A 56652-nucleotide genomic window follows, 5' to 3' on the forward strand; every position below is an offset into this window, starting at 1 on the left:
TGAGCGCGCCGGCGGCGCTCGTCGCGATCGCGGGGGCGCCGCCGTCGGTGCCCGCGCGGACACCGAGCACGAGGACGTCGGCATCGACGTCGGAGGGGGTCGAGGTGGTGGTGGAGAGCGTCGGTCGGACCATGCGCCAAGCCTAGCCAGCACGTGTTCGCCGAGAGCGTCGGGTCGCCGCGCAGGGTCGGTCGGGGGTGCCGCCTAGCATGGGGACGGTGAACCACCCCGAGGACCTGTACTCCGCTCCCGACGGCGCGCCGACCGTCCCGGCCGGGCTGCACCTGGTCGCGGGCCTGACCGGCTTCGTCGACGCCGGGTCCGCCGTCGCACAGGTCGCGACCTCGATCATCGACGGCCTCGAGCACGAGCTCGTCGCGGAGTTCGACCCCGACGTCCTGCTCGACTGGCGCGCACGTCGGCCGGTCATCACGTTCGAGCACGACCACATCACCGCCGTCGAGCCCCCGCGTCTGGCCCTGCACCTCGTGCGCGACGAGCTCGGGCAGCCGTTCCTCTTCCTCACCGGGTACGAGCCGGACTTCCAGTGGAACCGCTTCGTCGACGCGGTCACGGGCCTCGCCGAGCGGCTGCAGGTGGCGGACACCACCTGGCTGCAGTCCATCCCGATGCCGGTCCCGCACACGCGCCCGATCAGCCTGACGGTGTCCGGTACCCGTGCCGACCTCGTCGAGCAGATGAGTGTCTGGAAGCCGGAGACCCAGGCCCCCGCGAACGTCCTGCACCTGGTCGAGCACCGGCTGACGCAGCTGGGCGAGCAGGTCACCGGGCTCGTCCTGCTCGTCCCGCACTACCTCGGCGACACCGAGTTCCCCGACGCCGCGGTCACCGCGCTGTCCAGCATCTCGGCGGCCACGGGGCTGATCTTCCCGACGGACGCCCTGCGGGAGTCGGACCGCGAGTTCCGGACCCGGGTCGACGAGCAGGTCGCGGGGAACCCCGAGCTCCAGCGTCTGGTCGGCGTGCTCGAGGAACGGCACGACACGTACATGGAGGGCAACCCGGTCGCGTCGCCCCTGACGAACGTCGACGGCGAGGTCCCGACCGCCGACGCGATCGCGGCCGAGCTGGAGCGCTTCCTGGCCGACCGCCGTCCCGACGGCGACGCGCCGACCGACTGACGGCGACCGCAGGCCGGCGGCGGCGTTCGGAACGACTGACGGGGAGCACCCGCACCGCGTCCGGCCCGGAGGCTCCTCCACAGCCCGCACCGCGCCTCCCGTCCTCCACAGCCCGCGTCGGGCGCGGGGCGCGCGTCGGTAGCCTGGTCGGGTGAACTCCCGCCGTGCCTTCCTCGTCTGGGGCGTCGCGGTGCTCGCCTACGTCCTCGCCGTCGTGCAGCGCTCGTCGCTCGGCGTCTCCGGGGTCGACGCGCAGGACCGCTTCGCGGTCTCGGCGGCGGTCCTCTCCACCCTCGCCGTCGTGCAGATCGCCGTCTACGCCGGTCTGCAGATCCCGGTGGGCATCGCACTCGACCGGGTGGGTCCGCGGAAGCTCGTCCTGCTCGGCGCCGCGCTGCTCGTGGTCGGGCAGGCGGTCGTCGCCTTCTCGCCCACCATCGGTCCGGCCATCGCGGGTCGGGTGCTCGTCGGCGCCGGTGACGCGATGACGTTCATCTCGGTGATCCGTCTCGTCCCGATGTGGTTCAGCGGTCGGATCCTGCCCCAGATCTCGCAGTGGACGGGCAACCTCGGCCAGGTCGGGCAGGTCCTGTCGGCCTTCCCGTTCGCCGTGCTCCTGCACACCGCAGGGTGGACCCCGGCGTTCGGGGTCGCCGCGGCCGCGAGCCTTGTCGGCCTCGTGCTGGCGGTCGTCTTCGTCCGCAACGGCCCGGTGGCGGTGCGCACCGACACGATCCCGCTGCCCCTGCCGCACTCGTGGCGCGGCGCCCTCCACACGTTCGGGCATGCGCTGCGCCGCCCGGGCACGCAGCTCGGCTTCTGGTCCCACTACGTCACGCAGTCGTCGGGCACGGTGTTCTCGCTGCTCTGGGGCGTCCCGATGCTGCGCGGTCTCGGCTACAGCCCGTCCGCGGCCGCGGGCTTCCTCACCGTCATCGTCGTCACGGGCTTCGTCGCGGGGCCGGTGCTCGGCGTGCTCTGTGCCCGGTTCCCGCTCCGTCGGTCGAACCTCGTGCTCGGCATCGTCCTCGCGCTCGGCGGGGTGTGGACGGCCGTCCTCCTCTGGCCGGGGCACCCACCGACGTGGCTGCTCGTCCTGCTCGTGCTCGCGATGGGCGTGGGCGGCCCCGGCTCGCTGATCGGTTTCGACTTCGCCCGCAGCTTCAACCCGGTCGGGTCGCTGGGCTCCGCCAACGGGGTCGTGAACGTCGGCGGGTTCCTGGCCGCCTTCGTGATGATGTTCCTCATCGGGACGCTGCTCGACGTCGTGTCGGGAGCGACGGGGCGGACGGTCTTCGCCTGGGAGAACTTCCGCGTCGCGCTCACCGTGCAGTACGTGGTCGTCGGGTTCGGCGTCGTCATGCTGCTGCTCGCGCGCAGGCGCACCCGGCGGGAGATGCACGCACAGGACGGAATACGGGTGGGACCGCTCTGGGTTGCACTCGTTGCGCGCCTGCGGAAGAAGGCCGTGCAATAATGGAGGACGGACCCGTTCGGGCCTCTCGTCTCCACGTCGCCTCGTCGCGCCGCGGGAACCGGGGGACTTGACATGGGTCCTCATGCTGCCCGGAACGGTAGGACCTGACGACGCGGGAGACCGCGGCCCAGGCCCTGGGCGGCGAGGGAGGCCACGACCCCACGAACGTGGCACGACGAGAGAGGTGATCGCATGGCTGCCCGGAGCACGACGATCGATCCCACGAAGGACACCGAGCCCGAGGCCGTCGCGGCGGACGACGCCGACGCGGCCGAGGGGAAGGCTGCGCCGAAGAAGCGCGCCACCAAGACCACCGCCGCGAAGAAGCCCGCAGCGAAGGCCGCACCGAAGAAGACCAGCACGCGCGCCAAGAAGCAGGCCGACGACGACGACGAGGACGACGAGGTCGTCGAGCCCGCCGACGACGCCGTCGACACGACCGACGACGCCGAGGACACCGAGACCGAGGAGAAGGGCGCCAAGCCGGACGCCGCAGCAGCGGTCGCCGCGGGCGCGCTCGTCATCTCGCAGTCGGACGACGACGAGGCCCCGGTCTACTCGACGACGATCACCGGTGCCACCGCCGACCCCGTCAAGGACTACCTGAAGCAGATCGGCAAGGTCGCGCTCCTCAACGCCGAGCAGGAGGTCGAGCTCGCGATGCGGATCGAGGCCGGCCTGTTCGCCGAGGACAAGCTGCAGCACTCGACCGGGCTGTCGAAGCCCGAGGAGCGCGAGCTCCGCTGGGTCGCCCGCGACGGCCAGCGCGCGAAGTCGCACCTGCTCGGGGCGAACCTGCGCCTGGTCGTCTCGCTCGCGAAGCGCTACACCGGCCGAGGCATGCAGTTCCTGGACCTCATCCAGGAGGGCAACCTCGGTCTGATCCGTGCGGTCGAGAAGTTCGACTACACGAAGGGCTTCAAGTTCTCGACGTACGCCACCTGGTGGATCCGTCAGGCGATCACCCGCGCCATGGCCGACCAGGCCCGCACGATCCGCATCCCCGTCCACATGGTCGAGGTCATCAACAAGCTGGCCCGTGTGCAGCGCCAGATGCTGCAGGACCTCGGTCGCGAGCCCACGCCGGAAGAGCTCGCCCGCGAGCTCGACATGACCCCGGAGAAGGTCGTCGAGGTCCAGAAGTACGGCCGCGAGCCGATCTCGCTCCACACCCCGCTGGGCGAGGACGGCGACTCGGAGTTCGGCGACCTGATCGAGGACACCGAGGCGGTCGTGCCGGCCGACGCGGTGGGCTTCACGATGCTGCAGAAGCAGCTCGAGAGCCTGCTCGACTCCCTGTCCGAGCGTGAGGCGGGTGTCATCCGCATGCGCTTCGGCCTCGGTGACGGTCAGCCGAAGACCCTCGACCAGATCGGTGACACGTTCGGCGTGACGCGCGAGCGCATCCGTCAGATCGAGTCGAAGACGATGGCGAAGCTCCGCCACCCGTCCCGGTCGCAGTCGCTCCGCGACTACCTCGAGTAGGCCGATGCGCTTCCTCATCCCGATCCTGGTCGGGCGGATCCTCCGTGCCCTCGCTCGTGCGCGGGGCGGCGGGTCCGCCTACCCGGGTTACATCGTCCTGAAGCTCGTGCCGGACTTCCTGCAGCACGTGACGAAGCAGTTCCCCAACGGCGTCGTCTTCGTGCTCGGCTCGAACGGCAAGTCCACGACGACGCACATGATCTCGGACATCGTCCGCGCGCACGGCCTCCGCGTCTTCACGAACCCGTCGGGCGCGAACCTGCCGCAGGGCATCGCCTCGGCGCTGCTGTCGGAGGTGTCGCTGACCGGCCGGCTCAAGGCGGACATCGGCATCCTCGAGGTGGACGAGGCCTTCGCGGTCGAGCTCGCCGGCATCCTGTCTCCGTCGACGGTGACGATGCTCAACGTGCAGGTCGACCAGCTCTACCGCTTCTTCGAGACCGAGCGCGTCGCGACGATGATGCTCGACACCGCGGCGCTGTCGACGGCGAACGTCATCACGAACCGCGATGACCAGTTCCTCGACGCGTACGCGGCCCGCTCGGGTCAGCGCGTGCTCCGCTTCGGTGCGAGCGCCGAGGTCGTCGCCGCAGCCCCGAACGGGCTGCAGAACGCGGACGACTTCGACCGGACCGCCGGCGAGCCGAACCCGGCGGAGTCCGAGGTCGTCGTGAACACGGGCGACGGTGCGACGATCCGCTTCGACGGCACCGAGATCCCCGTCCGCCTGCCGGCGCGTGGTCTGCACTACGCGGTGGACGCCGCTGCGGCGACGGCGACCGCGAGTGCCGCGCTCGGCGCACAGTTCCGCGCGGACGCCGTGACGAAGGCCTTCGGCACGATGAAGCCGGCGTACGGCCGCGGTGAGCGCCTGCCCATCGCCGGCGAGTCCGCCGAGTTCACGATGTTCAAGAACGCAGCCAGCCTGCAGCTCAACCTCGACGCCCTGCCGGACCGCCCGGAGCAGGTCCTCGTGGCGATCGACGAGGGCACGCCGGACATCTCGTGGATCTACGACATCGACTTCTCGAAGCTCGACCACGTGGACGTCGTGTCCGGTGACAAGGCGTGGCAGATCGCGATCGCACTCGAGCACGCCGGTGTCCGCATCGGCCGGGTCGAGCCCGACGTCGAGGCCGCGATCCGGTACATGGAGCAGCTCGGCCCGACGACGTCGGGCACGAAGAACTTCATCGTCAACTACGAGATCATGATGATCGCCCGCAAGGCCCTGGGCCACGGGGACATGGAGAAGACCGCATGACGGCCGAACGGCTGACCATCCTGCACGTCTACCCGCGTCAGATGGGCGTCTCGGGGGACCGCGGCAACGTCGTGGCCCTCACGCGTCGCGCCGAGGCCGCCGGCATCGCGACCGAGGTGGTCGAGTACGCGCCGGGCGACGACCTGCCGACCGCGGCCGACGTCGTCGTCGTGGGCAACGGTCCGCTCAGCGCGATGCGCTCGCTCGGGGCCGACGTCGGGCGGATCGGGGCGCCGCTCCGCGACCTCGCCGCCTCGGGTGTGCCCGTCGTGGCGGTCGGCGGGGGCTTCGACCTCGCCACCAACGAGGTCGTCCCCACCGAGGGCTCGCCCGTGGCGGGCTTCGGTGTGTTCGACGCGCGCGCCGTCCGTGGTGCCGACCGCCGGGTGAACTACTTCGTGCTCGACACGCGCTACCCCCTCCTGCCCGGAGCGTCGACGCGTCTCGCCGGGTTCGAGGACCACGCGACGCGCATCGAGCTCGGCGCGGGCGTGGAGCCCTTCGCGGACGTCGTCTCCGGTGGCGGCAACCAGGCCGGGTCCGCTGTCGAGGGAGCGGTCTCGGGTTCGTCCTTCGGGACGCACACGCAGGGGCCGATCCTGCCGCTCAACCCGCAGCTGACGGACGCGGTGCTCGCCGCCGCGACCGCGCGACTCGGTCGCGAGTACGCGCCGGACCCGGAGCGGACGGCGACCATCGACCGGTACGCACGCGAGGCGCGCGCCACCGTCGACCGCTACGTCGACAAGGCGTTCAAGCGGATCGCCTGACGCGACCCCCGACCACTGACGCGACCACACGAACGAACGGGAGGCGCGGTGCCAGCTGGCACCGCGCCTCCCGTTCCTCCGTCTGGTGGCGACTACTTCGACTCGTGGAGTCGGCTGCTCTCGTCGTGCCACTCGAGCGCGGTGGCAGCGAGCTTGTCCTTGAACTCGGCGCCGTGGTGGGCGCAGAAGTAGAGCTCACCGCTGGCCATGGTGGCGCGGATGTACGCCTGCGCTCCGCAGCTGTCGCAGCGGTCAGCGGCGGTGAGCTGGTGGCTGCTGGCTTCGTCGATGGAGAGGTCGTGCACGGTCTGGGTCATTGCTGTGCTCCTCACGGATCGCAGGTGGTGCGGGTGGACACCCATTTGAACACGTGGTGGCTGGGAGACGTGCATCGCGGACGGCCTGTTTCGCTGAGCGCGGATCCGTCATCGCCGCAGCGCGGTGGTCCTTGTCCCCGGAGCGTCGATGACGACGCTGTTTCGCCCAGTTCTGGGCCGGTCGCTCGATGAGGGCACCGGAGAGGCACCCGGCCGCGAGTGTCAGGAGGACCTGAACGGACAGGAGGACCGCGAGCGGCGTCGCGGGACCGAGCGCGAGGGTGGTGAGCTGCTGCAGCGGCCAAGCGTAGATGTAGACGCCGTACGAGGCGTCGACCCGGGATCCGACGGCGTGGAGCGGCGTCAAGGAGCTCAAGGGGAGGAGCAGGATGACGATCGGCAGCGGCGCAATGATCGCGCTGGTCTGCGTCATGATCGACGCCGCGACGATGACGAGCAAGACCAGGACGGTCGCCGTGGAGATGCGGATGCTGGCCCGCCAGTAGTAGGCGACAGCGCCAGCGGCGAAAGCGACTCCCACTTCGAGCGCTGGACCGAGGACGCCCGGGTAGTCGACGAAGCCGAAAGTGCTCGGGAGAGCCGCGAAGGTCAAGCAGACCGCCACCGCGATGGACAGGGTGCGACGCGCGGTCACCGGAGAGACGAGGATGCCGACGGCGACGCCGACGTAGAAGAACCCTTCCCAGAACAGTGTCCAGAGCGAGCCGTTCCAGACACCGGTGTAGTGCACGCCGACCAGCGTGGTGTCGATCCCCTCTCGGAGGAGACCGGGCGGGTACAGGAGCGCGTTGTGGAAGACGTACTGGACAGCGCTGACCGGGTCCCACTGCGAACCGCGCTCGAGTCGGGTGGAGAACGGAGCGAACACGAAAGCCGTGACGAGGAGGTTGACGATCAGCCCGGGGAAGATGCGGGCCGCGCGAGCCTCGGCAAAGTCGGTGAGAGAGTGCATGGTGTCGCCGCTCCTGCTGATGAGGTAGCCCGACACCGTGAAGAACCCGAGCACTCCCCAGCGACCGAGCGTCATGCCGCCGAGTTCCAGTTCTTGCTCGACGCCCGCGATCGCCGTCGAGTGCGAGACGAGGACCGCCGCGGCGAAGACGAGCCGGAACACGTTCAACGAGTTGGCGTGTGGATCGAAGGTGGACGCAAGGGTGCGCCGAGCAACAGGAGCTGGCATACGACACATGCTAACATTGCACATTCTGTGCACGATGCGAACGGTACAGGTTCGCGACCGTCCGGAACGTGCCCCGCCCGGTACGATCGGGAGGTGAGCTCCGACTACTCTGCACGACACCTCTCCGTCCTCGAGGGACTCGAGGCCGTTCGGAAGCGTCCCGGCATGTACATCGGGTCGACGGACTCCCGTGGGCTCATGCACTGCCTGTGGGAGATCATCGACAACTCCGTCGACGAAGCGCTCGCGGGGCACGGCGACGAGATCGGCGTCGTGCTGCACGACGACGGCTCGGTCGAGGTCCGCGACACCGCCCGGGGCATCCCCGTCGACGTCGAGCCGAAGACCGGGCTGACCGGGGTCGAGGTCGTGTTCACGAAGCTGCACGCCGGCGGCAAGTTCGGCTCCGGGTCGTACGCGGCCTCGGGCGGGCTGCACGGCGTCGGTGCCTCGGTCGTGAACGCGCTGTCCGAGCGCCTCGACGTCGAGGTCGACCGGGGCGGCAAGACCTACGCGATGTCCTTCCACCGGGGTGAGCCGGGGACCTTCGCGGGTGACGGCCCCGACGCCCCGTTCACGCCGTTCACCTCGGGGAGCGAGCTGCGCGTCGTCGGCAAGGTGAAGAAGGGCGTCACCGGGTCCCGCGTCCGGTACTGGGCGGACCGGCAGATCTTCACGTCCGACGCGAAGTTCAGCACGACCGACCTCGTCAGCCGGGCGCGCCAGACCGCGTTCCTGGTGCCCGGGCTCGGCATCACCATCACCGACGAGCGTCCGACCTCGATCGAGGCAGCCGCACAGCGCGCCGAGGCGACCGGTACGCCCGTCACGCCCGGCCCGGTCATCGAGCGCTTCCGTTACGAGGGCGGCATCAGCGAGTTCGTGGAGCACCTCGCCGTCGACTCCGCGGTCACCGACGTCTGGCGCATCCAGGGCACCGGCACCTTCACCGAGACCGTGCCGATGCTCGACGACAAGGGGCACATGGTGTCCACCTCCGTCGAGCGCACGTGCGAGGTCGACATCGCGATGCGGTGGGGCAGCGGGTACGAGACGGTCGAGCGGAGCTTCGTCAACATCATCGCGACGCCGAAGGGCGGCACGCACCTGACCGGCTTCGAGTCGGGCGTCGTCAAGGCCGTGCGGACCCAGGTGGAGGCGAACGCCCGCAAGCTCAAGGTCGGCCAGGACAAGCTCGAGAAGGACGACGTCCTCGCCGGCATGACCGCCGTGCTGACCGTCCGACTACCCGAACCGCAGTTCGAGGGGCAGACGAAGGAGGTCCTCGGCACCCCCGCGGTCCGGAAGATCGTCGACCAGGTCGTCTCGAAGCACCTGACCGAGATCCTCACCTCGACGCAGCGCACCGAGAAGGCCCAGGCAGCGACCCTGCTCGAGAAGGTCGTCGCCGAGATGAAGACCCGCATCTCGGCCCGGGCGCACAAGGAGACGCAGCGCCGCAAGAACGCGCTCGAGAACTCGTCACTGCCGACGAAGCTCGCCGACTGCCGCAAGCAGGACGCCGAGGGCACCGAGCTCTTCATCGTCGAGGGCGACTCCGCGCTCGGCACGGCCAAGCTCGCCCGCAACAGTGAGTACCAGGCGCTGCTGCCGATCCGCGGCAAGATCCTCAACGTGCAGAAGGCCTCGGTGTCGGACATGCTGTCCAACGCCGAGTGCGCCTCGATCATCCAGGTCATCGGCGCCGGCTCGGGCCGCTCGTTCGAGATCGACCAGGCCCGCTACGGCAAGATCATCATCATGTCGGACGCCGACGTCGACGGCGCGCACATCCGCACGCTCCTGCTGACGCTGTTCTTCCGGTACATGCGCCCGATGATCGAGCAGGGCCGGGTGTTCGCCGCCGTCCCGCCGCTGCACCGCGTCGTCGTGGTGAACCGCGGCAAGGCGAACGACACGCTGTACACCTACTCCGAGGCCGAGCTGCAGGCGGTGCTGAAGAAGCTCGCGAAGCAGGGCAAGAAGTACCAGGAGCCGATCCAGCGGTACAAGGGCCTGGGGGAGATGGACGCCGACCAGCTGGCCGAGACCACGATGGACCGGGCGCACCGCACCCTCCGTCGCGTGAACGTGACCGATGCCGAGAGCGCCGCGAAGGTGTTCGAGCTGCTGATGGGCAACGACGTCGCGCCGCGCAAGGAGTTCATCCTCGCCGGCGAGGGCCTCGACCGCGACCGCATCGACGCGTAGGCGGGCCCGACCCGACCCGGCCCGGCCCGGCCTGGGACTTGCGCTGAGCGACAGTTCTCGTGCCCTGCGGCGCGAGAACTGTCGCGGAGCCCGAGACTCACGCGGACCGAGGACCGAGGACCGAGGACCGAGGGCCGCGGGTCCTACGCCTCGCCCGCGGTGCCGTCCAGGGCCGCTGCGCTCCCGCCGATCGAGCCGATCACGGCCTCGAGCGGCGCGCCCGACCCGTCGCGCTTCGACAGCCAGTCGGGCAGGGTCCGCGCGGCACCGTCGGCGCCGACGGCGTGCGGCGGCGCGATGCCGGCCCACGCCACGGTGAGGCCGTCCTCGCCCTTCAGGAACGCGTGCGCGCGCACACCCTGCGTCGCCCGACCCTTCGCGGGGAACTCCGAGAACGCCGAGACCTTCGCGCGCCCGGGATCGGTCCCCGGCAACGCACCCGAGGCCGTGGACACCGTGGCCACCACGGCGTCGTCCGAACGTGCGACGGACCCGAACCAGATCACTGCCGCGCCCGCAGCCAGGGCGACACCGGCGACGCCGCCCGCGGGCAGCCCCTGCGGTCGGACGCCCGACGCCGGGAACCGCAGCAGTTGCGCGTTCGACGTGATGAACACGAGGTCGTCCGACTCCGGCGCCTGCGCGGCGCCGACGACCGTGTCCTTCGGCTTGAGCCCGATGGCGACGAACTCGTCCTTGTCCGGCCATGCACCCGTCGCGACGCGCTTCACGACACCCTGCGCGGTGCCGATCGCGAGCGAGTCCGTCGCACCCGCGGACAGGTCGACGAGCGCGACGACCGTCTCGGTCCTGGTGATCCCGAGGTAGTCGGACACCCGGACACCGGCGTCGAGCCGGACGGAGGCCGGCGGCACGGCGGGCACGTCGACGGGGGAGAACCGCAGGACCCGACCGGTCGAGGTCAGCGCGCCGACCTGCCCGCGGACGGTCGACACGACGGTGGAGCGGACCGCGTCGTGCTTCGACCGCTTCGGCACCCGCACGATCCCGAGGTCGGTGTCGGGGATGTCCACGCGCACCAGTCGACCGGTCGTGGAGAGCAGCACGCGGCACGGGGCGTCGGCGACCTGCAGCGACTCGGGGTCGACCGCGGCCTTGCGGCCACCGCGCACCGGGGCATCGGCCTCGGTGAGCAGGGTGCGACGCGGGGTGGCGAACCGGTCGGACACCTCGGTGAGCTCCTGCGCTACCTGGGCACGGAGTCGCGCGTCGGAGGCGAGCAGTTCCTCGAGCGCGGCGATGTCGGCGAGCAGCTGGTCACGCTCGCCCTCGAGCTCCAGGCGCGAGAACTTCGTCAGGCGCCGCAGTCGCAGCTCGAGGATGTACTCGGCCTGGACCTCGGACAGGTCGAAGACGTCCTGCAGTCGTGTGCGGGCGGCCTCGGAGTCGTCGGACGAGCGGATGACCTCGATGACCTCGTCGATGTCGAGGATCGCGACGAGCAGACCCTCGACGAGGTGCAGCCGTTCCTTCCGACGGGCGAGCCGGTACTGGGAACGTCGCGTGACCACGTCGAGCCGGTGCTGCACGTAGACGTCGAGCAGTTCGCGCAGGCCGAGCGTGCGCGGTGACCCGTTCACGAGCGCGACGTTGTTGATGCCGAAGCCGTCCTCGAGCGGGGTGTGCTTGTACAGCTGCTCGAGCACTGCCGTCGGGTTGAAGCCCGACTTGATGCCGATGACGAGCCGCAGCCCGTGGTTCCGGTCGGTCAGGTCGTTGACGTCGGAGATGCCGGCGAGCTTCTTCGCCTGCACCCCGTCCTTGATCTTCTCGATCACGCGTTCGGGGCCGACCAGGTACGGCAGCTCCGTGACGACGAGGCCGACCTTGCGCGGCGTGAGGTTCTCGACGCTCACCTTCGCCCGGGTGCGGAACGACCCGCGCCCGGTCGCGTAGGCGTCGCGCACCCCGGAGAGCCCGACGATCGTCCCGCCGGACGGCAGGTCCGGGCCCGGCACGAACTCCATGAGCTCCTCGAGGGTCGCCGTCGGGTTCAGGAGCAGGTGCTTCGCGGCCTCGACCACCTCGCCCAGGTTGTGCGGCGCCATGTTCGTCGCCATGCCGACCGCGATGCCCGAGGCGCCGTTGACGAGCAGGTTCGGGAACGCCGCGGGCAGCACGCCGGGCTGCATGATCTGGTTGTCGTAGTTCGGGACGAAGTCGACGACGTCCTCGCCGAGGCCCTCGGTCATCGCCATGGACGGCTCGGCCAGGCGGGCCTCGGTGTACCGGGCGGCCGCGGGGCCGTCGTCGAGCGACCCGAAGTTGCCGTGGCCGTCGACCAGCGGCACGCGCATCGTGAACGGCTGCGCCATCCGCACCAGCGCGTCGTAGATCGCGCCGTCGCCGTGCGGGTGCAGCTTGCCCATGACCTCGCCCGTGACACGGGCGCTCTTCACGTGCCCCCGGTCCGGCCGCAGTCCCATCTCGGCCATCTGGTACAGGATGCGTCGCTGCACCGGCTTGAGGCCGTCGCGCGCGTCCGGCAGGGCCCGCGAGTAGATGACGGAGTACGCGTACTCGAGGAACGAACCCTGCATCTCCTCGGAGACGTCGACGTCCTCGATGCGCTCACCGTCGGGCAGGCCGACTGCTTCCGTGCGTGCCATGGGACCTTTCTGGGAGGATCGCGGGGTGCCCCCCAGCGTACCGAGCGCCCCAGACACCACCGCGAACCTCGCCGACGTGCTCCCGAGTTGCCTCGTCGCGCTCGGCGCCGCCGACGACACGTGGTTGCGCAGCACCGGCCGGGAGGCTCGGATCACCCTCCGTCCCGCCCGCTCGGTCGTCGTCGTGCTGGTCGACGGCCTCGGTTCGTCCGCCCTGTCGGCGCGCGCCGGACACGCCCGCTGGCTCACCGCCGCCACCGGCGGCGGCACGCTCAAGCGGCTGCGCAGCGGGTTCCCCACGACGACCGCCGCAGCCCTGACGACGCTGACGACCGGCCGGTCGCCCGGGACGCACGGCGTGGTCGGCTACAGCGGGTGGGAGCCCGAGGGTGAGCGGGTCGTCAACCTGCTCTCCGGGTGGGACTCCGAGGTCCCGGCGGGTTGGCTCCTCACCGACACGGTCTTCACCGAGGCCACCGCGCTCGGCATCGACCCCGTGGTGGTCGGCCCGGCCCGCTACGAGTCCTCGGGGATGACCGCGCACGTGCTCGGCGGTGCGCGGTACACCGCCGCCGACAGCATCCCGCAGCGGGTGGACGCCGCACTGGCCGCGACGGCGTCCGGTCGGTCGCTCGTCTACCTCTACGTGCCGGAGCTCGACTCGATCGGCCACAAGCACGGGTGGGAGTCCGACCGCTGGACCGCGGCGCTCGAGTCGCTCGACGGCGAGCTCGCACGCCTCGCGGCCCGCAGCACTCCCGACGTCGGCATCCTCGTGACGGCAGACCACGGCGTGCTGGACGTGCCCGCCGAGGCGAACATCGCGATCGACCCGGCGCTCCTCGTCGATGTCGTGGGCGTCGCCGGGGACCCCCGCTGCCGCCAGCTGGCCGTGCGTCCCGGGACCGACGTGCCGGCCCTGGTCGAGGCGTGGCGCACCCGCTACGGCAAGAAGGCGTACGTCGCCAGCCGTGACGAGGCCGTCGCCGCCGGGTGGTTCGGCGCCGTGGACGAGCGGGTGCTCCCGCGCATCGGCGACGTGGTCGTCGTGGCGCGGGGCTCGTGGGCGTTCAACGACGACCGCGAGGCCGATCCCCGGAAGGAACCGAAGCGGATGGTCGGCCAGCACGGCGCGATGACGGACGACGAGCTCTTCGTCCCGCTGCGCCTGGCGGGCGCCTTCGCCTCCTGAGCCCGTTCGACCCGACCCGGGCCGGAACGGCGGCAGCCCCGCGACGCGACGGGCGTTGCGGGGCTGCGCCGGGCCTCCAGTCCGTCACGGACCGAGCGTGGTGCCAGATCAGGCAGGGTCCTCCGGACGGGTGCCGAAGACGATCTCGTCCCAGCTCGGCATCGACCGGCGGTTGCGCTTCTTGCGTTCCGGACGGCCGTCGCCCTCGGGAGCCGAGGCCGGGCGGTCGTCGCGCTCGGGAGCGGACGCCGGCGAGTCCCAGCCCTGCAGGGGGACGTCGACCACGCTGATGGACGTCCCGCGGGGCTCGTCCTGGTGCTCGGTGAAGGACGCAGCCTCGCGCTCACCGCGTCGTCGGCGGAGAGCCTCGAGCAGGTCGGCGGTCTCGTTGCCGGGCGAGCGTTCCTCGACCGGCGCGGCGCCGATGCGGGGGAGCGGTGCGCGGAGCGGGCGCTCCTGGACCTCGGGCGTCGGGGCGTCCTCGGTCTGCTCGACGCGGAAGGCGCCGGAGTCGAAGCGGGTGCCGTCGGCGTCGTGGTGGTCGTTCTCCACGGCACGCAGGCGCGGGGCGATGCCCTCGTCGTCGGTGTGCGAGAGGCGGTGCGCATCGCCGTTGTCGGGCGTGAGGGTCGACGTCTTCGGGTCGAACAGCCACTGTGCATCGTGCTCGACCTCGGACGCGGTGTAGCGGACGCGGACCTGCCACCCCTGCTCGGCGTTCTTCCACGAGGCCCACGCGACGCCGGTCGCATCGCCGGACTCGAGCTTGGTCTCGATGGCCTCGCCGAAGGTGTCCGGTGCCTCGGCATCGGAGGGCGTGACCGGGACGCGACGCGCGGCGTCGAGGACGAAGGCGCGCTCGGCCAGCACGGGGCCCTCGAAGCGTCGGACGTACTCGACGTCGACGTCGAGCGCCGCCGCGACCTCGGCCGCGTCGGCGCCGCCGCGGATGCGGGCCTGGACGTCCTTCGGGGACACGCGCTTCTGCGGGCCGGCGTCGGGGTTCGCCTGGCGGACCTGGCTCGTCAGCGACGCGGTGACCGGCAACCGGAACTCGGTGCCGCCGTCGGTCGCGAGCAGGAGCGCCCCGGACTCGACTCCGATGACTCTCACGTCTTGCATGGTTGCGCCTCCCGAGCGTTGCGTACGGTCGTGCTCGTACCTCCAGGGAGTATGCAGCGGAGCACACGCGTTCCCGCGGAGGCGCACGGGCGTGCCGCGACTCCCGCGCGCGGGTCTACCGTCGTCGGGCGCTGCCGTCGTCGACTGTCGGGAATGTCCACGCCCGACCCTGGGTTGGACGGCCTGACGATCCCGCACGGCGTTCGGTTTGCGCTCTCGCGGGTCGTGGTGCAAACTGTCGCCGCCGATCACCGGCGACGACCTCTCGACACGAGAAACGGATGGGCATGGCCACCGATTACGACGCCCCCAGGAAGACCGACGACTCCTCTGACTCGGAGTCGATCGAGGCCCTCAAGGAGCGCGTGCCCGACAAGATGTCGGGGGTCGTCGACGATGATTCGGACAACCCCGGCAGCTTCGAGCTCGCCGGACAGGACCTCAGCGACGTCGACCTCGACGTCGTCGTGCTGCCGCCGCAGGTCGACGAGTTCACCTGCGTCGAGTGCTTCCTCGTGAAGCACCGCTCGCAGCTCGACCACGAGTCGAAGCTCGGCCCCGTGTGCGCGGAGTGCGCGGCGCTCTAGGCACGCTGCTCGTCGGACGGCCCGTCACCCCTCGGGGGTGGCGGGCCGTTCCGCGTTGCGGCGCAGGGCGGTCGTGCCTGGTGGGATCGGGCGTGCCGGGTCGGATCGGGCGTACCTGGTCTTCCGGAATGACCAGGTGTGCCCGGAAACGCTTCCTACTGCACCCGTTGTGGGAAGGAACGGGCGGGGCGGGGGCGGTGCGAGCCTCCCGGCCCGCGCGCCCGCCGCGTCAGGAACGCAGGGCGTCCACGACCGCCTGCGGGTTGCGTGCGCTCACGAGCCAGTAGGGCGTCGGGTCCGCCGGGTCCGTGACCTCCACGCGCACGACGCCGCGCACGTACCCACGGAAGAGCGTCCACGCGCGGGCGTCGAGCGCCGGACCGCGCTGGGTGGTGGCCGCTGCGCCGGTGTGGGCGGTGGCCTCGCCGACGAGCGTCCGCGGCAGGTGCGCACGGCCGGCGCGGAACTCGGTGTCCGTGACCTCGATCGTCGGTGCGAGCGCCCACAGCAGGACGACGACGCCGAGGTACATCCCGATCGCCACGAGGACGCCGGCCAGGACGCTGATCGGGAGGAAGACGAGCAGGCTCGCGGGGATGACGAGCGCCGTCGCCAGGTAGAGGGCGGGCGGGGCCCAGAGTCGTTCGCGGTACACGGTCACCCCTCCATCCCACCACGACTCGGGCCAGGTCACGGTACGGTCACGGAACGACCATGCTCGTGCACTACCCTCGTCTCGTGACCGAACCAGTCGACGTGCTCTGGACCGGGGAGAACCCTCCCGTCCACGCCCACCCCGGTGATGCCGGAGCCGACCTCGTCTCGACCGAGGCCTTCGTGCTGCAGCCGGGGGAGCGCCGGCTCGTCGGCACCGGGCTCCGGATCGCGCTGCCGGACGGACACGTCGCCTTCGTGGTGCCCCGGAGCGGCCTGGCGGCGAAGCACGGCATCACGATCGTGAACGCCCCCGGTACGGTCGACTCCGGTTACCGCGGCGAGGTCAGGGTCGCACTGCTCAACACCGACGCATCCGAGCCGTACGAGGTGCACGTGGGGGACCGCATCGCGCAGCTGATCGTCATGCCGGTGCCCCGCGTCACGTACACGCGCGTCGAGGAGCTGCCCGAGAGCGTCCGCGGTGCGGGCGGCTTCGGCTCCTCGGGCTACGGTGACCGCAGCGCCGCCAACAGCGCTGCCGATGACTCCCAGGAAGGAACGGGCGCATGAAGTTCGGTCGACGCAAGCGTGACGAGGTCGAGGTGGCGGAGGCCGTCGCCGACGACGCCGTGGTCGCGGGGACGACGCCGGAGGTCGACATCGCGACCGACGCCGACGCCGACCTCGACGAGGTGGACGCGGTCGCCCCGACCGACAAGTCCGCGCCGGTGGATCGCGCCGAGAACGGTCCGCACGACGAGACCGAGGCGAACCTGGTCCGCCCGTACGTCGACCTCGGTGGCGTGAAGGTCCTCCCGCGCGAGGGCCTGCACCTGCGCCTCGAGGTCGAGGAGGGTTCGCAGCGCGTCGTCGCCGTCGGGCTCGACTACGACGAGTCCACGCTCCAGGTGCAGCCGTTCGCCGCCCCGCGTTCGACGGGCCTGTGGCACGAGATCCGCGCGCAGATCGCCGACCAGATCGAGCGCCAGGGCGGCCGCGTGGAGGAGGTCGACGGCCCCTTCGGGCCCGAGCTCCGTGCCCTCGTGCCGGTCGTCGTGGACGGATCGGGAGCGACCGACGGTGCCCGCGCCGCACGCTTCGTCGGTGTCGACGGCCCCCGCTGGTTCCTGCGCGGCGTGATCGCCGGCAAGGCCGCGGAGAGCCCGGACGACGCCGCCGAGATCGAGGAGCTGTTCCGCTCCGTGGTCGTGGTGCGCGGCACCACGCCGATGCCGCCGCGCGACCTCATCCCGCTGCACATGCCGAAGTCGACGCAGACCGCCGTCTGACCGCCGGCGCAGCAGCACACAACTCGACACGGCCTGGAGGCACGGTGCCGGACCACGACGACATCCACCGACCCACGGACGGTCGCGACGACACCGTCGCTCCCGCCGACGGGGTCCGGTCCCGGCCGGCGGACGAGCCGGCGGTGACCGAACCCGAGGCCGCGCCGTCGTTCTCGGCGCAGTTCCGCGCAGCCGTGCAGAACGCGGGCATCGCCAAGGTGGCACCGGGCGAGGCACCCTCGGGCCGCGCGCTCCTCGGTGCGGTCGGCGGCGTGCGCGGTCTCGCCGAGTCGGTGCTGCCCGGCTTCGCGTTCCTCGTCGTCTACGCGATCACGAAGGAGCTCGTCCCGAGCGTCGTGATCCCCGTGCTCGTCGGGCTCGTCTTCGTGGTGGTCCGGCTGGCCCAGCGGCAGTCGCTCGTGATGTCCTTCGCGGGCATCGCCGGCGTCGTCGTCTCGGCGGCCCTCGCGCTGTTCACCGGGCGGGCCGAGACCAACTTCATCCCCGGGATCGTCATCAACTCCGTGTGGCTCGTCGGGCTGCTCGTCACCCTGGCGATCCGGTGGCCGCTGATCGGTGTGGTGGTCGGGTTCCTGCTGCCGCCGAACGAGGACGGGTCCCACGTCGACTGGCGCGCCGACCCCGCGAAGCGCCGCGTGCTCACCGTGGCCACGTGGATCTGGGTCGGACTGTTCGCGCTCCGGCTCGCCGTCGAGGTGCCGCTGTACCTGACCGCGCAGGTCGAACTCCTCGCCGCCGTGAAGCTCGTGCTCGGCGTGCCGCTCTACGCCGCCGTGCTCTGGGTCACGTGGCTGCTCGTCCGCACGGTGTTCGTGCGCCGGGAGGACACCGCCGCGGTGTAGAGTTGTCTCGACATCGAGACAGTTTCCCGGGGGCGCGCCCGCACCGTCGGGATTAGGTTTGCCTTGCTGGTGGGACGTTCCGACGCCCGCGATGATGAGGGCACACCGATCAGTAGGGAGGCGGCACAGTGGCTGCAGTCAACAGCTTCGGCTCGAAGGACACGCTCTCGGTTGGGGGTGTCGACTACGCGTTCCACCGGATCGACACGGTGCCGGGGTACGAGAAGCTCCCGTACAGCCTGAAGGTGCTGCTCGAGAACCTGCTCCGCACCGAGGACGGCGCGAACGTCACCGAGGACCAGATCCGCGCGCTCGGCTCGTGGCGGCCCGAGGCCGACCCGGACACCGAGATCCAGTTCTCGCCAGCCCGCGTGGTCATGCAGGACTTCACGGGCGTCCCGTGCATCGTCGACCTCGCCACCATGCGCGAGGCGATGGCGCAGATCGGCGGCGACCCGAACAAGATCAACCCGCTCTCGCCGGCCGAGATGGTCATCGACCACTCCGTCGTCGCCGACCTGTTCGGCCGCGAGGACGCGCTCCAGCGCAACACCGACCTGGAGTACGAGCGCAACGGGGAGCGTTACCAGTTCCTCCGCTGGGGCCAGACCGCGTTCGAGGACTTCAAGGTCGTCCCGCCGGGCACCGGCATCGTGCACCAGGTCAACATCGAGTACCTCGCGAAGGTCACGTACACGCGCGAGTTCGACGGCGAGCTCTACGCTTACCCGGACACCCTCGTCGGCACCGACTCGCACACCACGATGGTGAACGGCCTCGGCGTGCTCGGCTGGGGCGTCGGCGGCATCGAGGCCGAGGCCGCGATGCTCGGGCAGCCCGTGTCGATGCTCATCCCGAAGGTCGTCGGCTTCAAGCTGTCCGGCTCGATCCCCGCGGGCGTCACCGCGACCGACGTGGTGCTCACGATCACGCAGGAGCTCCGCAAGCACGGCGTCGTCGGCAAGTTCGTCGAGTTCTACGGCGAGGGCGTCTCCGAGGTCCCGCTCGCGAACCGCGCGACCATCGGCAACATGTCGCCGGAGTTCGGCTCGACCGCCGCGATCTTCCCGGTCGACGCCGTCACGCTCGACTACCTGCGCCTGACCGGCCGGTCGGAGGACCAGATCGCCCTGGTCGAGGCCTACTCCAAGGCCCAGGGTCTGTGGCACGACCCGTCGGTGGAGCCCGCGTACTCCGAGTACATGGAGCTCGACCTGTCGACGGTCGTCCCCTCGATCTCCGGCCCGAAGCGTCCGCAGGACCGCATCGAGCTGTCGAAGGCCAAGGACCAGTTCGAGGTCGACCTCGCCAACTACGCGAGCATCGACCACACCCACGAGGACAAGGCCGTCGCGGACACCTTCCCGGCGTCCGACCCGGTGGCCGCCGCCCCCGGTGACGAGCACGCCGTCGACGACCTGCAGGACGCCCCGGCGTCCGAGGTCCCGGTGCACGCCTCGAGCGCGCCCGGCACGGTGTCGAAGCCGACGTCGGTGTCCGTCGCCGACGGTGACACGTTCACCATCGACCACGGTGCCGTCGCGATCGCCGCGATCACCTCGTGCACCAACACGTCGAACCCCTCGGTGATGATGGCCGCCGGCATCCTCGCGCGGAACGCCGCGAAGAAGGGCCTGAAGGCCAAGCCGTGGGTGAAGACCACCCTCGCGCCGGGCTCGAAGGTCGTCACCGACTACTACGAGAAGGCCGGGCTCACCAGCTACCTCGAGGACCTCGGCTTCTACACGGTCGGCTACGGCTGCACCACCTGCATCGGCAACTCGGGCCCGCTGCCCGAGGAGATCTCGCAGGCCGTGCAGGACAACGACCTCGCCGTCACGGCGGTGCTCTCGGGCAACCGCAACTTCGAGGGCCGCATCAACCCCGACGTCAAGATGAACTACCTGGCCTCGCCGCCGCTGGTCATCGCGTACGCCCTGGCCGGGTCGATGCACTTCGACTTCGACAAGGACGCGCTCGGCACCGACCAGGACGGCAAGGACGTCTACCTGCAGGACATCTGGCCCGACGCGGCGGAGGTGCAGGACGTCATCGACTCGTCGATCGACACCGAGATGTTCACCCACGAGTACGGCTCCGTGTTCGAGGGCGACGACCGCTGGAAGAACCTGCCCACCCCGACCGGTGACACCTTCGAGTGGGACCAGGAGTCGACCTACGTCCGGAAGCCCCCGTACTTCGAGGGCATGACGATGCAGCCGGACGCGGTGTCGGACATCTCCGGTGCCCGCGTCCTCGCGAAGCTCGGCGACTCGGTCACCACCGACCACATCTCGCCGGCCGGTTCGATCAAGGCGGACAGCCCTGCTGGTCGCTACCTCGACGAGCACGGCGTCGACCGCAAGGACTTCAACTCCTACGGCTCGCGCCGCGGCAACCACGAGGTGATGATCCGCGGCACGTTCGCGAACATCCGCCTGCGCAACCAGCTGCTGGACGGCGTCGAGGGCGGCTACACCCGCGACTTCACCACGCCCGACGGCGAGCAGTCGTTCATCTACGACGCGTCGCAGCACTACCAGGAGCAGGGCATCCCGCTCGTCATCTTCGGCGGCAAGGAGTACGGCTCCGGTTCGTCGCGCGACTGGGCGGCGAAGGGCACGAACCTGCTCGGCGTGAAGGCGGTCATCACCGAGAGCTTCGAGCGCATCCACCGCTCGAACCTCATCGGCATGGGCGTGGTCCCGCTGCAGTTCCCGGCGGGCGAGACGGTCGAGTCGCTCGGTCTCGACGGCACCGAGGTCGTCTCGATCTCCGGGCTGACCGAGCTCAACGAGGGCCGCACGCCGAAGACCGTGCACGTCACGGCGGCGCCGAGCGAGCACTCGCCGGCCGGCAAGCAGACCGTCGAGTTCGACGCGGTCGTCCGCATCGACACCCCCGGTGAGGCGGACTACTACCGCAACGGCGGCATCCTGCAGTACGTGCTCCGTTCGCTCGTCTGATCGACGGGAGCGCGGGTCGCTGACGCGACCACCGGACGGACTGGAGGCCCGTGGCGACACCGCCACGGGCCTCCAGTCCGTCGTCTGTCCGCGCGGCTAGTGTGGGGTCCTGCCCCACGAAAGGAGCGCCCGTGAGCCTGCTGAGCAGCATCTCGTCGCCGCGCGACCTCAAGCGTCTGTCGGACGCGCAGATGACGGAGCTCGCGGCCGAGATCCGTCGGTTCCTGGTCGCCGAGGTCGCGAAGACCGGCGGGCACCTCGGACCGAACCTCGGGGTGGTCGAACTGACGCTGGCGATGCACCGCGTGTTCGACTCGCCGCACGACTCGTTCGTGTTCGACACCGGGCACCAGTCGTACGTGCACAAGCTCGTCACCGGACGGCAGGACTTCTCGCACCTCCGGGAACGTGGTGGTCTCGCCGGCTACCCGCAGCGCAGCGAGTCGGAGCACGACATCGTCGAGTCCTCGCACGCGTCCTCGTCGCTCTCCTGGGCAGACGGGATCTCCCGTGCCTTCCGGCAGACCGGGCAGGACGACCGCACCGTCGTGGCCGTCGTCGGGGACGGCGCACTCACGGGCGGGATGACGTGGGAGGCGCTCAACAACATCTCGGACGGCAACGACCGTCGGCTCGTCATCGTCGTCAACGACAACGGTCGGTCCTACGCGCCGACGATCGGCGGCATGGCGCGCTTCCTCAGCTCGGTCCGCACGCGTCGCGAGTACCGGGCGCTCTTCGAGAAGTCGCAGGCCGTCGCATCGCGGTTCGGAGCACCGGGTCGGGCGTTCTACCGCGGCGTCCGCGGGGGCCTCCACGGCTTCCTCTCCCGGTTCACGAACAACGAGGCGCTGTACTCGAACCTCGACATCAAGTACATCGGGCCGGTGAACGGGCACGACCAGCGGGCGATGGAGGCGGCACTCCGGCAAGCCAAGGCGTACGGCGCCCCGACGATCGTGCACGCGATCACCGAGAAGGGCCACGGCTTCGAGCCGGCGCTCCGCGACCAGGCGGACCAGTTCCACGCCGTGGGGCACATCGACCCCGAGACGGGCGAGTCGCTCGACGTGTCGTCGGGACCCTCGTGGACGTCGGTGTTCGCGTCGACGCTGGCCACGGTCGGTGCGAGCGACGAGCGGATCGTCGCGATCACCGCGGCCATGCTGCGCCCCACCGGACTCCACCTGTTCCAGGAGCAGCACCCCGACCGCGTGATCGACGTGGGCATCGCGGAGCAGCACGCCGTGACGACCGCCGCGGGGCTCGCCTTCGGCGGACTGCACCCGGTGGTGGCGCTCTACGCGACCTTCCTCAACCGCGCGTTCGACCAGGTGCTGATGGACGTCGCCCTGCACCGCGCGGGCGTGACCTTCGTGCTCGACCGCGCGGGCATCACCGGGCCGGACGGTCCGTCGCACCACGGGATGTGGGACCTCGCGCTGCTGCAGGTCGTGCCCGGGATCCGGATCGCGGCACCGCGCGACGCCGCGACGCTCCGCGAGGAGTTCCGCGAGGCCGTCACGGTCGACGACGCCCCGACGGTGCTGCGGTGGTCGAAGGGATCGGTCGGCCCGGACATCCCCGCCGAACGGCGGCTGTCCGACGGTGTGGACGTGCTGCGTTCCCCCGGGGAGTCGCAGGAGCAGGACGTGCTGATCGTCGCGGTCGGGTCGATGGTGCCCGTCGCACTCGAGGCCGCCGAACTGCTCCAAGCGCAGGGCATCGGCGCGACCGTCGTCGATCCGCGCTGGGTGGTGCCGATCCCGTCGTCGCTCATCGACCTGTCACGCGACCACCGCCTGGTCATCACGATCGAGGACGGCGTCCGCGTCGGCGGGGTCGGGACCCGACTGCGGCAGGACCTGCGTGCCGCCGGGGTCGACACCGGGGTGAACGAGCTCGGACTGCCGGGCGAGTTCATCGACCACGCGTCGCGGTCGCAGATCCTGGCCGACGTCGGGCTCACGGCTCGGGCGATCGCACGCGACGTCATCGACCAGGTGGTCGGGACCAAGCTGCCCCAGGCGAAGCCGGCACGGACGCGGGAGTCGGCCGACCGCTGAGCCCGGTCGACGCGCCGGCGTGCCGGCGTGCCGGTGCGCCGGTGCGCGGTTCGGCGTGCTGCAGCACAACGAGAAGCACCTCGCGCCACGGGGATCCGTGGCGCGAGGTGCTTCCGGTTGTGCGGGGTGGTCCGAGCCGCGGCTAGCGCGAGGCGGGGCCGACGATCGCCGGGTCGTGGAACCGACCGCCGAAGACGCGCTCGGAGGCACCGGAACGGTCGAGGTACGGGCTGATGCCGCCGGCCTGGAACGGGTATCCCGCGCCGAGGATCAGTCCGAGGTCGATCTCCTCGACGTGCTCGACCACGTGGTCCTCGAGCATGCGGTGCACCTCGTCGGCCAGGGCGTCCTCGAACCGCTGCTGCATCGTCGCCGCGTCGACCGGCTTCGCGTCCTGCTTCGCGGGCGCGACGAGCTTCACGGCAGCCGGGTCGTACCCGGTGGCGTTGCCCTTCTTGTCGCGGGTCAGGATCGTGCCGTGCTCCGCGATCCGCTTCAGGCCGTCACCGGGGTAGAAGCGCTCCGGCCACGCCGCGTGGTGCGAGTCGAGCACGTGCGCACCGACCGGCAGGCCGACGAGCTCGAGCAGCTCGAACGGCGACATCGGCAGGCCGAGCGGCGCAGCACCCTCGGCGACGGTCTCGAAGGGCGTGCCCTCCTCGACGCCGCGCATCGCCTCGCCGAGCACCCGGGCGAGCACCCGGTTGACGACGAACCCCGGCTGGTCCGCGGTGATGATCGCGGTCTTCTTCAGGGTCTTCGCCACGGCCAGTGCGGTGGCGAGGGCCTCGTCCGAGGTCTTGTCGGCGCGGACGACCTCGAGGAGCGGCATCACGGCCACCGGGTTGAAGAAGTGGAAGCCGACGAGGCGCTCCGGGTGCTCGAGCACCGACGCCATCTCGTCGACCGACAGCGACGAGGTGTTCGTCGCCAGGATCGCGTCGGGTGCGATGACCTGCTCGATCTTCCGGAAGACGTCCTGCTTGACCGACATCTCCTCGAAGACGGCCTCGATCACCCAGTCGGCGTCGGCGAACGCGTCGTAGGAGACCGAGCCGGAGACGAGTGCCGTGATGCGGTTCGCGTCGTCGGGGGAGATCCGCCCCTTGTCGAGCATCTTGCCCACCTCACCGCGGATCCGCTCGACGCCGGCGTCCACGCGGGTCTGGTCGACGTCGGTGATGACGACCGGGACCCCGAGACGGCGGGCGAACAGGAGCGCGAACTGCGAGGCCATGAGCCCGGCGCCGAGGACGCCGACCTTCGTGATCTTCTTCGCCTCCACGCCCTCGGGAGCGCCGACGGGCTTCTTCGCACGCTTCTGCACGAGGTCGAACGCGTACATCGACGCCGCGAACTGGTCGCCTGCGAGCAGGTCGGCCAGCGCGTCGTCCTCGCCGGCGAAGCGCTCGTCGAGCGACCCCGACTTCGCTGCCGCGACGAGGTCGAGCGCACGGAACGGCGACTTCGGGACGGTGCCGATCTTCGAGGCGACCTGCCCTCGGGCCACCTTGACGACGGTGCCCCACGCGGCCTTCTCGAGCATGCCCGGCTCGTTCTTCCGCACGACCTTGGTGCGACCGGCGACGACGCCGTCGGCCCACGCCATCGCGGACGGCAGGAAGGTCACCGAGGGGATCAGCGCATCGCCGATGCCGAGCTCGACGGCGGCCGTGCCGTCCATGAGCCGGTTGTTCTTGAGCGGGTTCTCCACGATGACGCGGAGCGCCTTCTCCGGCCCGATCAGGCGGGGGAGCAGCGTGGCGCCGCCCCAGCCGGGGATGATGCCGAGGAAGACCTCGGGCAGGCCGATCCCCTGCGCCGCCGAGGAGAACACGCGGTAGGTGCAGTGCAGCGCGACCTCGAGCCCGCCGCCGAGCGCGATGCCGTTCACGAAGGCGAACGACGGCACACCGAGGTCGGAGAGCTTGCGCAGCGTGGCGTGACCGAGCGCACCGAGCTCGTGAGCGACCTCGCGCGAGGGCAGTGCCGCTGCCTGGGACAGGTCGGCGCCGGCGGCGAAGCAGTACTCCTTGCCGGTGATCGCGACGGCCTGGATGCTGCCGGCAGACGCCGCTGCGCGCAGGGTGTCGAGCACGTCGGACAGCTCGCGCATGGTGCGCGGCCCGAGCGTCGAGGGGCGCTTGTAGTCCTTGCCGTTGTCGAGCGTGACCAGCGCCAGCGTGCCGCCGGAGGGCAGCGGCACGTGCTTGACGTACGAGTGGGTGACGACCTCGTCGGCGCTGAGCTCGGTCAGCTGGTCGATCGGGGTGGAGGTCATCGTCAGGCCGCCTTCCGTGCCGCGCTCTTGCTGAAGTTCGGGTTCTCCCAGATGACGGTCCCGCCCTGGCCGAGGCCGATGCACATCGTCGTGATGCCGTACCGGACGTCCGGTCGTTCGGCGAACTGCGCCGCGAGCTGGTTCATCAGGCGGACACCGCTCGACGCGAGCGGGTGGCCGACGGCGATCGCGCCGCCCCAGGCGTTGACGTTCGGCGAGTCCTGGGCGAGGCCGTAGTTGTCGAGGAAGGCGAGCACCTGGACGGCGAACGCCTCGTTGATCTCGAACAGGCCGATGTCGTCGATCGTCAGGCCCGCCTTGCGGAGCGCCTTGTCCGTCGCGGGCACGGGTCCGACGCCCATCACCTCGGGCTCGACACCGGCGAAGGCGAACGAGACCATGCGCATCTTCGTCGGCAGGCCGTGCTGCTTCGCGCCGTCCTCGGACGCGAGGAGGCTCATGGTGGCGCCGTCGTTCAGCCCGGCCGCGTTGCCGGCGGTGACCCGTCCGTGGGGCCGGAACGGCGTGCGCAACGCAGCCAGAGCCTCCAGGGTGGTGCCGGGTCGCGGCGGCTCGTCCGTCGTGACGATGTCCCAGCCCTCGCCGGTGTTCACCTCGACCGGGATCACGTCGGGCTGCAGCTTGCCGGCAGCCCAGGCAGCGGCGTAGCGCTGCTGCGACTGGACGGCGAAGGCGTCCGTGCGGTCCTTCGTGATCGCGGGGAAGCGGTCGTGCAGCCGCTCGGCGGTGCTGCCCATGACCAGCGCGTCGGTCGCGACCATGCGCTCGGCGACGAACCGCGGGTTGACGTCGGCGCCGAAGCCCATCGGGTGGCGACCCATGTGCTCGACCCCGCCGGCGATGGCGACGTCGGCGGCGCCGAAGGCGATCGCCCCGGCGAGGGTCGTGACGCTCGTCATCGCACCGGCGCACATGCGGTCGATCGCGTAGCCGGGGACCGACTTCGGCAGGCCGGCCAGCATGCCGACCGTGCGGCCGAGGGTCAGGCCCTGGTCGCCCTGCTGGGTCGTGGCGGCCACGGCGACGTCGTCCACCGCCGCGCCGTCGAGCTGGCTGTTCCGGTCGAGCAGACCGCGCATCGCGTGGACCGCGAGGTCGTCCGCGCGGGTCTTCCAGAACACCCCCTTCTCACCGGCTCGTCCGAACGGTGTGCGCACACCGTCCACGAACACGACGTCTGATGCCTTGGGCAATCCGGGCCTCCAGATCCTCTTCGATCGAGTCGGGGCACGTTCCGCCCCGACCGGCCGGGCTGGACCCGGCGACGGTACCGACGCTATGCCCGCCGGCTGGGCGGACGCATGCCGGTTGGGGTGTTCCTACGAGCCGGTGTTGCTCTCGGCAGCAGGCTGCTGTGCGGCCTCGACAAACGCGTGCGCGATGATCGACGCCGTCTCCTCGACCTGCCACGGGCGGGCGTCGTGCGTGGCGAGTGCGGCCCCGACGGTCTCGGTCGCGATCGGCGTCGGCGGTTCCCAGGACACCACCCGCAGGGTCTCCGGGGTGAGCAGGTTCTCGACGGGGACGTCGAGTTCCTCGGCGCGCGCGACGACGGCGGCCCGGGCGGCCTTGTACCGGAGGTCCGCCTCGGGGTTCCGGTCGGCCCAGGACCGGGGCGGCGGGAGGGTGGCCTCACCGGTCCCGCGGAGCTTCGGCAGGTCCTCGGTCGTGCGCCCCTCCTCGACGGCGGCCCACCAGCGGTCGAGTTCGGACCGGCTGGCGCGGCCGGTGAAGGCCTTCACGGCGCTGAGTTCCGACTTCGAGGTCGGGTTCGCCGCGGCGGCAGCCACGATCGCCGAGTCGGGGACGATCCGGCCCGGAGCGGTGTCCACCTCGCGGGCGTAGGCGTCGCGGGCGGTCCACAGCGACCGGGCGATCGCCAGGGCACGGGCGCCGCGGAGCGCGTGCATGCCGGACAGGCGCCGCCACGGCTCGGCCTTCGCCGGCTTCGGCGCGCGGGTGAGCACGGCAGCGAACTCCTCGGCGGCGATCCGGGACTTGCCGGCGGCGTCGAGCACCGTCGCGAGGGCGTCGCGCAGGTCGGGGAGCAGCTCGACGTCGAGCGCGGCGTACACGAGCCAGGCCTGGGGGAGCGGGCGCGTCGACCAGTCGGCGGCGGAGTGCGCCTTCGCGAGGGTGATGCCGAGGAGCTGCTCGACCACCGCGCCGAGACCGACCCGGGGGAACCCGGCGATCCGGGCACCGAGCTCGGTGTCGAAGATGCGGGTCGGGACGAGGCCGACCTCCTGCAGGCAGGGCAGGTCCTGCGAGGCGGCGTGGAACAGCCACTCCTCGTCGACGATGGCCTGCTGCAGCTCCGCGAAGTCGCCGATCGCGATCGGGTCGAACAGGAACGCGCCGGCGCCGCGGCGGAAGACCTGGATGAGGTAGGCGCGCTGCGAGTACCGGTAGCCGCTCGCCCGCTCGGCGTCGACGGCGACCGGGCCGTGTCCGGCAGCGATCGCGGCGACCGCCTGCAGGTACTCGTCACGGTCCTCGATCACGCGGACGGTGTCGTGCGAGTCCTCGAACGCGGGGTCGGCCGAAGCGCCCGACGCGGCGTGGCGGGCCTGGCTGGCGGGGTCGGTCACTTCGTGGTCCTCCTCGGGGCCAGCAGGGTCACGCCGTCGGACGCCGGCGGGAGTCCCGCGAGCATCGCGACGATCTCCTCCCAGGCCTCGACGTGCGCGGTCAGGTCCTCGTCGCGGGGCGTCCACGAGGCCCGGAGCTCGAGCTGCGCGCCGTCGCCCTGGGCCGCGAGGTCGCCGTAGCCGCGCGAGATGATCTTGGTCGCCGTGCCCGACGCCCGGTCGTACGTCGCCCCGTGCGCAGCGAGCGCGTCGACGAGCCAGCTCCACGTCACGTCGGCGACGAACTCGTCGACGCCGATCTCCGGCTCCAGCGGTGCCTGGGCGAAGGTCACGACGCGGAACGCGCCGCCCCAACCCTCCGGTTCTGCCGGGTCGTACAGGGCGATGAAGCGGCCGGTCCCGAGGTCGGAGTCGATGCCGTGCACGGCGCCGGAGACGTCCGCGGCGAGGGCGATCGAGTGAGGCGCGATCCGCGAGGGCGACGGGATCTCGGTGACGGTGGTCTCGGTGCGGGTCCCGCCCGACGCGACCAGCTCGCGCAGACGCGCGAAGGCCTCGGGCTCTGCGGATTCGGACACGCTTGCAGACTAGGCTCCGCACCATGTCCCGATCCGCGCGACCCGCCGAGGACGTCGCCCAGGACGCCGTGCGCTCGGTGGGCCTGATCGCACTCGGGGCGGGCATCGCGGCCGCCGCGGTCGGCACCGCCGTGGTGGGCGGGTTCGTCGCCGCCGTCGCCCGTGCCGTCGTCACGCCGGACCGCAAGCGTGCCGAGCGGGTCCCGATCCACGCGGTCGACCCGGACCGGATGACGGTCACCCTCGAGCGCACCGCCGACACCGAGCTGCAGGGCCGGTACAGCCTCTGGTTCGGCGGTGGGACCGGGCACATGCGGATCGGCGACGTGCTCGGCACGACCGAGACGACCGTGACCCGGCGCATCATCGCCGTCGACGCCGGCGACCCGACCTCCGCTCGCCGCGGACGGTGGGGCGGCTGGTTCTACCTCACCCCCGGCGAGCTCGACGTCCCGGTCGAGGACGTCGACATCCCCACACCGAACGGACCTTCGCCCGCGTGGATCGTCCGCGCCGACGACCCCGACGCGCCCTGGGCCGTGCTCGTGCACGGTCGCGGGGTCACCCGGGCGGAGACCATCCGCGCCGTCCCCGTGTTCCGGGCCGCCGGCTACTCGGTCGTGCTCGCCTCGTGGCGGAACGACGGTGTCGCGCCGCGGAGCTCCGACGGCCGCTACGGTCTCGGAAGCACGGAGTGGGAGGACATCGACGCCGTGCTCCGCTGGCTCGCCGCTCGCAGGGCCAGGAGCGTCGTGCTCATGGGGTGGTCGATGGGTGGCGCCGTCGTCCTGCAGACCCTCGTCCGCTCGCGCTTCGCCGACATGGTCGACGGGATCGTCCTCGAGTCCGCGGTCGTCGACTGGCACGAGGTGCTCAAGTCGCAGAGCCGGGTGCTCAGGCTGCCGCGGCCGGTCCGGAAGGTCGCGCAGCGGCTCCTGCGGACGCCGGTCCTGCACCGTGTCGTCGGGCTCGAGCAGCCGGTCGACCTCCGTGAGCTCGACATGGTCGCCCGAGCGGACGAGCTGACCGTCCCGATCCTCATCCTGCACAGCGACGACGACGGGTTCGTGCCGTCGTCCGCGTCGCACGAGCTGGCGCGGGTGCGGCCCGACATCGTCCGGCTCGAGGTGCAGACGACCGCTCGGCACACCAAGCTCTGGAACCACGACGCGGACTGGTTCGACGCGCGGATCCTCGCGTGGCTCACCGAGGTGGTGCAGCCGACCGACGCGACCAGCGCCCGGTAGACGCGACCGGAAGACGGACGGTCGCGCCCCGCTCAGCGGCGACGCGGAGCGTTGCGCGGGGCGCGCCGACCGAGCCTGCGAGGGAGGACGGTGCCAGCTGGCACCCTGCCTCCAGTCCGTCCCGGGTCAGGGTCGATCTTCGTCCTGGTCGGCCGGGGAGCGTCGCGCGCTCGTCGTCGCGAGGACCGCGGTGCGGTCCGGTGTGAACGCGACGGTGGCGACCGCGCCTGGCCCCTCGAGAGCGCAGAAGGGGAGGTCGGCCGCGCCGAAGCGGCAGACGGCGTCGACGAAGGACTCGAGGTCGTGGACCGTGAACCCCCGCTCGGCGGCCAGGCCGTACTTGGTCGCGAACGTCCGCGCGGTCGATCGAGCGCCCTGCTCGAAGAGCCTGATGCGTTCGTCGGGCGCGAGGACCCTGACGAGTTCGAGGGCGCACCCCGCACCGGGTGCTGCGGTCGCAGCGAGCAGCATCGCGAGTTCGGCAACGCTGATGGTCTCGACCCCGGCGGAACGGTCGACGACCGCGGCGGACAGGAACGCCTCGTCCGCCGCTCGGAGCAGGACCGTGACGAGCTCGTCACCGAGGTCGACCTGCCGGACGAGGACGAGCTCGTCGCCGAGCGCGTCGAGGGGCGCCAGGAGCACATCGTTGCCGGGCTGCCCCGCTCGTCTGCTCCGGCGGAGCGCGCGGGCGATCCCGGCGGCGGGAGCGTCGTACGCGAGCACATCGGTGTCGTCCGGGACAGCCGCCAGGATCTCGTGAGCCCGGGTGGGGACGTCGGGGCGGTCGGGGAGCGTCACGCGGAGCAGTGGCACGCTCGTGCCGGAGGTCGTCACGTCACTCCTCGGGGAAGCGGTCGGCGGATCGCGGTGTCGCCCGGTAGCGGAGGTGTTCGAAGTCTGGGTGCCAGTCGACCACGCCGGCCACCGCCCGGACGGCGATGTCGACGAAGAACGGGGAGACGACCACCTGGCGCGGGACGGTCCCGGCCTCGATCACGCTCGCGGGCCGTGACCTGCTGCCGGAGAAGTCCGTGACGTGCACGCCGTCCGCGGCAGTGCCCCACGAGTACGCGGGGAGCAGTCGTGCCGCGTCGGGCGTGGCCGTGCCGACGACCTCCCACATGCCCGGCTGGAACCGAGCGGGCAGGGTGAGTGCGGCGACGACGGGTCGTGTGGCGAGCACCACGAGCGGGTCCGCCGGCGGCGGGACGTCCTCCGGGCGCCGGAAGACGGCGACGTACACGGCGTCGAGGACCTCGGCGATCACGTGCCCGAGCAGTGCGCCGCCGGTCCCGTCCGGGATCACGAAGACGTCACCGGCTGCTGCTGAGAACGGCGGTCGGCTCAGCGGGTGGAAGGCGTCGGCGGTCGCGGCGGACGCAGGGGCCCCGGTCGGGTCCGGGGCTGCCAGCGGTGTCCGCGCCACCCCGGTCCGGCGCAGTCGCTGCGCGCGCTCGTCGAGATCCTGCCCCGGTCGCGCGTGGTCGACGACCTCGATCGTGAACAATGCCTCGGGGTCGGCGCGGGTCTCGGCCAAGAGCTGCGCGAACAGCTCCTCGCGGCTGTCGGCCTGGTGGACCCGTTGCGCCGACCGCTCGGCGTTCTTCCGTCTACCGAACACCCTGGCCTCCGTCGCCGCCGACCGCATCGCGGATGAGCTGCTCCGGTCGGGGGAGTCCGGCCGGCATCTCCGTCGTGAACCACGGGAGCTCGACGGAGTCGATCCGGCCGTTGCGCATCCAGACGAGGACCTCACCCGCCAGCGGTGCCTCGTCGGTGCGGTAGGCCAGCGATCCCGGGAGGGGGCCGTCGGCGAAGTCGGCTCGAGGAGCTTCCGCGAGCACGACGTCCCAGATCCGCGGAGCTGTCTCGCTGACGGCCCGGACCGCCCCGGCCTGCTGGCGCAGCACCGCCGTCCGCGGCGTGGGGAGCGTGTCGAGGTACGCGAGCAGGAGCGACCGGACCCGTTCCGCCGATCCCTGCCCCGTCTGCTCGTGGTGGAGCCAGATCGCAGGGCCTCCGCCCGGCATCATGACGATCATCGTCGGAGGGGTCTCCGGTCCGGAGTAGTGCCACGACTCGAACTCCGGATGCGGTCCGGCGGTCAGTCGGGAGCCGTCCGAGAACGCCATCGTCAGCGTCGATCCCGTGGCGTGCGCCGCGGTGACCTCGAGCGTGTGCAGGCGGAGAGCCGGCACCAGCCCCGACTTGTCGCCCTCCGGGTCGATCAGCGTTGCGGTGTCGGGTGACCGACCGAGCGAGAACGGGCACTCGAGGACGACGCGCGCGCCGTTCGAGAACAGGAGTCGGAGCGCGTAGTCGACCCACACGGCGTCGACCGTCTCTCCGACGAGGAGCAGGGAGACGTCCTCGAGCGTCGGACCCGGCGTGCTCCGATCGTTGCCGTCGACCTCCGCCATGATGTCTCCCCCCGATGACTCCTCGATCTTGGCACGGGAGGAGCGGGGACGGCCAGCGAGAGGAATGTCGCGTCCCGACGGACTGACGGACGGGAGGCGCGGTGCCAGCCGGCACCGCGCCTCCCGTCCGTCAGCAGACCGCGATCAGCCCGCAGCGGCCGCCTGCACCTGCCGCTGCACCCGGCCGAGCATGCCCACCATGCCCCGGATCCGCAGCGGGCTGACGGCCTCGGTGAGCCCGAGCGTCAGCGGGTAGTCCACCGGGACCGCCAGGACCTCGGATGCCGTCAGCCCGGACAGCCCCTGCGCCAGGATCGACGCGAACCCGCGGGTGGTCGGTGCCTCGCGCGGCGCCGTCGCGTGCATCCGCACCACGTCCGGCGCATCACCCTCGGCGCCCACCGTGACGGTGATGAACACGGGGGACTGGCACTCCTCGACGCGCTCGAGCTCGTCCTCGTGCCCCTGCAGCCGCTCGGGCAGCGCGGGGAGCTCGTCGGAGAACTCGAGGAGCAGCTGGAGGCGATCCTGCTGCGAGAGCTCGAGGAAGTCGTCGCGGATCTCGGCGAGGGGACGGGGGAGTTCGGTGCTCATCGGGTGGGAACGGTACCCGGCTCGGTGCCCGTGGCGATCGGGACGCGCACGGCGCTGCCCCACTCGGTCCACGATCCGTCGTAGTTGCGGACGTTCTCGTAGCCGAGCAGGTGCTGCAGCACGAACCAGGTGTGGCTCGAGCGCTCGCCGATTCGGCAGTAGGCGATGACCTCGTCCGCGTCGCCGATGCCGGCACCCTCGCGGTACACGGCGTCCAGCTCCTGTCGGCTCTTGAACGTGCCGTCCGGAGCGGCTGCGGTCGCCCAGGGGATGTTCACGGCGGTCGGGACGTGCCCGGCGCGCAGGGCGCCCTCCTCCGGGTAGTCCGGCGCCGTGGTGCGCTCGCCGGAGTACTCGGGAGCGCTGCGCACGTCGATGAGCGGCTTGCCGAGGTGCTCGAGCACGTCGTCCTTGAAGGCGCGGACCTGCTCGTCGCGGCGCTCCACGACGGGGTACTCGACCGGGGTGACCTCGGTGCGGTCGGTGGTGAGCGCGCGGTCCTCGGCGATCCACTTCGCCCGGCCACCGTCGAGCAGGCGGACGTCCTCGTGGCCGAACAGCGTGAAGACCCAGAGGGCGTACGCGGCCCACCAGTTGTTCTTGTCGCCGTGGATCACGACGGTGGTCTCGCGGCCGATGCCCTTGCCGCCGACGAGCCGGGCGAAGGCCTCGCCGTCGATGTAGTCGCGCTGCACCGGGTCGTTGAGGTCGGTGTGCCAGTCGATCTTCACCGAGCCGGGCACGTGGCCGGTCTCGTAGAGCAGGACGTCCTCGTCGGACTCGACGACCACCAGGTCGGGGGAGCCGGCACCGGCGTCGAGCTGCTCCTGCAGCCACTCGGTCGACACCAGGCGCTCGGGGTGGGCGTAGGCGGCGAACTTCTCGGACGGGTCGACCGGTGCGGTCATCGGGGGTACCTCCAGGTGCGGGACGAGCGGGGCGGACGAGGCATAGGATCGGTCCTCGGTGCCCGCGGGCAACGGTACGCGGACGTACCGACCGCCACCTGCAACGTGACACCGCACGACATGCTTCCCGGAGGGGCCACACTTGCCTGCACACCTCGTCGACCGTGACCCGCAGGTGACACCCCAGCAGATGGCCGCTGCGCTCGTGCCGCCGCCGCAGTTCGCCGACGCCTCGTTCGCCAGCTACCGTCCGGATCCGGAGTACCCGTCGCAGGCAGCGGTCCGCGACGCGGTCGAGGCCTTCGTCGCCACACGGCCCGAGCCGGCGAAGCGCGGACTGTTCGGCCGCCGCCGCGAACCGGTCCAGCCCGCACGCTCGGGCGTGTACCTGGACGGCGGGTTCGGCGTCGGCAAGACCCACCTGCTCGCGGCGGCGTACCACGCGGAGCCGTCCCGCAAGACCTTCGGCACGTTCATCGAGTACACCGCGCTCGTCGGCGCGCTCGGGTTCCAGGGGACGGTCGACCTGCTCCGCGGGACGTCCCTGGTCTGCATCGACGAGTTCGAGCTCGACGACCCGGGCGACACGATGGTGATGACGCGGCTCATCAAGGAGCTCTCCGAGTCGGGCACGCGCTTCGCGGCCACGTCGAACACCCCGCCCGGTGCCCTGGGCGAGGGCCGGTTCGCCGCGCAGGACTTCCTCCGCGAGATCCAGGCGATGTCCGATCGGTTCGACACCATGCGGATCGACGGGCTCGACTACCGCCGTCGCGCGGTCGACGAGTCCGCCCGTACGGTCGACGACGTCCCCGGTGCCCTGCCGGAGGGCACGACGACACTCGACGACTTCCGCGCGGTCGTCGCGCACCTGGCGAGCGTGCACCCGTCGAAGTACGTCGCCATGGTCGACGGGCTCGACGCCGTCGGGCTCACCGACGTGCAGGCGTTCACCGACCAGACCGACGCACTGCGGTGGGTCGCGCTCGTCGACCGGCTCTACGACGGGCAGGTCCGCATCGTCGCGTCCGGCACGCCCCTCGACCAGGTCTACCCGCAGGCGATGCTCGACGGCGGCTACCGGAAGAAGTACCTGCGGGCCGCATCGCGCGTGGTCGCGCTGTCCCGCGCGGCCGACTGAGCCACCGCCGGACGGGAGGCCCCGTGGCGGCCCCGCCACGCGCCTCCCGTCCGGCGCGCGCGTGGCGCGACGTGCTCCCGGTCGGTCGGCGTCCTCGCCGCTCCCGCACGGGCCCGTCTGAGCGGCCCGAAACACATCGTTCACACGAGGGGCCGACGCGTTACACCCGCGAAACACATCGTGCTCCCTCGCGAAACGTCGCGTCGCCAGACTCTGAACACCCGAGGCGGACCGAGAGCCGCACAGCATTCGCGAGAGGTGAACAGATGCTCGATCAGGGCCAAACCGGCTTCATCATGATCATGGCTGCACTGGTGTTGTTCATGACACCCGGCCTTGCCTTCTTCTACGGCGGTCTCGTCAAGGCGAAGTCCGTCATCAGCATGATGATGATGTCGTTCGGCGCGATCGCGCTCGTCGGCGTCCTCTGGGTGCTCTACGGCTACGCGATCGCCTTCGCGAACACCGGCGACCACACCGCGGTGTCCGGCATCGTCGGCTTCTTCAGCATCGACTGGAACCAGATCGGCCTCGGCCAGGCGTTCGAGCAGTCGCAGGCGACGAAGCTCGCTGCGTCCTACCCCGACCTGGCGTTCGTCGGGTTCCAGGCCACCTTCGCGATCATCACCGTCGCGCTGATCTCCGGCGCCATCGCCGACCGCGCGAAGTTCGGCGCGTGGATGATCTTCGCCGGCGTCTGGGTCACGGTCGTCTACTTCCCGGTCGCCTCGTGGGTCTTCAACCTCACCTCGGGCTGGGCTGCCACCTGGGGCGTCATCGACTTCGCCGGTGGCACGGCCGTGCACATCAACGCCGGTGCGGCGGGCCTCGCCCTGGCGCTCGTGCTCGGCAAGCGCGTCGGCTTCGCCAAGGGTGCGCACAAGCCGCACAACCCGCCCTTCGTGCTCCTCGGTGCCGCGATCCTGTGGTTCGGCTGGTTCGGCTTCAACGCCGGGTCGGCCGGAGCTGCCAACAGCACCGCCGCTCTCGCCTGGGTGAACACCCTCGCCGCCCCGGCCGCGGCGGTCCTCGGCTGGCTGCTCATCGAGAAGCTCAAGGACGGCAAGGCCACCTCCGTCGGTGCCGCCTCGGGCGCCGTCGCCGGTCTCGTCGCGATCACCCCGGCCTGCGCGAACCTCACCCCGGGCTGGGGCATCCTGCTCGGCTTCCTCGCCGGTGTGGTCTGCTGCTTCGCGATCGACCTCAAGTACAAGCTCGGCTTCGACGACTCGCTCGACGTCGTGGGCGTCCACCTGGTCGGCGGCATCTTCGGCACGCTCTACCTGGGCATCTTCGCGAACAGCACCGGCCTCATCTACTCCGGATCGCTGGTGCAACTCGGCAAGCAGGCTGCAGCGGCCGGTGCGGTCGGCGCCTACTCCTTCGTCCTCGCTCTCGTGATCGGCTTCGCCATCGAGAAGACGATCGGGTTCCGCGTCACGACCGAGGACGAGGTCGCCGGCATCGACACCGCCGTCCACGGCGAAGAGGGCTACGTCCTGTACGAGGAGTCGGACAAGACGCCGGTCTCGGTCCGCTAGGCACCGCTCCCACCCGCACGACGGGCCCCGCGCACACCAGGCGCGGGGCCCGTCGTCGTGTGCGGGTGCTCGGTAGGGTGGCGCCGTGGACGACGTCACCCTCGCGCACCCGCTCGTCGACGCGGTCGGAGCCGGTTTCGTCGTGCACGAGCCGGACGCCGCGGTGGTCGAGTGCTCGAGCGAGCGGACCGGGCTCCTCCTCGAGGCCCGCCGCGCCGGGCTCGTGGTCGTGCTCCTCACGCCCGGGACCTCCCGGCTCACCGCTGCGATGTCGACGATGCTCCGCCGCACGGCGTCGAGCTGGGTCGTCCGCGACGGGGACCGGTACCGCGCAGCCGGGTCGGACGTGGTCGCTGACGACGTCGCCACCGCGATGCTCGCGCCGCAGGCGGTCACGCGCTCCGCGACGATCGGGCCGGGCGCGGTGCCCTGGGTCGAGGCGCTCGTCTCGGTCCACCACCCGGCATCGGAGGCCGCGACCCTCGGGCGGACCGCCGAGCTCCTGCTCGCCGGCCTCGCCGACGGCGGCCCCGATGCCTGGGGCACGGTGGAGCCCGCGACGCTCGCCTGGAGCGTTGCCGAGGTCACCGCCTTCGCCCGCCGCCGGGCGCCCCGACCGACACGCCTGGTCGCCGTGGCATCCACTTCCGGCGGGGTCGCGTCCGTCCAGCTCCGCATCGAACGCTCCGCCACCGGGGTGACGGAGGAGACGCGGCTCGTGCTGCCGCGACCCGTCGAGTCGGACGCGCTGCCGACGGACGACGACGGCCCCACGGTGCTCGCGGACCTGGCCGGGCGACAGCGGGTGCTGCTCGGCACCGCCTGGAGGACCAGCGGACACCCCGACGCGACCGTGTCCGCCCACCAGCTCCCGCTGCCGGTGCCGCTCGGCGCCGTCGTCGGGGCCGCAGCCGTCCGGGACCTCGGCATCGACCCGCGGACACTGCCCGCCGGGGTCCGGGCGGTGGGGCCGGCACGGGTGCCCTCGATGGTGCTCGACTTCACCCCGGAGGGCGTGCGGTCCGGGACTGTGCTGTCCCGCGGCGCCGACGCGGAGGCCCGGTGGCGCAGGCTGGCCCAGCTCGGTGACGCGCTCGGACCGCGAGCCGTCGAGATGCTCGGCCTCGGGGACCGACGATGAGTGCCGAGTGGGTCGTGCTCTCACCACGGCACGTCGACGCCGCCGTGGTCGTCCGGACAGCGGCAGCGGTCGACCCGGACCTCGGGGTCCGGCAGCTGTGGGACGGCAGCGCACTGCAGCTCACCACGCCGGACGGGGTCGTGCTCCTCACGCTGGTCCAGTCGCGACGGCTCGAGCGCACCACCGACGCCGAGCGTCTCCTCGGGACGCGCTCGGTCGCGACCCCCTCGTTCGGGGGTGACGAGCCGCTATGGTGGACCTCGGTCCACGTGGCCGCCCAGGACCCGTTCCGGGTGGTGGCCGAGCGGATCGTGCGGGACGTCGCTGCTGCGGTCGGGGGCCTGCCGGTCGCACGGTCCGCCGTCGAGGACTGACGGGGACCGACACGGCCCGTCACCGGACGACGAGGCGAGACGAGACGAGGGGGAGCGATGGGGAACGGCTGGCAGATCGACCCGGCGGGCGTGCAGTCGACGCTCGCGGGCACGGAGACGGCAGCGACGAACCTGTCGACCGCCTTCGACGGGCTCGCCGACGCCCACGCGGCGCTGACGACCGCGGTCGGTGACGACCAGGCGGTCGCAGGCGCGGTGGCCGCACTGATCGAGAGCCACACGGCGCTGCTGCAGCGCGTCGGCAACCACATCACCGCCGGTCTGGCCGGCGCTGCCAACGCGACCATGGCCTACTACCAGGGTGACGAGGAGATGGCCGCGACGGCGCAGGCCGACGCGATCCGTGCCTCCAGTACGGGCGACTTCTCCGGAGTCGACCTCGGAGACGGCGCATGACGGGGCAGTGCCGCGCCGACGGCCTGATCGATCCGGACGCGATCCCCGGCGCGAACATCAAGCCCGAGCAGGTCGACGCGGCCGGGACCGCCTTCGCGACCGCCGGCACCGACGTGCAGACGCGTGGGGCGGAGGTGAAGACGGCGTGGGCCGGCCTCGGCGGGAGCTACACGACGCCGGACTCGGCCGAACTCCTCACCGTGATGGACGGCGTCGAGACGGACACCGCTGCGCTGGCCGGGACCATGCAGAAGGTGTCGACCGCGATCAGCGACTACGCCACCGTCGTCGCCCCGATCGCACGTCGTCTCGTCGAGCTCAAGGCCGAGGCCGAGACCTTCGTGGCGAAGGCACTGCAGGGCAAGACCGTCGGCCCGTGGGACCCCGAGCACCCGGCGAACCAGGGGCCCGTCGGCCTGGTGCAGCACGTCGGCGAGATCCTCGACGACGTGCACCTGCGCTGGGACGAGTACACGCCCTACGTCGACGAGAACAACGAGCTGCTCACGAAGGTCGCCGAACAGGAGACGAAGCTCTCGCAGGCCTCGGCCGACTGCGTCAACGCGATCAACGGGCTCCGGACCGACATGTGCATCGCCTAGGTGCAGGCCGTCGACTACACGACCGCCGTCAAGGCGAACGAGCCGATGCCGTGGGGGAGCACCGGCCGCGGCGACCAGTCCTGCCAGGAGTCGTTCGACTCGGGTGTCGGCGACGCCGCCGTGGGGACCGTCGAGGGCCTCGGAGGGCTGATCGGCTACAACTCGCAGACCGGCGAGTGGGGCGACGGGGAGTGGGCCGGGCAGTCGTGGCTCGGGTTCGCCGAGTCGCTCGGTGCGCTCGCGCTGATGGGCAGCCCGCCGTTGATCCTCGCCGCCACACTGCCGCCGGGCGTCCTGCCCGACGTGGTGCGCGAGACCGCGCAGGGCATCACGGCGAAGCAGCAGGCGATCGTCGAGGGCTTCGTCGGCTCGCCCGAGGACTGGCGGGACGACCCCGCGCACGCCGCCGGTGGTGCCGCCTTCAACATCGGGACGCTCTTCATCCCGGGTGCCGGCGAGATCGGCGCCGGCGCGAAGGTCGCCGCCGTCGGCTCGCGCGTCGCGGCCATGGCGGCGGACGGCAGTCGGCTCGCGGCCTTCGGATCGAAGCTCGCAGCGGCCGGGACGACGATGGTCCGGGTCGGGGACGCCCTGTCGGCGATCCCCGGTCGGGCGCTCGACGGCCTCGGGGACCTGGTGTCGCGCGGGCGGGGGAGTTTCGCGGACGCGCTCAGGGGGCTCGGGGACAACATCCCGACGGTCAAGGTCAGCGTGGAGCACGCGATGGCGACGCCGGACGGGTTCGGCGTCGGGCTCGGTCGGCCGCACATCGCGGTGGGGCACCCGGAGCCGGGGTCGCACTGGTTGCACTCGGTGGCGGATCGTGTGGAGGGCGGGGGATCGCGGACGCCGGATGAAGGTGGTCACCCGGTCGGACACGATTCGTCGCTGCCGGCTGAGGGAGGGCGTTCCGAGGCGAGTTCGATCGACGGGACGAGTCCACGGACTCTCGAGAGACGGCCGGTCGACGTGGTCGATTCGGGTGGCATTCCGGTGCAGATCCATGACACTCATCTGTCCCAGGCGTTCCTCGACAATGGCGGACTCCGCGGTCAGGAGGGGATCCGGGATGCACACACATTGCGCGATCACTTCGACGGCCAGCATGGTCCGAAGACCGATGAGGAGATCGCAAGTCGCGAGCCGGCTCCCAGCTCCGGCAGCAGTGCCTTCCGTCTGGCAGAGGATGATCTGAACCGGCTGATCGGCCGAGCGATCGACAGTCGGGCTCATGACATCCGCGCCTGGTTGGACATGGAGCCGAAGCCGAAGCCGAGGGTCTTCACGATCAGGGCCGAGTTCAGTGAGACGATCGGCAGACGGTTCCATGAAGGCGTGTTCACAGACGAGAAGCAGATGTGGATGCAGCTCCTGTGGGACAAGAACAGCCCGGGCGGTTACGTCGTTCGTACCGCGTACCCGACGCGCTTTGGAGAGTGAGATGCCACGGATCGACGACATCAGTTACGCAAATCATGACAGTCTTCTTCCACTGCTCGGTGGATTCATCGAGAACCTCTTCCCGTACTGGTGGGATGACTACTCGTCCGTCGCCGACTACCTCGACTTCTACCTCGACGGGTTCTCCCCTGAGGAGATCGCCGCCATGGCCCATGAGTACCGTCTGCTCGAGATCGACCACGTTCGAGATGAGGAAGTCAACGCTTTCCTCCGGCGCATGAACGCGAACTACTCGAACGATCGAGGGCCGAGCGGTGGGCGGGAGATGCTCGCCGAGATCGGCGAACGGCTGGGGCAACTCGAGCGCGGTGCGATTCCGAAGCACTTCAACTGACGCAGGCCGCGAAGCCTGCCCGGGTCAGCTGAGTGCCGAAGGAAGGTGACTGTGGTGATCGACGTCAGTGATTGACTGCTCGTCGCAGAATGGGATGCTCGAGCTGAATCAGCTGATGCCATAGCCGCTCGCATCGTCCAGACTTCGGCCGCGGTGCTCGAGGCATTTCCCTCCTTCAACGACAAGTGGACTGTTCACGACCGAACGATCTCCGGTGCGCATGCACGATCCTGGGGAGGGGTGATCGCCGCCTCGCCCTACCGGGTCGATGGCGTGGCGGAACCCGCTCGTGGATCTGCCCTCTCCTTGCTCTCCGAGTTCGAGAGTGGGGCTTTCCTCCGGGCTGCGATCACAGCTGGTGCCGCTTTCCAGACCAGGGTGCACAAGCCCAATGAGTTCGCTCTTGACTTCGTGGCGGATCCGTTCGGCGCTCCGATCGAGGTCGATCTGCCAGAGCGAGCCCGACAACGGTTCGGGCAACTCGGCGCTGAGATCCAGCGCATCTGGGCCGCTGGGGACCTCCGTGTCGAACATGGATGAGTCGCCGGCCAGCGTGTGACCGATGTCGGAAGCAGGAGGATGAGCATGGATCCTCGGAGATTGACCGGTGCGGAGGCGAAGCGCGGAGCGCCCGCCCTGTGGAATCTCCTGAACGCTGTTTTTCACGCTGACTGGCGCGACGACTTCGACAGCGCTCGCAAGGCTCTGGAAGCGGACCTGTCGCGTTACGGAAATCCAGACAGGCAGTTGGTGCACGAGGAAGCCGCAGAATGGCTCGCGAATGATGTGACTGACTCGCAGGTCGAGCACTTCCTCGAGTTGTCGGGAGCGGACCTCTGGATCGAGTCAGAGCTGCACATGAGTGGACGCGCGTTCGCGCGCCTGATCTTCGACCTGACGGAAGATGCCGCTTGATCGATCGGACGGGCCCGGCGGCTCACGATCGGGGACCATCTCGAGGTGGTGGGTGCGGCGACGGTGACGGCCCTCGCCGACCTCGTCACCACCATCGTCGGAGCATCCGAAGCACTGAAACGTCCCGGCGTCGATGAAGGTCCTGAGTCCGCACGGACGGGAGGCGCGGTGCGGGTCCGACCCGCACCGCGCCTCCCGTCCGACGGTCGTGTCAGCGGCTCACCAGGCGTAGTCCTCCGGCGAGGTCTCGTGCCCCGGGAAGATCTCGTCGAGGCGCGCCAGCGCCGCCTCGTCGAGACGGATGTCGACGGCGCGGACCGCGGACTCCCACTGCTCCGTGGTGCGCGGGCCGGTGATCGGGGCGGTCACGCCGGGCTGGTGCAGCAGCCAGGCCAGGGCGAGCTCGCCCGGGGTGTGGCCGAGCTCCTTCGCGAAGGACTCGTACGCGGTGAGCTGGTCGCGGTGGCCCTCGACGTACTCGGCGCTGCGGCCGGAGACGCGCCGGGACCCGTTCTCGGTCTTCTCGATGACGCCACCGAGCAGGCCGCCCTGCAGCGGCGACCACGGGATGACGCCGAGGCCGTACTCGCGGGCAGCGGGCAGGACCTCGCGCTCGACGTCGCGCACGACGAGGTTGTAGATCGACTGCTCGCTGACCAGGCCGAGGGACCCCCGACGGGCGGCCGCTTCCTGCGCCTGGGCGATGTGCCACCCGGCGAAGTTCGAGGACCCGACGTAGAGGACCTTGCCCTGCTGCACCGCGACGTCGATCGCCTGCCAGATCTCGTCCCAGGGGGTCGCCCGGTCGACGTGGTGGAACTGGTACAGGTCGACGTGGTCGGTCTGCAGCCGGCGGAGGCTGGCGTCGAGCGACTGCCGGATGTTCAGCGCGCTGAGCTTGCCGCCGTTCGGCCAGTCGGTCATCTCGCCGTAGACCTTCGTGGCGAGCACGGTCTTCTCGCGCCGGCCGCCGCCCTTCGCGAACCAGCGGCCGATGATCTCCTCGGTGGCGCCCTTGCCCACCGAGCCGCCGTAGCCGTTGGCGGTGTCGAAGAAGTTCACGCCGAGCTCGTGCGCCCGGTCCATGATCGCGTGCGAGTCGTCCTCGCTGGTCTCCGGGCCGAAGTTCATCGTGCCGAGCACCGCCCGTGACACCGACAGCCCTGTCCGTCCGAGGTGTGTGTAGTCCATGACCCCGGTCTACGCCCGACCCGGTGTGCGGACCAGGCCCTGCGGGTACCGGTCATGCGCCCGGCGTAGAAGGGAGTGGCCCGCTCTCCACGGCGAGCGGTCGACACACCCCGGACGGAAGGACGCACCCATGCCCGCGAAGGACGAGATCCCCAGCACCCTGCAGCGGTCGCCGAAGCACGCGCAGGACATCTTCACCGAGACGCTCGACTCGGCCAACGAGACGTACGGACCGGGGGAGCGCGCACACCGCACGGCGTACGCCGCGGTGAAGCACGAGTACGAGAAGGTCGGCGACCACTGGGAGGAGAAGGACTCGTCCGGCCCGTCGGACGACGGCGCAGCGGGCACGCGCGGTTCCGGGGAGACCCAAGGCGGCGTCGACGCGAACGCCACGAAGGCGCATCTCATGGAGGTCGCGAAGCGCCTCGACGTCAGCGGGCGCTCGACGATGGACAAGGACGAACTCGTGCAGGCGATCAAGCGCGCGAACGACCGTGCGACGGCGGCCGCGCGGAAGTGAGGACCGGCGGGCCACCTGGACGTCCCTGCATGCCCTGCCCGGCATGAGCGCCCCGCGGAGGGGAGTAGCGTGCCGCGGGTGAACACGCCAGCACTCCGTGGCAGCCGCATCCTCGGCTTCGGCCACCACCAGCCCGAACGGGTCCTCACCAACGACGAACTGTCGACCATGGTCGACACGAACGACGAGTGGATCACCACCCGCACCGGCATCAGGACCCGCCGCATCGCCGGCGCCGTCGACAGCGTCGTGTCGATGGCGATCGAGGCCGGTCGGATGGCGATCGCCGACGCCGGCCTCGAACCGTCCGACATCGGACTCGTGATCGTCGCCTCGACCACCCACCGCGAGCGGTCGCCCTACACCGCCGGTCGGGTCGCCGCGGCGCTCGGGATGGCGAACGGACCAGCGCCGATCGACATCAACACCGCGTGCAGCGGGTTCGAGTACGCGATGGCCCTCGCCGACCAGTCGATCCGCGTCGGCGCCTCGGACACCGCACTCGTGATCGGGTCCGAGACGCTGTCGAGCATCGCCGACTGGACGGACCGGTCGACCTGCGTGCTCGTGGGTGACGGGGCCGGAGCGGTCGTGATCGGCGCCTCGGAGACCGCGGAGATCGGTCCCGTGTCGTGGGGGAGCGTGCCGCACCTGAACGAGGCCGTCCTGGTCACGCGGGACCCCGAGTACTTCACCCAGCAGGGCCGGTCGATCTACCGGTGGGCGATCACCGAGGCCGAGGGCCACGCACGCAAGGTGGTCGACGCGGCCGGGGTGACCCTCGACGACATCGCGGTGTTCGCCTTCCACCAGGCGAACCTGCGCATCATCGAGCCCCTCGCCGCGGCGCTGGGCGGAGCGGACAAGTACGTCGTGCGCGACGTGGTCGAGTCGGGCAACACCTCGGCCGCGAGCGTGCCCCTCGGACTGTCCAAGGCCTGGCACCGGGGGGAGCTGCCGGAGGACGCGCTCGCCCTGCTGTTCGGCTTCGGGGGCGGCTTCGCGCACGCCGGACAGGTGGTGCGGACGCCGAAGCGGCGCGCGTGACCTCGTGAGCCGATGACGGACGGGAGGCGCGGTGCCAGCTGGCACCGCGCCTCCCGTCCGTCGACGTGATCACGTCGTCACGTGCCTCAGTCGCGTTCCTCGCGGTGCGGGGTGTCCGCCCACAGGTCGTCGTCGGCCCGGCTCTTCCGGCGCCACGGCAGCGCGCGACGCTCGTGGTCGTCCGATCGCTCGTCCAGCGCGCCCGTCGCCTTGGCGGCGCGGCCGCGCTCATTCGTCGGCTTCGCCTCGAGCACGATGGTGAAGTGCCGCGGGGGCAGGCCGAAGCCCTCGCGGGAGGCCTGGACGACCTTCTTGCCCAAGGCGTGGTTGCCGAGCCCCCCGACCGCTGCACCGATGCCGAACGGGAGCGCACGACCGAGGACCGATGCACCCTGCCGCGCGGCGAACCGCTTGATGAACTGGTCGCGGACCTTGCCGCCGATGCCGCTCACGACCTGCTTCGGCAGCGAGGCCGTCACCATCTCGCCCCAGAACGCCGAACGAGCCTGGCCGCCGGCGGCCTGACCGGCGAGCTGCTTGACGAGCTGCGTGCCGGGAGCGCCGAGGATGAGGGCCATCACGAGGGTGCGGGAGCGCTCGGGGTCCTCGAGGGCGATGCCGTGCACCTCCGTCACCGACTGTGCGAAGAGGGCGGTGGCCTCGAGGAAGCCGACGGTCTCGGCACCGCTCAGTCCGAGGGCCGCAGCCATGCCGACGCCGGGGATGACCGCACTCGCGCCGACGGCAGCGCCGCCGGTCGTGACCGCCGCCAGGTACTGCCGCTCGAGGATCTGGATGACCTCGGCCGGACTCGCGTTCGGGTGACGTCGTCGGATCGAGTTCACGTGCGCGACCACCACCGGGCGCTGCACCGCGATCACGCGGTCGAGCATCTTCGCCCACCCCTTCGGGCTGTCGGGCGTCGGGGTCCGGTCGTCGCGGGTGTCGGACTGGACCGGGGCGGGCGGCATCGGCTGGATCGCCCCGTCGTTGTGCTGTCGGGCCATGACGATGACGGTACGCCCGGGCGGTGGGAGCTCCGCTCGCGCGGGTCGCCGCGCGCGTCGACCTGGCGGAGATCACCGGCACGGGATGCCCGCTCGGAGGAGCTTCGCACGGAGTCGCTCGGGCTCCACCAGGTCGGCCCAGACGACCCGGACGACGGTCCTGACCTCGGGGAACGAGCGGACGAAGTCCTCGCGCTGCTTCTCGTGCCAGTGCGCGGCAGCGGCCTCCGGACCCTCGCCGTACTTCCCCCGCCCGTCCACCTCGACCACGACACCCTGGTCGGGGAACCAGAAGTCGACCACTGCGGTCCGCTCGCCCGTGCGCGTGAAGACGTGCTGCTGGACGGGCTCCGGCGCTCCCAGCTGTCGGAAGCGCACCCGGCACACCGACTCCGCCGGTGAGTCCGTCAGCGCCGACCCCATCCCGAGTGCGATCGCCGCCTTGTCGTGCGCAGTGGCAGACGCCCCGGCTGCCTCCGAGAGCATCGTCGGGAGCAGCTGACGGCCGTGCAACGCGGCGTCGATGATCGGGAGCGCGGTACAGAGCGGTTCGGTCGCGGCAACATCGACCAGGACGTCGACGAGCGGTTCGACGGTCACGCCGGCGAACATCGACGGGCTGTACGGCGGCGTGCCGGCCCACCTTCCGCGAGGTGCTCGCGCGACGACCGGACGGGTCCGCAGGTACGCGGTGGTCTCGACGCGAGACCGCCGTGGGTCCCGCAACTCCACGCGGTCCGGTGGGGCACCGACGAGGGGGAGCCCGTAGGCGAGTGCGGCGCTGCGGTGAGCGAGCAGTCTCGGGGGACGGATGCGGTGCGCGGTGGCGCGCACCAGTGGGAGGTGGTGTTCCTCCGGCATGAGCTCGGTGATCGCTGATGGATCAACCAGGACGCCGGGACGGATCGGCCGGAGCTCGCCACGCTGTGCACGACGTTGCAGTGCGCGGCGCTCTGCGGAGGTGAAGTGACTCGTCCGGATCAGCGGGACGGCGAGGACTCGTTCGTGCATGTCCGCCAGCCTCGCGTCCTCGACCGGGGCGATCGGCGGGGGCGAGTCGAACTGGGGATGGTGAGCTGCGCCTCCCGGCTGTGCAGGAGTGGCGGCGGCGAGAAGTGCGACGAAGTTGCTGTCGGACGACAGCGGATCTGTCGCGTCAGCCGCGGGCGAGCGCAGTCGCGCGAGAAGTACGACAAACCCGTCGTCGTACGACAGCGGGCGAGTCGTACGACAGCGCGGGCCCGACGTGACGCCCCGCGCCCGCGCCGCGCGCTACCGCCGCGCGAGCTCGGCGCGCAGCGGCAGGTCCTGGTCCTCGAGGATGAACTGCGCGCCGACGGCCGTCCGCGCGTGCACGACGACCGGGGCGAGCAGGTTCACCGTCGTGCCGGACGCCCCCGGGTTGGCGACGACGAGCAGCATCGCGTCGGCGGGGTCGGTCAGGCCGATCGTCGCCGCCTGCTCGTCGGTGAGCTCGGGCGCGTAGTCGGGCAGGTGCACCGCGGCGTCGAGCAGGAAGAGCCGCGCGTCGTCGCCGTGCAGGGCGAAGAGCCCCTCGGCGCCGTCGACGGGCTCCAGGGTGAACACGGGCGCCGGCGACAGCCCGAACGGGGGCGTGGGGAAGGTCAGGTCGATGCTCATCGGAGGTAGTCCATCAGGGTCGGCTGCAGGACCTTCGCGGTGACGGCGAGGGCTGCCTGGTAGGTGGTCTGTTGCACCTGCAGGTCGAGGACGGCACCGGCGAGGTCGAGGTCCTCGATGCCGGCTCGGCGGGTCTCGAGTGCGACGGACGAGGTCTTCAGCGCGTCCTGCGCGCTGAGCGCCGCCGCGTGCCGCACGCCGACGTCGGCCTGTGCCGCTCGGAGGGTCCCGAGTGCCGCGTCGACGTCGTTGAGCTTCGGGTTCACGTTCACACCGTTCTGGAGGTCGGCGACGATGCCGTCGATCACCGCGAAGGCCGACGACGCGCCCGAGCCGAAGGCCGCCGCGCCCGGGGTGTCGACCCGCACGGTCTGGGTGTCGCCGACCCGTCGGGACACCGCCGTGGTCGCAGCGGCGAAGCCGTCGGCGCTCGTGTACGCGGTCGACGAGGTCGACGAGCCCGCGAACACCGACCGCGTGCCGTAGGTGCTGTTGGCGGCCGACTCGAGGTCAGCCTTCAGCGCCCGGAACTGCGTGATGAACGCGTCGCGGGCGGTGTCGTCCATCACACCGGAGTTCGCGGCCTGCACGGTCAGGTCCCGCACCGTCGCGAGCACCGAGTGGGCACCGGTGAGGGCGCTGTCGGTCGTCGCGAGCCAGCCGACGGCGTCGTTCGCGTTGCGCGTGTACTGCGCGGCGGCGGCCTGCTCCTTCCGCACCTGCATCGACGAACCGGTGCCGACCGGGTCGTCCGACGGCTTCGCGATCGCCTGCAGCGTGGTGGCGCGCTGCGTGGCCTCGGCCACACGGGCGGCGTTGGCCTGCAGTCGCTCCGTCGCCGATGCAATCGACATCTGGGTGGTCACACGGGTGATCACGGTCAGCCCCTCCCGACGAGTCCGACGCGGTTGATGAGCGTGTCGAGCATCTCGTCGACCGCGGTGAGGACGCGCGCCGCGCCCTGGTAGGCGTGCTGGTAGCTCAGCAGGGCCACGTTCTCCTCGTCGAGGTCCACACCGGCCCCGGACTGCTGCTGCGTGCGTGCGCTGGTCAGGGCGAGTCCGGTGAGCGTCGCCTCCGACGTGGCCGTCCGGGAGGCACTGCCCACCCCCGCCACGAACGTCGCCCAGGTGCTGTCCGCACCCCCGGCGACCGCGCCGAGTCGCGAGAGCGTGTCGGCGAACGAGTCGTCGAGTTCCCCCGCCGCGTTCCGCGTCGCGAGGCCCTTGCCGTCCGTCGGGACGACCGAGAGTCCCTGGGCCGCCGGTGTGCCCGTGGCGAGGCCGAAGAACGGCTGACCGGTGGCCCCCGAGGGCGTGGTGCCCTTCGCGTGCTCGGCGTTCACGGTCTCGGCGAGCCGGGTCGCGACCCGGTCGTACGCGGCGGAGGCCTCGGCGATCGCGCCGCCGGTGCCGCCGGAGGCCGGGGCGAGGAGCGAGAGCGCACCGCCGATCGAGCCGCCGTCGAGTGTCACCGTGCTGGCGCTGCCCGAGGTCCAGCGGAGGGCGACGGCCGTCCCGTCGCCGAGCCGGGTGCCGCCGTCGAGTGCGACGGTGCGGACGGTGTCGCCCTGCACGAGCGGGTTGCCGCCCAGGAGCACGTCGACGGTGCCGTCGGTGTTCGTCCGGACCGTGCCGCCCGCGAGTCCGGCGATCTGCTGGGTGAGCTGGTCGCGCTGGTCGAGCAGCTCGTTCGCGTTGCCGCCGGCGGCGAGGGCCGACCGGATCTGCCCGTTCAGGTCGGCGACCTGCGCGGCGGCGCCGTTGAGCTGGTCGACCTGGGTCGCGGCGGTCGACCGGACGGTGGTCCACTGCGTGTCGAGGGCCTTCGAACCGGTGGCCAGGCTGCCCGCGACGGTGGACGCCGCGGCGATCACGGTCGAGGCCGCTCCCGCGTCGTCGGGGTGCGCGGCGAGGTCGCTCCAGGCAGACCAGAAGACGTCGAGCTGCGCCGAGAGGCCGTTCTTCCCGGGTTCGTGCAGGCCGTCCTCGATCGCCGAGAGCCCCGACGCGCGGGTCTGTGCCCACGCCGAGGAGCCGGTCGCGGTGCGGAGGCCGGCGTCGAGCGTCAGGGAGCCGAGACGGGCGATGCCGTCGACCGAGACACCCTGGCCGGCGAGGGCCGCGGTGCCGTGCACGAAGCCGGTCTGGACGGCGGGGACCGACGACTGCGTCACGCGTTGACGGGTGTACCCGGCGGTGCCGGCGTTCGCGATGTTCTGCCCGGTGACGTCGATGCCCGCACGGGCCGCGGTCAGGCCGGAGTAGGCGGTCGCGAGGGATCCGAAGGTGCTCACCACGGTGCTACAGGGTCCCCTCGAACAGGCGTGCGCCGTCGGAGCGGGAGCCGGAGCTGCCCGAGGCGTCGTACGTGGACGCGTCGCCGACCGAGCCGGCGAGGGTCTCCTCGGTGGCCTGCGTCGCGGTACGGAGGAAGCGGTCGTTCTCGTCGCGGAGCGCGCCGATCTGCGTCGTCAGCTCGACCATCGCGGTGAGGTGCGCGGCGAGGATCTCGCCCCAGGGGCCGTTCGGGGCAGCGGCCACCACGTCGCGCAGCGGTGCGTCGGGGTCGACGCCCCACTCCTCGGCGACGGCGGCGCTCGACGCGGCCCGCTCGAGTCCGGTGCTGCGGAGGCGTTCGAGCACCTGCTCGACCTCGCGGCTGGCGTGCGACACCCAGCGGGAGCGCCCGGCGGCGAGCAGGAGCTGCTCCTCCTCGAGCTTGAACGTGAGCAGTTCGAGCAGTTCACGCTCGCGCCAGAGGACGGCGGACAGGTCGTTCACGCTCATGGCTCCTCCCGGTTCGGGATCGGTGTCGGCGACGGTCGGGTCGTGCCGGTCCGCCTTCCGGTGGACAGCGGGGACTATCGACGCCGCTGCGCCGGTCGTAAGCGGACCAGGGCGGTGGACGCGACCACGAGGCGGGCGGATGCTGTTCCGTGGTCGCGAGTTGCGCCTCCAGGCCGGGTCGTCGGGGGACGCGTCGTCACCCAGACCGGGGGACAAGAACGGCCGTTCCGGCCCGTGTGTCCGCCGAAGTGCGGACCGTCGGAACCCCGCGTCCCCCCGCACTGGGGACGTTCACAGCCGGCACCGGGGACTTCCCAGCCGATACATTCGGATCGCACCGCAGGGGTCCGCCCCGGCACCGCGTCGCAGGGGCGCGGGTGCGCCGCCCGGAGGGAACCGGGTGGTTCTTCGTCGACCGCACCGGCCTCCCGAGGGCCGGTGTCCGTCGCGCCCACGGACGGGTCAGTCAGCACGTCGACCAGGGGAAGCCAATGGACCGGAACGCACGCAACGCGATGATCGTGGAACACCTGCCGCTCGTCGGCTACATCGTGTCGGACGTCCGTGCGCGCGCCACCCACCTCGACCGCGACGACCTGGCTGCCGTCGGGTCCCTCGCACTCGTCGCCGCCGCCGAGGCGTTCGACCCGGATCTCGGCGTGCCGTTCGGCGCGTACGCCCGCACCCGGATCACCGGTGCCCTCGCCGACGACATGCGCTCCGCCGACTGGGCCTCCCGCGGCACCCGGAAGCGGATCCGCGAGACCCTCGCGACGCAGGAGGCCCTGTCCGCCCGACTCGGTCGGTCCGTCGGCGTGCAGGAGATCGCCGACGCGATGGGCGTCGACCGCCAGACCGCCGCCGACGCCATGTCCGACGCGGGCCGCACGGTCGGCACGATCGACGAGACCGTGCACGACGTCATCGCGTCCGACCAGCCGCTGCCCGGCGAGGACCTGCTCGAGGCCGAGAAGCGCCGCTACCTGCGCGCCGCCGTCGCCGCGCTGCCCGACCGGATGCGGTTCGTGGTCGAGAACGTCTACTTCGGCGACCGCTCGGTCACCGAGGTGGCCGCCGAGCTCGGGATCACGCACTCCGCGGTGTCCCAGCAGCGGTCCGAGGCGATGCGGCTCCTGCGCGACGGACTCGCCGAGCACTACGGCGACGGGACGGTGGTCGAGCCGGTGTCCCGCACCACCGCCGCACGGCGGAGCGCGTACCTGGCGCGGGTCGCCGCGAACGCCGCCGCCGGGGTGGCCCGGGCGGTGCAGGACGCGTCGGCGCCGACGGCCGTGGCGGCCAGTTGATCTTCGGCGAGGAGATTTCCTCGCCGACACCTAACGACCTCGGCGAACCTGCCGAGAGTCACGGATGTCAGCCCATGGACGGGCAGGCACCACCACCCAAGGATTCACGGAGGAAACCACCATGGGTATGTCCATCAACACCAACCTCTCGGCACTCAACACGTACCGGAACCTCAACTCGACGCAGAACGACCTGTCGAAGTCCCTCGAGAAGCTCTCGACGGGTCTCCGCATCAACCGTGCTGCCGACGACGCTTCGGGCCTGACGATCTCCGAGGGACTCAAGTCGCAGGTCGGTGGCCTCACGGTCGCCGCCCGCAACGCGCAGGACGGCATCTCCGTCGTGCAGACCGCTGAAGGTGGCCTCACCGAGACCCACTCGATCCTCCAGCGCATGCGCGACCTGGCCGTCCAGGCCGGTAACGACTCGAACAACGAGACGTCGCGTGACGCCATCAAGACCGAGGTCGGGCAGCTCCAGCAGGAGCTCGGCCGCATCGCGGACTCGACGAACTTCAACGGCATCAAGCTGCTCGACGGCAAGGCCGCGACCACCAAGGCGACGGCGGACGACGGAACGGGGACCGGCAAGCTGACCTTCCAGGTCGGCGCGAACGGAGACACGTCGAGCCAGATCGTGGTCGACCTGTCGAAGTCCAGCGTCAAGGACATCGCCGCGAACCTGACGGTGGACGACGACGCCACGGCGGGCACGACCAAGAAGCTCGACTTCAGCACCGCCGACGGGGCGCAGAAGGCGATCACGGCGATCGACACGGAGATCGCGTACGTGTCGGCTGCTCGTTCGAACATCGGTGCGGTCCAGAACCGCTTCGACCACGCCATCAACGTGACGAACGTGGCCAAGGAGAACCTGACCGCGGCGAGCTCGCGCATCACCGACGTCGACATGGCGCAGGAGATGGTCAAGTACACCCGCGACAACATCCTGAGCCAGGCCGGCACCTCGATGCTCGCGCAGGCGAACCAGAGCACCCAGGGCGTGCTCTCGCTCCTCCGCTAGCACCACCGACGCCGTCGTCCGGAGGAGTTCGAGTCCTCCGGACGGCGGCGCCACCACACCCACGACCACCCCCGACGACAGGGAGCCCCGCGATGTCGACGTCGTCCGTCTCGGGCAACAGTCTCGCGATCGACGGTCTGGTCAGCGGTCTCAAGACCTCGGACCTGATCAACTCGCTGATGACCATCGAGCAGGTCCCGCAGACCCTGCTCAAGAACAAGCTCACCGACACCAACTCGTTCGTGTCGTCGCTGCAGACCATCAACTCGCTGGTGCAGACCCTCGCGACGAAGGCCGGCGACGCCGCCAAGGCCACCTCGCTCGACGTGTACGGCGCCACGAGCTCGTCCACCGGTGTCACCGTCGCGACCGACGCCACGGCCTCCGCCGGCTCGGTCAGCTTCCAGGTCGGGTCGACCGCCGCCGCACACGTCGGTGTCACCGCGGCGATGCCCACCTGGGCGCCTGCCGCGGAACCGCTCACGCTCGTCGGCGCGGACGGGAAGAAGACCACCGTCACGCCGGCCTCCGGGTCGCTCGACGACGCCGTGACCGCGATCAACAAGGCCGGCGCGGGTGTCACCGCCACGAAGGTCGCCGCCGGCACCGACACCGACGGCACGAAGCTCTACCGCCTGCAGCTCAGCGCGACGAAGACCGGCGCCGCGGCTTCCTTCACGCTCTACCGCGGCTCGTCCGACGACGTGACGGCCGGTACCGCGACGAACGTCTTCGCCCAGCCGGGTGCCGCGGTCGTCACGCAGGGCAAGGACGCCAGCGTCACGCTGTGGGCGGGCACCGCCGCGGCGCAGACCGTGACGAGCGCCACGAACACGTTCGACGACCTGCTCCCCGGGCTCGACGTCACGGTCACGCAGACCACGACGGACCCGGTGACCGTCACGGTCGCGCAGGACACCACGAAGGCCCAGGCCGTGGCGTCCGGGCTCGTCGACGCGTTCAACGCCATCACCTCGTACTACGCGACGAACACCGCGGTGACGAGCACCACGAGTCCGACCACCGGGACGACGTCGACGAAGGCCGGCGTCCTGACCGGGGACGGCACGACCCGCGACGCGGTGCAGCGCCTCACCACGACGATGTCGACCCCGGTCAACGGGAAGTCGCCGTCGTCGATCGGCATCGTCATCCAGAAGGACGGCACCTTCAGCTTCGACGCCGCGGTCTTCCAGAAGGCCCTCGCGGACGATCCGCAGGGCACGCAGGCCATGCTGTCCGGCGTCGCGACGAACGTCGGCGCTGCGGCGACGGCAGCGTCGGACAAGTACACGGGGTCCATCACGACCTCGATCACCGGGCAGCAGTCGGTCGCGAAGGACCTGACGACCCAGATCGACAACTGGTCGGACCGGCTGACCGCACGACGGGCGACGCTGCAGGCGCAGTACTCCGCCCTCGAGACCAGCCTCAGCAAGCTCCAGTCCCAGTCGGCGTGGCTCTCGAGCCAGCTGGCATCGACGTCGAAGTGACGGGAACGACCATGAACGCCTTCGACCTGCAGTCCGCCGCCTTCCGGCAGGCCGCGCAGCCCCGCACGGTGACCGACCAGCGCCGCGCGCAGTACACGAACGAGGCCGTGCTGTCGGCGACGCCCGCACAGCTCGTCACGATGCTCTACGACCGGCTGCTCCTCGACCTGCACCGCGCCGAGGCCGCGCAGACCGCGTCCGACTGGGAGGCCGCACGCGAGCAGCTCCTGCACGCCCAGGCGATCGTCGGTGAGCTGTCGTCCACGCTCCGGATCGACGTGTGGGACGGCGGCGAGGGACTCCTCGCGATCTACAACTACGCGTCGACCTCCCTGATCACGGCGAACGTGCACCGCGACGTGCAGGCCACGCGGGACTGCATCCGGATCCTCGAGCCCCTGCGGCAGTCGTGGCACGAGGCCGCCGCCGCGCTGCCGTCGACCCAGGCACCGCAGGTCGGTAGCGGGGGAGCCCTCGGTGTCGCCTGACGCCCTCGACGACACCACGGCCGACGCCGTCCACAGCGAGTGGGCGGCAGTGCTCGACGCCCTCGAACGGGAGCTGACCGCAAGCGGGCCGACGGCGACGGACGCGACCACGGACGGCAGCGTGGAGACCGCAGCGATCGTCCTCGACGCGACCCCGTGGGCCGAGCCGACCGCCCTCGGACCGGTGCCGCGCGCACTGGTGGGTCGTGCCTCCCGGCTGTTGGCGGCGCAGCACGACCGGATGTCGGCGCTCGAGACGGAGCGGCGGCAGACCCTGGAGCACCTCGGTGCGCTCCGGCAGGTCGCGGCGACGGACGAGCCGCGCGGCTCCGTGTACCTCGACGCCTCCGCCTGAGCCGGACCGGCGACAGCCCGAGCGAGCACGACGACAGATGCGTCGTCGTACGACAGCGGTTCCGTCGTTCCGGTCGCAGGTCGTCGCGCGTCTCCGGGCGAGACGACAGATGCGTCGTCGTACGACAGCGGCATCGTCGCAACACAGCGGCGCGCGGCCCGGCCACACGGCGAGCACCCGAGCACGCGACCGGGCCGCGCGAGCCCCCCGCCCCCCGTTCGGGGCGAGCCCTAACGCCCCAACCGCCGCCGCCGACAGCGCCCCGCGAGCACGGATCGCTCACTCGTTCGGCCACGGATCGGCCACCGCCAATCGGCGACGTCGCACGACGTCGCACACCGAGGGGACGGGCCACCCGTGTTCGATTCCGTGACGAGCGTCGCGCTGCAGAGCGCGCTCGACGGGCTGTCGCTGCGGCAGCGCACCATCGCGAACAACGTCGCGAACATCAACACGCCGAACTACCACGCCGAGAAGGTGCGCTTCGAGGACGCCCTCGCGCAGTCGATCGTGCACGGTGACGGGCACACGACGCCGACCGTCGCGCGCAGCCTCGAGCCGACGAACGAGATCGGCAACAACGTGAACCTCGACCAGGAGACCCTGTCGAACGTCGACACGGTCCTGCGGTACCAGTTCGCCACCCAGGCGGTCGGCGGCGAGGCCACGGCCCTCCGCGCAGCGATGCGGACGAACTCGTGACGACCTTCGACGCGATCGGCATCGCGAGCACCGGCATGACCGTGCACCGGAAGTGGCTCGACGCGATCTCGGACAACATCGCGAACGTCAACACCGTGCGGTCCATGGACGACTCCGCGTTCCAGGCCCGCTACGTCGAGGTGCAGGAGGGTGCCGGCACGTCCGGCGCCTACGTCAAGGGCGCGGCGTTCGGCAGCGCCGCCGGCCGTGTGACCTACGACCCGGACAACCCGCTCGCGAACGCCGAAGGGTACGTCCGCATGCCGGACATCGACCTCGGTACGCAGATGGCGGACCTCATCATGGCCCAGCGCGGCTACCAGGCGAACGCCGCCGTGGTCGACCGTGCCAAGACCGCCTACGAGGCGGCACTGCAGATCGGGAAGAACTGATGCCCATCGACGCCCTGAACGGTGTGACCACCAACGCCATGACCCGCGCCTTCGCGGGTGCCGCCGACGCCGCGACCGGTACCGGCGCGCTCGGCGGTGCCGCGGGAGCCGGAGCGGCGGGCGACGGTGCGGTCCAGCCGACCGCCGGCGGTGACGGCTTCGCGGCGAGCCTCGGCAACGCGGTCGACGGGCTGCAGCAGCTGCAGAGCAACTCGAAGACCCTGGCGCTCAAGGCTGTCACGGGCAACCTGGACGACATCCACGACGCCACGATCGCGTCCACCCGCGCCCAGGTCACCCTCGAGCTCGTCGCCGCCGTCCGCAACAAGGGCGTCGACGCGTTCAACGAGATCATGCGGATGCAGGCCTGATGCCCGCCGCGATGCAGAACACGTGGGGGCGCATCGTCGCCTACGTGAAGGGGTTCTCCGCCGCACAGCGCACCATCGCGCTGATCGGTGTCGCCGCACTCGTGCTCGGCGGCATCGCGCTCGCGAGCTGGCTCGGCAAGGCGTCCTACGCGCCGCTCTTCACCGGGCTGGCGGCGGCGGACGCGAGCTCGATCACTGACCAGCTGACGACCGACGGTGTGCCGTACCAGCTGACCGACGGCGGTGCGACGATCCTCGTGCCGCAGGACAAGGTGTACTCGGAGCGGCTCAAGGCGGCGTCGAACAACCTGCCGTCGTCGAACGAGGGCGGCTACTCGCTGCTCGACAAGATGGGCGTGACGAGCTCGGAGTTCCAGCAGGACGTGACCTACAAGCGCGCGATCGAGGGCGAGCTCGCGAAGACGATCTCGTCGATGGACGGCGTGAAGGCCGCGACCGTGCAGCTCGCGATCCCGGAGAAGACCGTGTTCGTCGCCGAGGAGAAGGACCCGAC

56 protein-coding genes (1 of these 56 only partly in view) are annotated in these 56652 nt (G+C 71.2%); 34 read left to right on the forward strand and 22 right to left on the reverse strand.

The annotated features are described in order from the left end of the window. Window positions 1–209 precede the first annotated feature (209 nt). The 5 genes from D8M35_RS03390 to D8M35_RS03410 all read left to right on the forward strand — a co-directional run bounded on the left by D8M35_RS03390 (window position 210) and on the right by D8M35_RS03410 (window position 6138). A complete protein-coding gene (locus D8M35_RS03390) occupies window positions 210–1142 on the forward strand; it encodes a proteasome assembly chaperone family protein (protein ID WP_126890568.1) in 933 nt (310 codons plus the stop codon). A 151-nt stretch (window positions 1143–1293) separates the two neighbouring features. Next, window positions 1294–2619: a nitrate/nitrite transporter gene (locus D8M35_RS03395; protein WP_126890569.1), complete on the forward strand. Its 1326-nt coding sequence runs from the start codon at window positions 1294–1296 to the stop codon at window positions 2617–2619. A 192-nt stretch (window positions 2620–2811) separates the two neighbouring features. After that, window positions 2812–4104: an RNA polymerase sigma factor gene (locus D8M35_RS03400; protein WP_126890570.1), complete on the forward strand. Its 1293-nt coding sequence runs from the start codon at window positions 2812–2814 to the stop codon at window positions 4102–4104. 4 nt (window positions 4105–4108) lie between these two features. Continuing rightward, a complete protein-coding gene (locus tag D8M35_RS03405; RefSeq protein ID WP_126890571.1) occupies window positions 4109–5368 on the forward strand; it encodes a MurT ligase domain-containing protein in 1260 nt (419 codons plus the stop codon). Next, entirely contained in the window at window positions 5365–6138 is a 774-nt protein-coding gene (locus D8M35_RS03410) for a type 1 glutamine amidotransferase (protein WP_126890572.1), read from the forward strand. Before D8M35_RS03405 ends, D8M35_RS03410 begins: the two co-directional genes overlap by 4 nt. Before the next feature lie 92 nt (window positions 6139–6230). Here D8M35_RS03410 and D8M35_RS03415 read toward each other — a convergent pair whose 3' ends face one another. Next, the gene (locus D8M35_RS03415) at window positions 6231–6455 is read right to left on the reverse strand and encodes a hypothetical protein (RefSeq protein WP_058728615.1); all 225 of its coding nucleotides are present in this window, start codon (window positions 6453–6455) and stop codon (window positions 6231–6233) included. Next, entirely contained in the window at window positions 6391–7656 is a 1266-nt protein-coding gene (locus D8M35_RS03420) for an acyltransferase (protein WP_161972586.1), read from the reverse strand. The genes D8M35_RS03415 and D8M35_RS03420 overlap by 65 nt, the downstream gene beginning before the upstream one ends. Window positions 7657–7749: 93 nt before the next feature. Between D8M35_RS03420 and D8M35_RS03425 the strand changes: the two genes are divergently transcribed. After that, the gene (locus D8M35_RS03425; protein WP_126890574.1) at window positions 7750–9867 is read left to right on the forward strand and encodes a type IIA DNA topoisomerase subunit B; all 2118 of its coding nucleotides are present in this window, start codon (window positions 7750–7752) and stop codon (window positions 9865–9867) included. Between the two features lie 143 nt (window positions 9868–10010). Here the strand turns inward: D8M35_RS03425 and D8M35_RS03430 are convergent, their stop codons facing one another. After that, window positions 10011–12497, reverse strand: a complete 2487-nt coding sequence (locus D8M35_RS03430) for a DNA topoisomerase (ATP-hydrolyzing) subunit A (RefSeq protein ID WP_126890575.1) — start codon at window positions 12495–12497, stop codon at window positions 10011–10013. 25 nt (window positions 12498–12522) lie between these two features. Between D8M35_RS03430 and D8M35_RS03435 the strand changes: the two genes are divergently transcribed. Then, window positions 12523–13689: an alkaline phosphatase family protein gene (locus D8M35_RS03435; RefSeq protein WP_202976518.1), complete on the forward strand. Its 1167-nt coding sequence runs from the start codon at window positions 12523–12525 to the stop codon at window positions 13687–13689. A 108-nt stretch (window positions 13690–13797) separates the two neighbouring features. Here the strand turns inward: D8M35_RS03435 and sepH are convergent, their stop codons facing one another. Continuing rightward, the gene (gene sepH / locus D8M35_RS03440; RefSeq protein ID WP_161972587.1) at window positions 13798–14802 is read right to left on the reverse strand and encodes a septation protein SepH; all 1005 of its coding nucleotides are present in this window, start codon (window positions 14800–14802) and stop codon (window positions 13798–13800) included. Window positions 14803–15098: 296 nt separating this feature from the next. Here sepH and D8M35_RS03445 point away from each other — a divergent pair, with 296 nt between their 5' ends. After that, entirely contained in the window at window positions 15099–15398 is a 300-nt protein-coding gene (locus D8M35_RS03445; RefSeq protein ID WP_031272446.1) for a DUF4193 domain-containing protein, read from the forward strand. Window positions 15399–15627: 229 nt separating this feature from the next. Here the strand turns inward: D8M35_RS03445 and D8M35_RS03450 are convergent, their stop codons facing one another. Further along, window positions 15628–16059: a DUF3093 domain-containing protein gene (locus D8M35_RS03450; RefSeq protein WP_126890578.1), complete on the reverse strand. Its 432-nt coding sequence runs from the start codon at window positions 16057–16059 to the stop codon at window positions 15628–15630. 77 nt (window positions 16060–16136) lie between these two features. On the opposite strand from D8M35_RS03450, the gene dut reads away from it, so the two are divergent. From dut to dxs, 5 genes are all read left to right on the forward strand, one after another. After that, on the forward strand, window positions 16137–16625 hold the full coding sequence (gene dut / locus D8M35_RS03455) for a dUTP diphosphatase (RefSeq protein ID WP_174234681.1): 489 nt from the start codon (window positions 16137–16139) through the stop codon (window positions 16623–16625). Beyond that, complete coding sequence (locus tag D8M35_RS03460) at window positions 16622–17344, forward strand: DUF3710 domain-containing protein (RefSeq protein WP_238638075.1); 723 nt, start codon at window positions 16622–16624, stop codon at window positions 17342–17344. The genes dut and D8M35_RS03460 overlap by 4 nt, the downstream gene beginning before the upstream one ends. A 143-nt stretch (window positions 17345–17487) precedes the next feature. Then, entirely contained in the window at window positions 17488–18207 is a 720-nt protein-coding gene (locus D8M35_RS03465) for a DUF3159 domain-containing protein (RefSeq protein WP_126890580.1), read from the forward strand. Between the two features lie 128 nt (window positions 18208–18335). Continuing rightward, window positions 18336–21173 (forward strand): aconitate hydratase, encoded by a 2838-nt coding sequence (locus tag D8M35_RS03470; RefSeq protein WP_126890581.1) that lies wholly within the window; start codon window positions 18336–18338, stop codon window positions 21171–21173. Window positions 21174–21304: 131 nt separating this feature from the next. Further along, window positions 21305–23239 carry a 1-deoxy-D-xylulose-5-phosphate synthase gene (gene dxs / locus D8M35_RS03475; RefSeq protein WP_126890582.1) on the forward strand — a complete coding sequence of 645 codons (1935 nt, stop codon included), beginning with the start codon at window positions 21305–21307 and terminating at the stop codon, window positions 23237–23239. A 142-nt stretch (window positions 23240–23381) separates the two neighbouring features. Here dxs and D8M35_RS03480 read toward each other — a convergent pair whose 3' ends face one another. The 4 genes from D8M35_RS03480 to D8M35_RS03495 form a co-directional block, all read right to left on the reverse strand. Next, window positions 23382–25520: a 3-hydroxyacyl-CoA dehydrogenase NAD-binding domain-containing protein gene (locus D8M35_RS03480; protein WP_126890583.1), complete on the reverse strand. Its 2139-nt coding sequence runs from the start codon at window positions 25518–25520 to the stop codon at window positions 23382–23384. A 2-nt stretch (window positions 25521–25522) separates the two neighbouring features. Continuing rightward, window positions 25523–26734: a thiolase family protein gene (locus D8M35_RS03485; RefSeq protein WP_126890584.1), complete on the reverse strand. Its 1212-nt coding sequence runs from the start codon at window positions 26732–26734 to the stop codon at window positions 25523–25525. Window positions 26735–26860: 126 nt separating this feature from the next. Then, window positions 26861–28045 carry an HRDC domain-containing protein gene (locus D8M35_RS03490; protein WP_238638077.1) on the reverse strand — a complete coding sequence of 395 codons (1185 nt, stop codon included), beginning with the start codon at window positions 28043–28045 and terminating at the stop codon, window positions 26861–26863. An 83-nt stretch (window positions 28046–28128) separates the two neighbouring features. Next, window positions 28129–28710 carry a DUF3000 domain-containing protein gene (locus D8M35_RS03495; RefSeq protein WP_126890586.1) on the reverse strand — a complete coding sequence of 194 codons (582 nt, stop codon included), beginning with the start codon at window positions 28708–28710 and terminating at the stop codon, window positions 28129–28131. A gap of 23 nt (window positions 28711–28733) precedes the next feature. On the opposite strand from D8M35_RS03495, the gene D8M35_RS03500 reads away from it, so the two are divergent. After that, window positions 28734–29957, forward strand: a complete 1224-nt coding sequence (locus tag D8M35_RS03500) for an alpha/beta fold hydrolase (protein WP_126890587.1) — start codon at window positions 28734–28736, stop codon at window positions 29955–29957. 126 nt (window positions 29958–30083) lie between these two features. Here D8M35_RS03500 and D8M35_RS16330 read toward each other — a convergent pair whose 3' ends face one another. From D8M35_RS16330 to D8M35_RS03525, 5 genes are all read right to left on the reverse strand, one after another. After that, on the reverse strand, window positions 30084–30794 hold the full coding sequence (locus D8M35_RS16330; protein WP_153257426.1) for a hypothetical protein: 711 nt from the start codon (window positions 30792–30794) through the stop codon (window positions 30084–30086). 1 nt (window position 30795) lies between these two features. Continuing rightward, on the reverse strand, window positions 30796–31581 hold the full coding sequence (locus tag D8M35_RS03510) for a hypothetical protein (protein ID WP_126890588.1): 786 nt from the start codon (window positions 31579–31581) through the stop codon (window positions 30796–30798). Next, window positions 31571–32380, reverse strand: a complete 810-nt coding sequence (locus D8M35_RS03515; RefSeq protein WP_126890589.1) for a DUF6188 family protein — start codon at window positions 32378–32380, stop codon at window positions 31571–31573. Before D8M35_RS03515 ends, D8M35_RS03510 begins: the two co-directional genes overlap by 11 nt. 144 nt (window positions 32381–32524) lie before the next feature. Next, complete coding sequence (locus D8M35_RS03520; protein ID WP_126890590.1) at window positions 32525–32974, reverse strand: SufE family protein; 450 nt, start codon at window positions 32972–32974, stop codon at window positions 32525–32527. Next, a complete protein-coding gene (locus D8M35_RS03525) occupies window positions 32971–33882 on the reverse strand; it encodes a sulfurtransferase (protein ID WP_126890591.1) in 912 nt (303 codons plus the stop codon). The genes D8M35_RS03520 and D8M35_RS03525 overlap by 4 nt, the downstream gene beginning before the upstream one ends. A 190-nt stretch (window positions 33883–34072) precedes the next feature. Between D8M35_RS03525 and zapE the strand changes: the two genes are divergently transcribed. From zapE to D8M35_RS03565, 8 genes are all read left to right on the forward strand, one after another. Then, window positions 34073–35023, forward strand: a complete 951-nt coding sequence (gene zapE / locus D8M35_RS03530) for a cell division protein ZapE (RefSeq protein ID WP_126890618.1) — start codon at window positions 34073–34075, stop codon at window positions 35021–35023. Window positions 35024–35289: 266 nt separating this feature from the next. Beyond that, window positions 35290–36564 carry an ammonium transporter gene (locus D8M35_RS03535; protein ID WP_126890592.1) on the forward strand — a complete coding sequence of 425 codons (1275 nt, stop codon included), beginning with the start codon at window positions 35290–35292 and terminating at the stop codon, window positions 36562–36564. Window positions 36565–36649: 85 nt separating this feature from the next. Continuing rightward, on the forward strand, window positions 36650–37705 hold the full coding sequence (locus D8M35_RS03540) for a DUF6177 family protein (RefSeq protein WP_126890593.1): 1056 nt from the start codon (window positions 36650–36652) through the stop codon (window positions 37703–37705). Then, the gene (locus D8M35_RS03545; protein ID WP_126890594.1) at window positions 37702–38079 is read left to right on the forward strand and encodes a hypothetical protein; all 378 of its coding nucleotides are present in this window, start codon (window positions 37702–37704) and stop codon (window positions 38077–38079) included. The genes D8M35_RS03540 and D8M35_RS03545 overlap by 4 nt, the downstream gene beginning before the upstream one ends. Window positions 38080–38136: 57 nt before the next feature. Further along, window positions 38137–38496, forward strand: coding sequence for a DUF6507 family protein (locus D8M35_RS03550; RefSeq protein WP_126890595.1), 360 nt, complete (start codon window positions 38137–38139; stop codon window positions 38494–38496). Next, window positions 38493–39098 carry a hypothetical protein gene (locus D8M35_RS03555; RefSeq protein WP_126890596.1) on the forward strand — a complete coding sequence of 202 codons (606 nt, stop codon included), beginning with the start codon at window positions 38493–38495 and terminating at the stop codon, window positions 39096–39098. The genes D8M35_RS03550 and D8M35_RS03555 overlap by 4 nt, the downstream gene beginning before the upstream one ends. A gap of 246 nt (window positions 39099–39344) precedes the next feature. Then, the gene (locus D8M35_RS03560; RefSeq protein WP_126890597.1) at window positions 39345–40538 is read left to right on the forward strand and encodes an RNase A-like domain-containing protein; all 1194 of its coding nucleotides are present in this window, start codon (window positions 39345–39347) and stop codon (window positions 40536–40538) included. Window position 40539: 1 nt separating this feature from the next. Further along, a complete protein-coding gene (locus tag D8M35_RS03565; RefSeq protein ID WP_126890598.1) occupies window positions 40540–40893 on the forward strand; it encodes a hypothetical protein in 354 nt (117 codons plus the stop codon). 108 nt (window positions 40894–41001) lie between these two features. On the opposite strand, the gene D8M35_RS03570 is transcribed toward D8M35_RS03565, so the two are convergent. Continuing rightward, entirely contained in the window at window positions 41002–41427 is a 426-nt protein-coding gene (locus D8M35_RS03570) for a hypothetical protein (protein WP_126890599.1), read from the reverse strand. A gap of 66 nt (window positions 41428–41493) precedes the next feature. Here D8M35_RS03570 and D8M35_RS03575 point away from each other — a divergent pair, with 66 nt between their 5' ends. Beyond that, window positions 41494–41808 (forward strand): hypothetical protein, encoded by a 315-nt coding sequence (locus D8M35_RS03575; RefSeq protein WP_126890600.1) that lies wholly within the window; start codon window positions 41494–41496, stop codon window positions 41806–41808. Window positions 41809–42027: 219 nt separating this feature from the next. Here the strand turns inward: D8M35_RS03575 and D8M35_RS03580 are convergent, their stop codons facing one another. Further along, entirely contained in the window at window positions 42028–42999 is a 972-nt protein-coding gene (locus D8M35_RS03580) for an aldo/keto reductase (RefSeq protein WP_126890601.1), read from the reverse strand. Window positions 43000–43129: 130 nt separating this feature from the next. Here D8M35_RS03580 and D8M35_RS03585 point away from each other — a divergent pair, with 130 nt between their 5' ends. Further along, a complete protein-coding gene (locus D8M35_RS03585) occupies window positions 43130–43522 on the forward strand; it encodes a ChaB family protein (RefSeq protein ID WP_126890602.1) in 393 nt (130 codons plus the stop codon). 78 nt (window positions 43523–43600) lie between these two features. Continuing rightward, the gene (locus tag D8M35_RS03590) at window positions 43601–44569 is read left to right on the forward strand and encodes a beta-ketoacyl-ACP synthase 3 (RefSeq protein WP_126890603.1); all 969 of its coding nucleotides are present in this window, start codon (window positions 43601–43603) and stop codon (window positions 44567–44569) included. 86 nt (window positions 44570–44655) lie between these two features. On the opposite strand, the gene D8M35_RS03595 is transcribed toward D8M35_RS03590, so the two are convergent. The 6 genes from D8M35_RS03595 to flgN all read right to left on the reverse strand — a co-directional run bounded on the left by D8M35_RS03595 (window position 44656) and on the right by flgN (window position 50006). After that, window positions 44656–45576, reverse strand: coding sequence for a hypothetical protein (locus D8M35_RS03595; RefSeq protein WP_194074859.1), 921 nt, complete (start codon window positions 45574–45576; stop codon window positions 44656–44658). A gap of 72 nt (window positions 45577–45648) precedes the next feature. After that, the gene (locus D8M35_RS03600) at window positions 45649–46587 is read right to left on the reverse strand and encodes a hypothetical protein (protein WP_126890604.1); all 939 of its coding nucleotides are present in this window, start codon (window positions 46585–46587) and stop codon (window positions 45649–45651) included. 261 nt (window positions 46588–46848) lie between these two features. Then, a complete protein-coding gene (gene fliW, locus D8M35_RS03605) occupies window positions 46849–47217 on the reverse strand; it encodes a flagellar assembly protein FliW (protein WP_126890605.1) in 369 nt (122 codons plus the stop codon). Further along, a complete protein-coding gene (locus tag D8M35_RS03610; protein WP_126890606.1) occupies window positions 47214–48095 on the reverse strand; it encodes a flagellin in 882 nt (293 codons plus the stop codon). Before D8M35_RS03610 ends, fliW begins: the two co-directional genes overlap by 4 nt. A 2-nt stretch (window positions 48096–48097) precedes the next feature. Then, the gene (gene flgK, locus D8M35_RS03615; RefSeq protein ID WP_126890607.1) at window positions 48098–49513 is read right to left on the reverse strand and encodes a flagellar hook-associated protein FlgK; all 1416 of its coding nucleotides are present in this window, start codon (window positions 49511–49513) and stop codon (window positions 48098–48100) included. A gap of 7 nt (window positions 49514–49520) precedes the next feature. Then, a complete protein-coding gene (gene flgN / locus D8M35_RS03620; RefSeq protein ID WP_126890608.1) occupies window positions 49521–50006 on the reverse strand; it encodes a flagellar export chaperone FlgN in 486 nt (161 codons plus the stop codon). Between the two features lie 491 nt (window positions 50007–50497). Between flgN and D8M35_RS03625 the strand changes: the two genes are divergently transcribed. From D8M35_RS03625 to fliF, 9 genes are all read left to right on the forward strand, one after another. Then, window positions 50498–51313 (forward strand): sigma-70 family RNA polymerase sigma factor, encoded by an 816-nt coding sequence (locus D8M35_RS03625; RefSeq protein ID WP_126890609.1) that lies wholly within the window; start codon window positions 50498–50500, stop codon window positions 51311–51313. Between the two features lie 121 nt (window positions 51314–51434). Further along, the gene (locus D8M35_RS03630; protein ID WP_126890610.1) at window positions 51435–52337 is read left to right on the forward strand and encodes a flagellin; all 903 of its coding nucleotides are present in this window, start codon (window positions 51435–51437) and stop codon (window positions 52335–52337) included. Window positions 52338–52429: 92 nt separating this feature from the next. Beyond that, a complete protein-coding gene (fliD, locus tag D8M35_RS03635; RefSeq protein ID WP_126890611.1) occupies window positions 52430–53830 on the forward strand; it encodes a flagellar filament capping protein FliD in 1401 nt (466 codons plus the stop codon). After that, window positions 53827–54318 (forward strand): flagellar export chaperone FliS, encoded by a 492-nt coding sequence (fliS, locus tag D8M35_RS03640; RefSeq protein WP_238638076.1) that lies wholly within the window; start codon window positions 53827–53829, stop codon window positions 54316–54318. Before fliD ends, fliS begins: the two co-directional genes overlap by 4 nt. Then, window positions 54308–54673, forward strand: a complete 366-nt coding sequence (locus tag D8M35_RS03645; RefSeq protein WP_126890612.1) for a hypothetical protein — start codon at window positions 54308–54310, stop codon at window positions 54671–54673. Before fliS ends, D8M35_RS03645 begins: the two co-directional genes overlap by 11 nt. 357 nt (window positions 54674–55030) lie before the next feature. Continuing rightward, window positions 55031–55375, forward strand: coding sequence for a flagellar basal body protein (locus D8M35_RS03650; protein ID WP_126890613.1), 345 nt, complete (start codon window positions 55031–55033; stop codon window positions 55373–55375). Further along, window positions 55372–55767: a flagellar basal body rod protein FlgC gene (locus tag D8M35_RS03655; RefSeq protein WP_224442989.1), complete on the forward strand. Its 396-nt coding sequence runs from the start codon at window positions 55372–55374 to the stop codon at window positions 55765–55767. Before D8M35_RS03650 ends, D8M35_RS03655 begins: the two co-directional genes overlap by 4 nt. Next, on the forward strand, window positions 55767–56138 hold the full coding sequence (fliE, locus tag D8M35_RS03660) for a flagellar hook-basal body complex protein FliE (RefSeq protein ID WP_174234682.1): 372 nt from the start codon (window positions 55767–55769) through the stop codon (window positions 56136–56138). The genes D8M35_RS03655 and fliE overlap by 1 nt, the downstream gene beginning before the upstream one ends. Further along, window positions 56138–56652, forward strand: the start of a protein-coding gene (gene fliF, locus D8M35_RS03665; protein WP_126890614.1) for a flagellar basal-body MS-ring/collar protein FliF. The gene runs 1162 nt beyond the window's last position; 515 of the gene's 1677 nt are visible here — the first part of the coding sequence; it begins with the start codon at window positions 56138–56140; the stop codon falls past the right edge of the window. Before fliE ends, fliF begins: the two co-directional genes overlap by 1 nt.

It is taken from the genome of Curtobacterium sp. HSID17257, from assembly GCF_003989515.1.
In the GTDB taxonomy this organism is placed as follows: Bacteria; Actinomycetota; Actinomycetes; order Actinomycetales; family Microbacteriaceae; genus Curtobacterium.

Bases quoted from the DNA above. Each gene is read 5' to 3' on its own strand.
- D8M35_RS03630 (WP_126890610.1), top strand. From the start codon at position 51,435: ATGGGTATGTCCATCAACACCAACCTCTCGGCACTCAACACGTACCGG.
- D8M35_RS03390 (WP_126890568.1), top strand. From the start codon at position 210: ATGGGGACGGTGAACCACCCCGAGGACCTGTACTCCGCTCCCGACGGC.
- fliW (WP_126890605.1), bottom strand. From the start codon at position 47,217: ATGAGCATCGACCTGACCTTCCCCACGCCCCCGTTCGGGCTGTCGCCG.
- D8M35_RS03420 (WP_161972586.1), bottom strand. From the start codon at position 7,656: ATGCCAGCTCCTGTTGCTCGGCGCACCCTTGCGTCCACCTTCGATCCA.
- D8M35_RS03520 (WP_126890590.1), bottom strand. From the start codon at position 32,974: ATGAGCACCGAACTCCCCCGTCCCCTCGCCGAGATCCGCGACGACTTC.
- fliE (WP_174234682.1), top strand. From the start codon at position 55,767: ATGCCCATCGACGCCCTGAACGGTGTGACCACCAACGCCATGACCCGC.
- D8M35_RS03445 (WP_031272446.1), top strand. From the start codon at position 15,099: ATGGCCACCGATTACGACGCCCCCAGGAAGACCGACGACTCCTCTGAC.
- D8M35_RS03560 (WP_126890597.1), top strand. From the start codon at position 39,345: ATGGGCAGCCCGCCGTTGATCCTCGCCGCCACACTGCCGCCGGGCGTC.
- fliD (WP_126890611.1), top strand. From the start codon at position 52,430: ATGTCGACGTCGTCCGTCTCGGGCAACAGTCTCGCGATCGACGGTCTG.
- D8M35_RS03585 (WP_126890602.1), top strand. From the start codon at position 43,130: ATGCCCGCGAAGGACGAGATCCCCAGCACCCTGCAGCGGTCGCCGAAG.
- D8M35_RS03565 (WP_126890598.1), top strand. From the start codon at position 40,540: ATGCCACGGATCGACGACATCAGTTACGCAAATCATGACAGTCTTCTT.
- D8M35_RS03580 (WP_126890601.1), bottom strand. From the start codon at position 42,999: ATGGACTACACACACCTCGGACGGACAGGGCTGTCGGTGTCACGGGCG.
- D8M35_RS03525 (WP_126890591.1), bottom strand. From the start codon at position 33,882: ATGACCGCACCGGTCGACCCGTCCGAGAAGTTCGCCGCCTACGCCCAC.
- D8M35_RS03545 (WP_126890594.1), top strand. From the start codon at position 37,702: ATGAGTGCCGAGTGGGTCGTGCTCTCACCACGGCACGTCGACGCCGCC.
- D8M35_RS03410 (WP_126890572.1), top strand. From the start codon at position 5,365: ATGACGGCCGAACGGCTGACCATCCTGCACGTCTACCCGCGTCAGATG.
- D8M35_RS03415 (WP_058728615.1), bottom strand. From the start codon at position 6,455: ATGACCCAGACCGTGCACGACCTCTCCATCGACGAAGCCAGCAGCCAC.
- D8M35_RS03500 (WP_126890587.1), top strand. From the start codon at position 28,734: ATGTCCCGATCCGCGCGACCCGCCGAGGACGTCGCCCAGGACGCCGTG.
- D8M35_RS03600 (WP_126890604.1), bottom strand. From the start codon at position 46,587: ATGCACGAACGAGTCCTCGCCGTCCCGCTGATCCGGACGAGTCACTTC.
- D8M35_RS03595 (WP_194074859.1), bottom strand. From the start codon at position 45,576: ATGGCCCGACAGCACAACGACGGGGCGATCCAGCCGATGCCGCCCGCC.
- D8M35_RS03460 (WP_238638075.1), top strand. From the start codon at position 16,622: ATGAAGTTCGGTCGACGCAAGCGTGACGAGGTCGAGGTGGCGGAGGCC.
- flgN (WP_126890608.1), bottom strand. From the start codon at position 50,006: ATGAGCGTGAACGACCTGTCCGCCGTCCTCTGGCGCGAGCGTGAACTG.
- D8M35_RS03515 (WP_126890589.1), bottom strand. From the start codon at position 32,380: ATGGCGGAGGTCGACGGCAACGATCGGAGCACGCCGGGTCCGACGCTC.
- D8M35_RS03480 (WP_126890583.1), bottom strand. From the start codon at position 25,520: ATGACCTCCACCCCGATCGACCAGCTGACCGAGCTCAGCGCCGACGAG.
- D8M35_RS03625 (WP_126890609.1), top strand. From the start codon at position 50,498: ATGGACCGGAACGCACGCAACGCGATGATCGTGGAACACCTGCCGCTC.
- D8M35_RS03400 (WP_126890570.1), top strand. From the start codon at position 2,812: ATGGCTGCCCGGAGCACGACGATCGATCCCACGAAGGACACCGAGCCC.
- D8M35_RS03430 (WP_126890575.1), bottom strand. From the start codon at position 12,497: ATGGCACGCACGGAAGCAGTCGGCCTGCCCGACGGTGAGCGCATCGAG.
- D8M35_RS03570 (WP_126890599.1), bottom strand. From the start codon at position 41,427: ATGTTCGACACGGAGGTCCCCAGCGGCCCAGATGCGCTGGATCTCAGC.
- D8M35_RS03535 (WP_126890592.1), top strand. From the start codon at position 35,290: ATGCTCGATCAGGGCCAAACCGGCTTCATCATGATCATGGCTGCACTG.
- D8M35_RS03405 (WP_126890571.1), top strand. From the start codon at position 4,109: ATGCGCTTCCTCATCCCGATCCTGGTCGGGCGGATCCTCCGTGCCCTC.
- zapE (WP_126890618.1), top strand. From the start codon at position 34,073: ATGGCCGCTGCGCTCGTGCCGCCGCCGCAGTTCGCCGACGCCTCGTTC.
- D8M35_RS03550 (WP_126890595.1), top strand. From the start codon at position 38,137: ATGGGGAACGGCTGGCAGATCGACCCGGCGGGCGTGCAGTCGACGCTC.
- D8M35_RS03555 (WP_126890596.1), top strand. From the start codon at position 38,493: ATGACGGGGCAGTGCCGCGCCGACGGCCTGATCGATCCGGACGCGATC.